A 43,832-nucleotide genomic window follows, 5' to 3' on the forward strand; every position below is an offset into this window, starting at 1 on the left:
GGGCCCAGGGGGCATGTTCACGCGAGGAGCCACATCCCAGATTATCATAGGTAATCAGGATTTCGGCATGCCGGTACGGCTCCTGATTGAGCACGAAATCCGGCTTTTCATTGCCATCGGCGTCATAACGCTGGGCGGCGAAAGCATTCTTCCCCAGACCGGTCCGCTGAATGGTCTTGAGGAAGCGGGCGGGAATGATCTGGTCCGTGTCGATGTTCTCGGTCGGCATGGGCGCCGCAATGGCGGTGAGTTCCGTGAACTTGTCCATCAGACGGTTTCCTTTACCAGTTCACGCACATCGCACAGATGCCCCCTGACAGCCGCCGCCGCCGCCATGGCGGGCGAACAGAGATGCGTACGGCCATCCGGGCCCTGACGGCCTTCAAAATTGCGGTTGGATGTCGAAGCACAGCGCTGGCCCGGTGTCAGACGGTCCGGGTTCATCCCCAGACACATCGAACAGCCCGCCTCACGCCATTCAAAACCGGCATCCAGGAACACCTTGTCCAGTCCTTCGGCTTCAGCCGCATGCTTCACCAGACCAGAGCCGGGAACGATCATGGCCCGAACCCCCTCGGCAACATGTCGTCCGCGCACCACGTCCGCCGCAGCGCGCAGATCTTCCAGACGGCTGTTCGTGCAGGAACCAATGAACACGACATCCACGGGCGTCCCGGCAATCTTCTGCCCGGCTTCAAGCCCCATATAGTCCAGCGCACGCTGGATCTGGGCGGCACGGGCCGGATCCGCAACGTCCGACGGAGAAGGAACGGAACCGTCGATCGGCAGCACGTCCTGCGGGCTGGTGCCCCATGTGACGGACGGAATGATCTCTTCAGCAGCGAGCGTGACTTCGGTATCGAAATAGGCGCCTTCGTCAGACGCCAGACTGCGCCAGTAGTCACAGGCCTGATCGAACGCCTCACCCTTCGGGGCAAACGGGCGGCCCTTTACATAAGCGAAGGTCGTCTCGTCAGGAGCGACCAGACCCGCACGCGCACCGGCTTCGATGGACATGTTACACAGCGTCATACGCCCCGCCATGTCCAGATCGCGGATCGCGGATCCTGCAAATTCAATGACATGCCCGGTGCCGCCAGCGGTGCCAATGCGCCCGATGATGGCCAGCATGATGTCCTTGGCCGTCACACCGGGGCCGACCTTGCCTTCAACCGAGACACGCATATTCTTCGCGGGTTTCTGCAGGATCGTCTGGGTCGCGAGCACATGCTCGACCTCGGACGTGCCGATCCCGAACGCCAGCGACCCAAGGGCGCCATGCGTTGACGTGTGGCTGTCGCCGCAGACGATCGTCATGCCCGGCAGAGAGATGCCCTGCTCCGGCCCGACAACATGCACGATCCCCTGAGAGGCGGAACGCAGCGGAAAATAGGGAATGCCGAATTCGGCAACATTCTTCTCAAGCGTTTCGATCTGGAGGCGGCTTTGCGGCTCCTCGATCGGCTTGGAACGGTCGGACGTGGGGACGTTGTGGTCCACCACGGCCACCGTGGCATCCGGACGGCGCACGCGACGCCCGGACAGCCGCAGACCTTCAAAAGCCTGCGGACTTGTCACCTCATGAACGAGGTGCCGGTCGATGTAGAGGATGCACGTCCCGTCCTCGAGACGTTCGACGACATGATCGTCCCAGATCTTGTCAAAAAGGGTTCTGGGCGAATTGGTAACGGGCATCCTGTCTCTACTCCGAACGGTTTAGGAAGCGGCCTTGCTGTCCGCCTTCGGCAGATCGCGGGGACGCTCGGCAATACGGGCGGACTTGCCCGAACGGCCACGCAGATAATACAGCTTCGCGCGACGGACCTTACCGCGACGCACAACTTCGATGCTGGCGATCGACGGTGCGTACAGCGGGAACACGCGCTCGACGCCTTCACCGTTGGAGATCTTGCGAACCGTGAAGTTGCTGTTCAGGCCCTTGTTGGAACGGGCGATAACAACACCTTCGAAGCTCTGAACACGCTCACGCGTGCCTTCGACAACGCGGACGCCAACGCGGACCGTGTCACCTGCAATGAACTCGGGAACAGCGCGGACGCCGGAAAGACGCTCGATCTCGCGCGCCTCATACTGCTGGATAATGTTCATGACCAAACTCCTGAAAACAAAACTTCAATGGACCTGCTGTCGTGCCAGATACGCATCCCAGAGGTCCGGGCGGCGCGCCTTCGTGACGGCGATTGACTGTTCATGGCGCCAGCGGGCGATGGCACCATGGTTGCCGGAGAGAAGAATGTCGGGCACGTCCCGCCCGTCCCACACTGCCGGCTTGGTGTACTGTGGATATTCAAGAAGCCCTTCGGCGAAGCTCTCGTCCAGACCGCTGACATCCGACCCCATGACGCCGGGAAGAAGACGGACGCATGCATCCAGAAGAGTCAGGGCAGGAATTTCCCCCCCTGACAGTACGACATCGCCCATGCAGAGCTGTTCGATATCGTGCTTTTCCAGAACGCGCTCGTCCACGCCTTCAAAGCGCCCACAGAGAACGACGACCCCCGGTCCGGACGACAGGCGCTCCGCATCTTCATGCGACATGCGCTTGCCCCGTGGCGTCGGGTAGACGACCGGACGGCCATTCAGCGCGGGAAGCGCCGAGAGGGCCGTATCCAGAACGTCTGCCCGCATCACCATGCCGGCTCCGCCACCGAAAGGCGTGTCATCGACGGCCCGGTGACGTCCCAGTCCATGCTGGCGCAGATCGTGCGCTTCGCAGGACCAGATCCCCCGCTCCAGCGCCCGGCCCGCAAGGGAGAACCCCAGCGGCCCCGGGAACATGTCGGGGAAAAGGGTCAGGATGTCCGCGCGCCAGCTCATGCCCGCACCTGGACCTCACCGGAGAGATCCCCCTCGACCTCGACTTCAACAGGAGGGACAAGAACCACTTCCCGTTTCGCAAGATCCACATGGGGAACACAGGCCAGCGTGAACGGCACGATCAGACCACGATCCACTTCGAGGCTGACGCCTGCGCCGTAATCGTGAACCACCGACACCGTCCCGAGAACTTCTCCGTCTTCCGAGACAGCCGTCATACCGATCAGATCGGCATGATAGAATTCGTCGTCTCCGGTTTTCGGAAGAACGGTCCGCGGAACATACAGCTTCGCATTGACCAGACGTTCGGCGGCCGTACGGTCAGGAAGATCCTGTCCGTCGGCGTCCGTCAGTGCAGCCACGCCTGCCGAAATCCAGCGGGCCGTCCACGCCCTGCCCTGCCCGTCATGCAGCACGCCCAGCGTCTCGACCGAAGCCGGATCATCTGTGGCAGCATGAAGATGCACCAGACCGCGGACACCGTGCGGACGACCGACGGTGGCAATCAGGACATCGCTGTCAGGGTTGAAGCGGGGCACGTCTCGGGCTTCCTGAAAAGCGGCTCAATCAGGCCGCGGCAGCAGCGGCGGCAGCCTTGGCGCGTTCCTGAGCCTTCGCCTTCGGAGCGGACTGCTTGGGCTGCTCGTTGTAGGTCGGCTTCGGAGCTAGGCCTGCATTACCGAGGAAGCGGGCAACACGGTCCGTGGCGAGGGCGCCGTTGGACAGCCAGTGCTTAATGCGCTCGTCAACGAGACGAATACGGTCGGCGTGATCGGCCGGCAGCATCGGGTTGTAGGAACCGACCTTCTCGATGAAACGGCCATCACGCGGGCTGCGGCTGTCAGCAACAACGATGTGGTAGTAGGGACGCTTCTTGGCACCTGCACGTGCAAGGCGGATCTTGAGGCTCATGAAATACTCCTGAGAGACAGACTTGTAAAAACGGGACGGATCAGACGAAAGGCGGGCGTCCACCGGGTTTCCCCCCAGGACCGCCCATGCCCTTCATCAGATCCGCCAGACCTCCTGCACCACCCATGCCGCGCATCAGGCCACCCAGGCCCATCTTGCTGATGCGTTTCATCATGGTGGACATGTCGTTGAACTGTTTGAGCAGCCGGTTGATCTCCGGAACCGTGGTTCCCGAGCCTGCCGCGATGCGCTTCTTGCGGGACGCCTTGATGATGTCCGGCGTTTTGCGCTCCTGCTTCGTCATCGAGGAAATGATGGCCTTGTGACGCTTGAAGATCGACGTATCGAGCTCCTTGTCACCCAGCATATCCTTGATCTTTCCCATCCCCGGCATCATGCCGAGAATGCCGGAAATCGAGCCCATGCGGTTGATCTGGTCGATCTGGGAGACATAGTCATCCAGATCGAACTTGCCCGCGAGCATCTTCTTGGCGACGCGCTCGCCTTCCTCGTGATCGAGGGTTTCGGCGGCACGCTCCACCAACCCTGCGACGTCGCCCAGGCCGAGGATACGGCCGGCGACACGCTCGGGATGGAATTCTTCAAGTGCTTCGAGGTTCTCGCCCGAACCGGTCAGCTTGATCGGCGCGCCCGTGATGGCCTTCATGGACAGCGCCGCGCCACCGCGGGCATCACCGTCCATCCGGCTCATGACGACGCCGGTAATCCCGACGGCTTCGTTGAAGGCCTTCGCCGTGTTGACGGCGTCCTGACCCGTCATTGCGTCGACGACCAGCAGCGTTTCGGCCGGCTTGGTAAGCGTGCGGATTTCCCGCACTTCATCCATCAGCGCTTCGTCGATGGACAGGCGGCCTGCCGTATCGAGAATGACGACGTCATAACCTTCAAGACGCCCGGCCTCGAGGGCACGTTTCGCGATCTGGACGGGGGACTGACCAGCAATGATCGGCAGGGCCTGAACACGCCCCGTCTTGGCGTTGACGCGCTCGGCCAGCTGCTGGAGCTGGAGCTGCGCAGCCGGACGCTGGACGTCAAGGCTGGCGAGAAGGACTTTCTTGTTCTCACGACCGGACAGACGCAGGGCAATCTTGCCCGACGTCGTGGTCTTTCCGGAACCTTGAAGGCCCACCATCAGCACCGGAACCGGCGGATTGGCGGACAGGTTCAGCGGCACGGCCCCTGCCCCGCCCAGTGCGTCGATCAGGGCATCGTTGACGATCTTGGCAACGGCCTGCCCCGGAGAAACGCTTTCCAGTACCTCCTGGCCAACAGACCGTTCACGGACCTTGTTGACGAAGTCCCGCACCACGGGCAGAGCAACGTCTGCCTCCAGCATGGCGAGACGCACTTCACGCATGGCCTCGGTGACATCAGCCTCCGAGAGCTTCCCGTTCTTGGAAAGCCCTTCGAGGACACCGGACATCTTGCCTGAGAGTTGATCGAACAACGGGTCACCTTAAAAGCAAACAGAAACACGCCACTGCGCGAGTCTTCGCGAGGTGGCGTGTCCGGAAACAGAGTTGGTCTATATCCTTGCCGCCAGGGCGTCAAGGATATAGACGCAGAAACCTCGGTTTTCAGGGCATATCGTCCGGTTCACCCTCTGGCGGATGCCCCATCAGAGCCCTCATCTGCTCATGAAGCGCCTTGAGCTTGTCCATGGTCTCCTTGCCCTGCTGGCGCTGCGCTGGCGTCAGCAGATCATGAATCTGCTCCATGGTTTCAAGATGCAAAGCTGAGACCTTTGCCTTGAGCGCATTTTCCTGCCCGTTCAGATCCGTAAGCGCTGTGCGGTCCAGATCGCCCACAGCACTCAGGGCATCGCGGATCTTGTCCTCGATAGTCCGCCCTTCGAGACGCAGCGCATGCTCGTCCTGATGAGCCTTGTCAAAAATGGCCTTGAGCTTTGTCTTCTGGGCCGCCGTCAGCGTAACGCCCGGAGGAACAGGAGGCATCATATGGCCTGGGCCGCCACGCGGACCTCCCGGAGGAGGCTGTACCCAGTCAGCCGCATGATGCGCCTGCGCCGAAGCCACAAGAGGGGTTCCCATCAGGCCGAGAGCCGCAATGACGGGAAGAAAAGCAGTGGGACGAAGGATCGTCATGGACGTCATATCCTTGGAGGTTATGGCAGCCGGATAACGCACGGGGCGTCTCCATGACGTTCTAGATGGCACGCTTCAATGTTGCTGAGTTCCCCCTCCTCCGTTTCAAAGAGTAAGAGCACAAAGTATATGTAACACGACGACTTGACGGCGGATGCTTCCCGTCGCATGTAGCATCCCGATCTGTACAGAATCCTTCAAAGACGAAGTCTGCACGGATGGAGAGGTGGCCGAGTGGTTGAAGGCAGCGGTCTTGAAAACCGCCGTGCGTGGAAGCGTACCGTGGGTTCGAATCCCACCCTCTCCGCCAGATAAATCAAAAATTCCCAGACTTTTCAGAGAGTTATCTGATTTATCAAAATCAATCCCACCTTGGGTCCCATCTTAAAAAATGCGTCATCGTGCAGCGTCCGGACGCGATATGCGTCGTCCTGTAAATTTCCCGAAGTGACCTGCTGACTGAAATCCTGTCCTTCCCAGAGGCATCCAGATAATCTGAGGCCGCGCCTGAAGCAGCACTCCGCAAAAATTCGCTCAGTAATATCTTGAAATCGTCGCCCGTGTTCAGATAACGTTCTCTTGTTGGTTGACACTAAAGTATAGAAGACTTCTTACAGGGGAAGTGCACTACCTGCTTCTGATCGAAGCAGCAATTTTGCAGAATCCTGAACGCCCAAAAAACCAAACGAACCACGGTGTCATCGTTAGTTCCGCAAGGGACATGTTTGGACGGGCGTATCATGGACTTTATATTGGCGAGTCGTCTTTCGGATGACTTTTTTATAAGCCGTCGCGAAGCCGCGACACGGCTCTGTGTCTCTCTCTCAACAATTGATCGGTATGTCGCCGCTGGGGTTCTGCAGCGCTACAAGATCGGACCGCGTCGGACGCTCTTTCGGCTACGCGACGTCGAGCATCTCGTCCGTCGCGACGATGTCGGCTTTCAGGCACCTGCGCCAGTGCGCTTGAGGCCGGATTTCTAGTCATCTCGCCCCTTCAGGGCCAGATCCCCGCAAATCCCGCTTCAATGCTGAAAGTCGCCCCGATGTTTGATGTCGTTGAAACAGAATTTTCTTGGGAAGCTCCCTGGAGCTCTCTTGAAGTCAAAAATGTTGCCCAGGATTTTTTCTACTGGCTTCTCACGAATGTCTTCAGAGGCCCCACGGATGGAACTTATACAGATCCTGATCACCCGCAGGCCAGTTGGTCACTGTTGGACATTTCCAAAGCCATCGAGCGCTCTTTGCCGCGTGATATCGGCGCAAGGTGGTCCCGCGTTTATTTTGAAAGCCCAAATTTCTCGGACAGAAAAATAGATGAAATCATAGAGAGGCTGACACTGCGACAGCCCCATTCGATAACCAGGGGCCTGGACTTTTGGGCACAGACAGATGCACTCATGGAATTGCTGTTCGCCCGGACATCCTTCTGGTCTGATGCATTGACACTGGATGACCTTCTTCCGCAGCTGACATCAGGCCGGATGATCCAAGTTTATGACGAATACCGGAAGGCAGGTCTGCCACTCAATGTGATTGCAGAACACGTTCTCTTTTATAAAAGACCAATCCGATCCGATGAGCAGCGCGATGTTGCTCGCGCTGTGAGGGATCTTGGTTGGACACAGCATCGTACGGCTCAGGCCCGGCGTTGGATAGCGCCCCCTGATTTTCCATCGAGAGACCGAAACAAGCCCCGATGGCATCACAGGTGAAGCCCCTTTGAGGCACAGTGGAGAGCAGTACGCTGGCGGCCGCTGTAGAAGCAAATCTGACACCCCCAAGTTGTCAGTTAAGGGGGGGGCAAGCAGAATGTCGGTTATCGGGAAGGCCTGACCGGAAGCTGCCATTCGCAGCGTTCAAGTTCATAATGGCCTTAGACCGGAGCCGGTCATGCATATCAGTCTCTGTGAACGTCTGTTATTGGCGGGAAATTGCCGATGAGGCCGCGGAGAACGGCCGAACGATGGTGCCTCAAAAGCTTTTCGCCCTTAACAGATCAGCACAATGTCACCGTTGCCTACAATTTTGTAAACGTCGGGCAAATTATGGAGGTCGACTGCCGTACCACCATCCTCGAAGGCTTTGCCCACCGAGTAGCCATTGGCGAGGCTGCGATAGAAGGCTGCGCTGAACCGTTTCGCCGTCTCATCATCGACGGCATCCGTTGTGCCTACCACAACTGCACCCGTCGCTGCGATCGCCGCAGCTTGCGTTTCTGAATAGCAGGAATTAAGCACCACCACCTTCACGCCGCGGTCTCGAAATAGCCGCTGGAGCGCTTGTGCTCGAGCAACGATAGCATCACCGGTATCGCTCCGTAGTACGATGCCATCGGGACAACCATGACCACTGAAATGTACGATTTGAGGCCGATGTTCGCTGATTAGCCGCAACAGATCATCTGGCCTTGCCCCCGGACCTGAATGCAAGTGGACATTGTCGCGGTACAGCGTTCCACGGACCTGTTCATCGATGGCTCGCATCTCACCCTCGAGGTCCAGGGGATCTGCGCCTGTTGGAGCCGCAGTCAAGAGTAGTATTGTTAAACTTTTAGAAACATCGGACCGACTGGCTCCGGCTCCAATTTTTCCCTCCTGACGAAGGTGGGCGACTAGTTCGCGGACGCCATTCCGAGCCTCTGAGACCAGACCGGGCGGATAACCCAGCGCTTTAAGTTTGTTCTGCTCTTCCCGTGCAAGCATATTCGCAGCATTGTGCTGCGACATGCAGCGAGCAAACTCTTTTTCGCAGTGTTCTAGTTTCGACTTCTCCCGCGTCAAAACGACCGATGCTTCCTCCTCTGCGGCGAAGAGATCCTCGACAGGAAAACCGATGCGGTCAAATTCGGCCGCGATCTCTTTCAATCTATATTTGCTCGTAGACTGGATCTTGCCGATCAGTGACCTTGTCCGGTTACGTTGGCGTTCCAAGAGATCTTGGACATGCTCTCTGTCCGCGCCGACATTGCCCTCGTCCAAGCTCTGCTGCAGACGCTCGGCCCGCTGTAGACTTTCATGAATACTAGGTGATTGGGGATGATTTTCAGGGACGAGACGTAACTGATCCTCAAAAGACTTTGCACCTTTGTATGTTGCGAGAAATCGTTTCACTTCGCGACGCTCGCTCGTCAAAATTGCAATCTTTTGCACAACTTCCTTGCTTCGCGCCTCGACGTCTTCAATTCTGCGCTTGGCCCAATCCAATTTTGCCTGAGCCTCGTTGACCGGCCTCGCGCTAGCCTTCAGTCTCAAGCTCGCAGCCCGGACATAATGACCACAATCATTTACTTGGGCATCAAGGGTCCAGCGGCGCTCGAATTTCTGAAACGCATCGCTCAGTGGGACAAGAACATCCGTATACAAACTGCTGATCGGGTCGTCGGAGGCGATCGGCACGATGACGGGCCTGTCCCGAACGCTTTCTCCATCGACGAATATAAGGCAAGGCAGCGACGCCTCATCGAGCTCGAAATGCTTTTTCAGCACGGAAACGGCACCCTCGCTGACTCGCGCGGCGGCGTCTGCGAGGGGAGAACGGGTGTCCCATCTAAGCTGATCGGCGCGAGCGTCATCAAACCGGATAACAACCTTCTTGCCGCCGCGATTGCATTGGCTGGAGAAAGATACGCCGCTCGTTTTGTAACGATATTCGGTCCCACGAGAGCGAATTGCCATGGTCGATTGATCGCCGTGAAAGACGATGAACTCGACATGCTCCCCCAGTGTGCCATCAATCGTGCGAACACCGGCGACCAACTCCCGAAAGAACTCGGGCATTAGCGCTTGCCGAGCTAAGACAAAGCAGGCAACGGTGTTTGGCGCAAGTAGCTGGCTAAGGCCGCCGCGAGATAGTAATCCATCGATTAACTGATCAATGGACAGTTCACCGGCATCAATGACTCTCATGCGTTCGCTCTCCCCTTAGTTATGGAGAAAGTGACAACTTATGGCTCATCCCACAAGCGAGGTGAATTCCCATACTGATGCGAATGCGCACGTTGCAGTGCGGTAACCCAAACGATACGTCGGTGACAACGGCTTGGTCACAATCGCGTCTTGGCGCTGCTCGCCTGACAATGTCGGCTTTTGGGCAACCGTCATAACTGTTGGGTTGTCTAGCATGTAGGCGACTACGGCCTGTCTGCTTCACTTACATCGAGCAAACAGGCTATTTTCGGCTGAACGGAAGATCCATTTCTACGCTATGAATCATGTTTGTGAGAATACAAGAATATTATTAAACGCAGATAACACTGCTACGTCCATGAATGAAAAAGTAAATGATTTCCAAAATATTTCTATTACCCTTCAATTTTTATTTTTAGAAAATACCTTATCGAATATATTTCGTACTCTATTCAGAAAATAACTGAATCCGTTCTGATTAATTTCACCTCGCGCGAGCCTTTCAATATCCTCAATGCATTGAGAAGTCAGACATTGACCACCTTCAAGGACTTCGTACCAATCTCGGATACCTAGCATTTGGACCTCCTTGAGAAGACGCTCAATGCGTTCAAAAACTTCTTTGGAAAACAGCCATTTTGCGCCTCCAACGCGCCGAGAGAGTTGTAGCTTTGCGGCTTGGTATCTCCCGCTTAATACGGCTTTCTGGTCGTCATCCATATCGTGGTCTCGATACAGCACCGCTTCATGCTCTTCATACCACGCTTTCATCTCGTGAAGAGCTTCGAGGATTGCCGTATAACCGTCTGCTCTCCGCTCCCACATTTTTTCACGTTGAAATCGTTTTAGTGCGATGTTCGCTGTAAGAAGACTACTAATTACTGCCGAAAAAACACTGACTGCCAGTTGTCCTATATCCAAGGAAGAACCCTTACGAAGATGCACCACGTTTCCCGAAGATACTGACCTGTCTATAGCGCTATTTCAACTCGAAGAAGAATTTTATCACTCGTCTCCGTAACAATGCTTGACCGCGGCTACGTCTGATTTCTGGAAGGCTAAAAATCTGGTTAAATGGCTGATAAGAGGGCAATTTACGACGAAAGGTTTCATTTTCTTAAGGGCGCATTAACCAACTTCATGCAGAGTTCAGGAAAGTGTCATGGAGTCCTTTGAAATGACGACAATATCGGCAGCAAATAGCGGTCTCTTATTCGGTTATGGCGCTATTGAGAAAAATAAAAGTATATCACAAACCATTTCTAATGGAATTTCTGAATCTACGGATACGATTTCCGAGCGCACACAGACTGTGTGCGCGGAAGATGGGAATCAAACAGATAGCGTGGAGATCTCCACCTTTACTGAAAGTATGTCTCATACATCGGTAGGATACTGGCTGCCGTCTAAAAACGGTGGTTTAGGCGATTTCTGTACCGCAGGAACTAAAGTGAACGGTATAGACGCGAAAGATATTCCGGGCGCCGTCGCTGGAACACTAAGTTTCAACATGACAACCGGAAAGGCTGTGGCAGGAACATACTCGGCATCTGGTGAAGGTTCAGCTTCACTCCAGACCTTCAAAATAACTGACTCTCTTGGAGGCGTAAGTGCACAGTTCCAGACTGTTCAGGAAAAAGAAATTGATAGTCTCTTCGATATCAATGGCTCTGCGAAAGATACGAAACCCGAAAATGCTGCGGGTGGTCTGTCCCTGAAAGTCTAAAGGCCACTTCCCAGGCATGGAAAAAGTTAGAGAACTTGCCCCCCATGGCTTCGGGCATGAAGCCATGGGGATCCCTATCAAGTCGCTGCTCTCTGCTGTTCATCCATGGCATCCTAGCTTGGCTATGTACCGAAAGTTGCCGGTCTGCTGTCGGCCAGTCTCGCCCACGAGAGATCGAGCTACTCATGTCTGCTATGTGGACAGCGATGAAACGTCCTGGACGTCTGCCATGTAGGCGTAAGCGGACTTACCGGTTTCGCCTCATGCCGGTCATACAGACGCTTGGAAGAGTTTCCTAAAAGCCGACATTGCTAAGCTCAAGTCAATAGGCCGAGTTTGAGACTTTACCGCCGAGGGTAACGGTCATTCGGCTAGAGTACGCCACCTCCATCTTCTTCTAGCTGTCAGGTCGCGTTGACAAAAGGTCTATACGATCATCCTGAGATTTGATTGGTCCGCCTTTGCCATCCGAGCGTGGCCGTTGGGTACGACCATCCGGAGATAACCGCCGGTCTCTCCGCAGCGCGTGCGCATGGTCGCATGGGCGGCAGGAAGCCAAAGTTGAACACCAAGCAGATCAGACATATTAAAGCGTTGCTGACCCGAAGACTGGTGTTACCGAGTTGGCGCGCGATTACGGGGTGTCGCGAACGACAATCTACAAGCACTGAGGTGTTAGCAAGCTAAAGGGAACGGGAGCCCAATGAAATTCGCCTACGAAGACATGAACGATGGTCAATTCGAGACCTTAGTCGTTCTTTTATGTCAGCGGCTGCTTGGTGCTGCCGTTCAGGGCTTCGCAAAAGGGCCTGATGGTGGGCGCGATGCCAAGTTCGTCGGGACAGCGGAACTACACCCGAGCAAGTCAGCGCCGTGGGTCGGCACTACCATCGTCCAGGCCAAGCATACCAACGGCTATAACCGTAACTTCTCCGAGTCTGATTTCTTCAGCACGACGACCGCGAACACTGTGCTGGGCAAAGAAATTCCCCGCGTCAGGAAACTGCGTGAAGCCAAGCAGCTCGATCACTACATGCTGTTCGCCAACCGACGACTGTCGGGCAATGCCGAAACCGAGATACGCGACTACATCGCGTCTCAGTGCACCGTTCCAGCCTCGTCGATCTATCTCTGCGGACTGGAGCAACTAGAAATCTGGTTGAAGCGCTTCCCCGAGGTTGCAGGGGAAGCTGACATTGATCCGGTCGATTCACCGTTGATCGTCAGCCCCGATGACCTGGCCGAAGTAGTCCAGGCATTGGCTCGCCAGAAAGATGGCGTGGTCACACTACTTGACGATCCACCGACTGTGCGTGTGACCTACGAGCAAAAGAACGCACTCAACAATATGAGTGCCGAGTACGCAAAGGCGCAGCGGCGGAAGTACCTAAAGGACACTGCTCAAATTCGGACTTTCTTGGCAGCACCGGAAAACCTTGACTTGCTGCGTATGTACGAGTCTGTAGTCGATGAGTTCCAACTCAAGATCATCGCCAAGCGCAAGGACTATCAGACTTTCGACGAGGTTATGGAGTATCTGGTGGACCTGTTGTTCAACCGCGATGCTGTATTGCGGCAGCACGCGCACAAGCGTTTGACGCGCGCCGTAATGTTCTACATGTACTGGAATTGCGATATTGGGGAGGTGGGCGATGCTGCGGCCGAGCAAGCACTCTCATCCTGATCGCACCGTCATCAACGTCTCGTTGCTGCTGCTCGCTCGCCTGAAGGCTCGGCGCGTAGATGATTACGACGTGTTACGCAAGTTTGCGAAAAAAAGTGTTGTCGGCGGGGACGTGCTGTTCTTACCCGCGTTGAACTTTCTGTATCTCATGGGCTTGATCGAATATCGCCCCAAGACCGACGCCGTGGAGTACATGGGGCCAAATGAAGCTATCTAGACTTTATTCCAACAAGCCTGACTTGTTCGAGCCAGTGGAGTTCGTCCAGGGCCTGAACGTCGTCATGGCTGAAATTCGTCTGCCAGAGAACCGAAGCAAGGACACTCACAACCTCGGCAAGACCACGCTTGGGCGTTTGCTCGACTTTGGCTTCCTTGCCAAGCGCGATCCCAAGTTCTTTCTTTTCAAGCACGTCGATCTTTTCCAGGACCTCATCTTCTTCCTGGAGATTGAGCTGGAAGATGCTTCGTTCGTGACGATCCGGCGCGGCGTTGAAGAAGCCACCAAGATTAGCTTCAAGCGCCACGCGGCCGGGCATCAAGACTTATCTACATTGCCGCTGGCGGAATGGGACCACCAAGACATGCCCTTCGAGCGGGCGCGCGACTTGTTGGATGGATTGCTCGATTGGCGCGCACTCAAGCCCTGGGGGTTCCGCAAAGGCTTGGGCTACCTGCTGCGCTCCCAGGACGATTTCCGCGACGTGTTTCATCTGCGTAAGTTCGCGGCTGCGCATTCGGATTGGAAGCCTTTTCTGGCTCACATTCTCGGCTTTGACGCTCAACTCGTGGCGCAGCACTACGAGAAGGAAAAACAGCTTACGGAGAAACAATCAACCGCGCAGACCATTAAGAACGAACTGGGCGGGTCCATTGAAGACATCAGCAAGATCGAGGGCATTCTGTTGCTCAAGCAGAAAGAGGCTGAGAAGAAGCAGAAACTGCTCGACGCCTTCGACTTCCGCGCGCAGGACAAGCACAGCACTAAGCAGTTGGTCGATGACATCGACGAACGCATCGCGGCGCTCAATGCTGAACGCTACTCTCTCAACCAGAACAAGAAGAAGATCATCACATCACTGGAGGAGGATCAGATCCTCTTCAACCCTGACGAGGCGCAGCGTCTGTTTGAGGAAGTCGGCGTCCTGTTCAACGGGCAGATCAAGAAAGATTTTCAGCAGTTGATTGCCTTCAATCGGGCCATTACCGATGAGCGCCAAGGCTATCTGCAGGAAGAACGCGTGGAGGTTGAGGCTGAGCTTAAGCGCATTAATACAGAACTGAATACCCTGGGCAAGAAGCGCTCGGAGATGCTGTCGTTCCTGAGCGGTACCGATATCTTTGGCAAGTACAAGCAGGTGTCCGACGAAATGGTGACGCTGCGTGCCGACATTACTTCTCTGGAGCGTCAACGCGGTTTCCTGCATCGTCTGCAGGGGCTGCGAACCGAGATTAGGGCGTTGACCGAAGAGCGTGGGCATCTTCAGACCCAGATTGAGGCGAATGTCGAGAAGCAAAACTCTGATCAGAACAGCTTGTTTTCGGCAATCCGCGTATTTTTCAGTGAGATTGTCGAAGAGGTGATCGACCGCAAGGCGTTGCTGAGCGTATCGCCGAACCAGGTGGGACATCTGGAGTTCAAGGCGGAAATTCTCGATGAGTCAGGTAACGCAACCAGCGCCGACCTTGGACACACGTACAGAAAATTGCTGTGCATAGCCTTCGACTTGGCCATCCTGCGTGCGCACTTGGACGACAAGTTTCCGCGTTTCGTTTACCACGATGGCGTGTTCGAGTCCTTGGACGATCGCAAGAAAGAGAATCTGCTGATAGTCATTCGTCGATATGCCGAGATGGGGCTGCAGCCAATTATTACACTCATAGATTCTGATATGCCAGCTCGCGCTGCTGATGAGGGGGCGGTGTTTTCAGCTGATGAAGTTATTATCACGTTACACGATGAGGGCCAGCACGGGCGCCTCTTCAAAATGAAGGCGTGGTGACAAAGAAGATATGGGGCGTTTGGTACTTACTCGACTAAGGCATCGGCAATGGTGCTGCGTCAGGAGAGGAAGGTTGCGGGCGCGAATGATTGAAGATGGTGTTCATTATGGCATCACATATAATTTTAGTCGTATGTCGTTAAAAAAAGAAAATTTTCCCAATCAAACAGCAATCGAGTGGGAATTGTAGTTGCGATTATTTCGCGGTTTTGAATGTCCGATTTTTCAAGTTTCCATGCGAAACCGGACAGTCCGTTTGCCCCCCTTAGCTGCCCGGGCGGCCAGATGCCGTGATCAGAGACCGGCCATTTGGCTTGAACATTCATACCCTGTCGGGAATCATCTGTTTTGCGACAGGGTTAAGGGACTCATGCTATACCTACAGAAACGAGCAGCATGTCGCCTCACGCGGTCAATGCCGTCCTGTCAGCGATCCGCCCGAAAACGGATATAATTCTACATCGGAATGATTTGCCTCTTGAAACTGCGCCTACGCATCTCCACAAAAATGGAGTGATCGCTGTCTGTAAGTGGGAACCGAGCTTACGAGCGATCTAGTGACGCTTATGTTGGGGGATTTTTTAATGAAGGTTGTGAGTGAGAATTCCGGAACTGACCCTCTGTATAGCAAGGTCAAGGCCGACAGCGGTAACATGGTGAGCGGCGGGGCCGCCTTACTTGTTCGAGCCAAAGCAGTAGACGGCCCGAGCAATTTAATTGGAATTGCAGTCAACGCCGCGCTCGATGCGTCCAACGCTGCGGTGAATTTGAGACACCGCAAAAAACTGCGTGTGGTGAGCTAAATATTTTTCGGTAATTTATCAGGCCTGTTGCTCAATTTTTCGACTATCATACAGGCTTTCTAAGCTCACTTACGCTGGGTTCTTCACTCATCGTGAGATGTCCGCTCCTAGGAGTAATCGCTAAGGAGCGGACCATCCGTTACCCCCCCATAGCGGACAAATTTCTTCTCCCCAGCGTCCCTCAGAACCTGGAGAGCAGGATATTCCCCCGACTGCGGGAGCGGCGTTCATATCCGCAGCGCCGCAGCACCGGAAAGACGTCCTGGGCCCACCGGCCATGCTCGGTATCTTCCATGATGAGATGATCAGGCCAGAACGCTGCCGGCGCCTCGCGAAAAAACGGTAGGAGCGCCCGGTCTTCGTAGCCTTCGATGTCAATTTTCAGAACATGCACGGCCGTCACATCGCAGGCCTGCAGAATGTCCAGAAGCGGACGGATCTGAACTGCAGCGCCGTGTCCCGCACCGATCCGCCCCCCACCGAAATCCCCGTTCACCTGCACGAGCTGACCAGAGCCCTCCTGATCGCCTACCGCGACACGCAAGAGATCGGCCCGCATCCCGTTCAGCCTCATATTGGTGGCCAGCCGTTCGAACAGGACCGGGTTCGGTTCGATGGCAATGACGCGGACCTCCCGCTGGGCGGCATAGAGGGAGAAAAACCCCATATTCGCACCGACATCCACAAACGTGCCGCCTTTCGGCAGATGACGACGCAGCCATTTCAGCTCACGATGATTGTAGCACGCGCCACATACCGCTGATTTTGCATCCGTCTGGTTGTCATGGGGATAAAACCGCACTTTCAGCCCGAACAGGGTCGCATCAACAGGACCTGAGGAGCAGTCTTTTTTAAACCGCTCAATGAAAGGCCGACGCAAACGGCTGTACCCCAAGGGTGTGTTGAAAAAGGCTTTCCGGATCTTCTTCTGCACGTCCGTCAACGGATAGGTACCAAAAGGAAGGGCCCGCGCAGGGCCGTGTCCGTCCAGCACAATGTGCTCAGAAGACGGGTCTGAGTGTTCTGACATAAAAGATGATGACCGTATGGAAGGGAACAACAGGGCTTCGATGAAGCAAACGGCAGGGTCAGGACGTGCTGTGTCCGATGGACCGATCCGTCACAGTTTCCCGACCTCGCGGCAGAGCTGGAGCAGACCGCCCATCCGCTGCTGCAGCACAGCCCCGAGCACCATCACGCCTTCCAGCAGGCGCGCGCCTTCCGTGTCCGCCCGCAGGCTCTCGAGGCGCCCTTTGAGCAGCGCATGCTCGATCTCGATCAGCCGCAGCACGTCGTGTAGGCCGGCATGCAGGTCCTCGAGGCCGGCTGGACGGGGTGGTGGCAACAGTGGATCTTCAGGCATGACAATCCCTTGGACAAAAATGTCGGTTTCATGCGAGGATCTGACGATGACGAGTCACGGGCCACGCAACATTTCGATGTCAAGAGATACGGTTTTCCGACTTCCATATCAAGCGGAATATCGTATTCATGCCTCATTTCCGAATGAGGACCCTCTGCGTGCCCCGACATTCCAGGCGAAAGCGTAAACTCATGGACGACCAGATCCGCCTGATGCGCGAACGTGGCGAGCGCCTCCGCGAAGCGGCGCAGAGTATTGGCATCACCCATGCTGCCAAGGCGGCGGGTGTGCCGTATACGACCCTGAGGGACTATATGAATGGCGGGGAGATGAAATTCTCCGCCCTTGCGTCACTGGCCCGGGTCTGCGGTGTGTCCCTGGACTGGATCGCCTTTGGCATGGCCAGCGGTTCACCATCCGGGGCGACAGCGGTCCAGACCACCTCGACCCGTCAGATCGTCGTTCCCTGGTATGATCATCATGAAGACGGCTTGCGGATTGGTCGCGACTGGTTACAGAGCGTGATCCCCCGGAACCTTACGTCCCTCTGCCTCATCAGCAATGCAGGCGATGCGATGGAGCCGACTTTGTCCTCAGGCGATCTGGTCATCGTGGACCGGAGCGTCACGACCGTGACGGGCAGCGCGCTCTATGCGCTGGAGAGCGCTGGCGCCGTGCTGATCCGTCGTCTTGATCCCAAACTCGGTGGCGGGGTCCGGGTGATTGCTGATAATCATCGCTACCCGCCCCAGGACGTTGAAGCTGATCGCCTGGACTGCTTCAAGCTGCTCGGCGAAGTGGTCTGGATCGGCGGCGTGCCTCATCCCTGAGGCGTTTGCGATATACGGGAACCTGTTTTTCGAAACAGGCGCATATCCGTATTGACGATGCACGGGAAATCGTAGATCATCTGACTTGTTGAGTTCGCCGGGTGGCAGGGCCGTCCTGCCACACAGGAACTGCAAGGAGCTGGCGATGATGTCTTTGTCCCGTTGTGTCTTCCGGTCTGGCCCCTGTTCTTGCCTGTCAGGGGGCGTCTGACATGGTCGTCTCCCTCCTTCTTGTCCTGATCGTTCTTCTCCTGCTGGTTCTGGCGCTGGGATCGTCGGTCAGGCTGTTCGCGTGGCTGAAGGCCCGCGACGTTCTGTCCCCTGCGGCTCTGATGCTGGGCACGGCGCTGGTCGTTCGGGTCATCTTCCACGCCCACTGGGGGAGATAAGCGCTCATGACGTCTTCAACAGACGGTTTGTACAGCGAGGCGACCGAAGCAAAACGCGCGGCCCGTCTGGCTGCCTATCTCGAAGAGTATGGTGCCGAGGAAGACGAGACACGGCTTCTGCTGAGATACGTCTCGTGGTTCGGAGCGGGCATCTGTCTTTTGTGCGACATCGCTCTTGCTCTGCCCTGGCATCCGCTCTTTGCGTTCGTTCTGGGCATGAGCTGTTGGACGGCTCCGCGAGAACCATTGCTTCGAAAACTGAAAGCCGCTGAAGACCGCCGCAGGCTTCGCGGGCTGGACTGAGACGGTCCGTTCGTTCTTCGGCAGGTCGCCCGCTTTTTTTCAATTGTCCCGTCAGCAACTGTTTTTGCAAAAACAGCAAAGGATCCCGCATGTCTGCACGTCTTCTTAGAACCCTTGCCGTCACATTGTCTCTCAGCGGACTAATCGCCCTGACAGGCTGTGCCTCGGAAGGCAACGAAGCCCTCAAAAACGAGACCAGCGCCTCCATCGATCAGAAGATCCATGATGGCGTGACCACCAAGGAGCAGGCCCGGGCGCTGTTCGGAGATCCGCGCGAGAGCACGTTCACCGATAGCGGCCATGAGCAGTGGCGCTATGCGTTTACCAACGCCTCGTCTGACGCGGCGAACTTCATTCCGCTCTATGGCGACCTGCATCAGGGCACCCATGGCACAGAAAAGACGCTGACCGTGATCTTCAACGGCGACGTCGTCTGGCATCACACCATGAATGCCTCCGCTGTCAAAACTGGCAGTGGGCTGTTCTGAGGTTACAGGAGGGAAAGCCCCCTCTGCTGTTGCGAGCAGAGGGGGTTAACCCAGGCCGCTGAAGAGCTGGATGCATCGTCCGGGTCTGAGGGCATTTTCAAACCTTCCTAAGTCACCGTCGACGCCTCCGCTGGTCACTCAGTCTTCCAGCATGGCAGGACCTTGAGGCAGACAACTCCACTCTGCGGCCTGACCGAAGGGTTCCTCCTCGCCAGGCGGTGGAGAGACGACATTGCCTGACAGCACCAGCAGCCGGTTCAGCGGCTCCCACTCAAGAAGTGTTTCAAGCAGAGCAGTTGCGCAGTTCAAACGCAGAAAAGGGCTGTCCTGCGTCAGTTCTGTCATCAGGTCTGTCCGGAGTTCGAGGACGGATTCCTGCAAGCCGCACGGCCGCAACCAGGACGCCCGCTGTCGTGCGAGCCGGTACAGGCAGAGATCATACGGTGGCCGATCCTGCGGTCCACCCAGTATGCGGCGCAGGAAGGACATGTGAAATCCCGCCAGAACAAAGGGTCGCGGGGCATCCACCGGCATCAGGGCCCGGAACAGGGGATCGCTGATGGTCAGGGCAGGCTGCCCATGCTCATCGAGGCTTTCCTCCAGATGACCCGAGGAACGCCGGGGGGTGCCGAGCCAGAGAAGGCTGCGCCCTTCGACAAAGCCGTCCCTCTGCAACAGCGTGACGGGAGCGCCCGCATAGGGCGCTCCTTTCTGATCCGGCGTGATATCGAGGAGCTTCAGGCGCGTGATGGGCCAGCGCGGCAGCCGGATCGGACCAGGGGTCATGACCCGCCTCCCGCGCGAAGCTGCGCTACCAGGGCGAGGAAACGCTTCTGTAACTGCGCTGGCTCAAGGAGGTCGTTGAGATACCAGATCTCGGGCGTAAGGCGCTGCTGCCGGTACACCTCCAGCCGTCGGTCAAACTGGGCCAGCAGATGCGCTTCCCATTCATTGCGCGTCACACGGTCCGCACCGCAGGCGCCTACAACCTCAACGTACCGAACCCGATCCTGAAACCGGATCCCCAGATCCGAGAAGAAGCGTACCGGTGCCGCGATCTGGATGGGGGGCTCGACGTCCAGTGTAATGTCGGAGGGGGTAACCGGACGCAGGGCTTCCCAGAGGATCCGCTCCGGCGTGGAGTTGAGCTGCGTCCCATCTTCAGCAATTTTCCCTCCTGTCGGCAGATCGTTCCAGCACGCCATGGCCGCTTTGATGACTGCCGCCCAGGCCCAGGTTCCGCAGTCGCCAAGCCGGGTCAGGTGTTGCCCGGCCGGTGTTGGGATATAACGAAACAAGGAGCTGGGCGGCTGAGTGCGCAGACGCAGGCTCAGTTCGCGATATAGGCGGAGGTCGTCCGGTGTTGGCTCGAAAAATGAGCGCACCTGACGGGGCACGGTCGCAGCAGCGACCGGGGTTTTTGTAAGAAGCATAGAGCATCCAGATTTTTGTAGGGAGGATATGAGAGGCCGACGCTGTTCGGCCTGTCGGTGTCAGGCGTTACAGGAAGCTGGCCTCGGGGCCTTGGCCAGTCCAGATTGCTTCGATTAGCCGGGCTGCGGCATGAATGCGGACAAGGTCCGAAGCTGGATGAACGCCTGACCGGTCTTCCGCTGCAAACCGGGCCAGAAGGGCTTCGGTCGTGTTCCCGGTTTCCACCAGCTCTGGCGCAAGCTGGTGCATCAGATCGGCAAGGGTCATGACCTGCGGCCTCTCTGACGACCAGGGACCAAGCCAGGCCGTCTCCTGCACCCCCATGAGCAGAACGAGATCTGGATGCAGGCCAGGAGAAAGAAAAGCGCCATCTTCAGTGTGCTCTGCTGCACCAACTGGTGACGGCATGGGCTGCTGCAGGATCTGGTCCCGCAGAGCCTGTCTGTGTGCCGGGTCCTGATCGGCCTCCTGACAGGGAAACCACAGGCCCAACCGTTCAGCCACGGGCACGGGTTCGGCCCGGGACAGAACAAGATCGTACAGACAGACGGCAGTCCCGGTCGGCCGGAGCGGAGCGTTCGGGCGATCGCGGGAGGAGACAAGACCCATCAGGCGGACAGCCAGGTCCGTGCACAGGAAGGACGTCATGTCCGGTCTCCTGCGTTCTCCGTCAGCGCTCTGTTCAGTGAGCGGACTGTCTGCGCCAGAACGATCAGCGTGCCCTCAAGCCGCGTGTCGCTGGTGAAGGCTCCGGGCTGTGCGATCACATCGCGCAGGGTGGGAAGAACGACGCCTGCCAGGACGGCGTGGGTGTCAAAAAGCGTGTCGAGTTCGGTGAATGATCTGGTCATTGCGAAAGGCTCCAGAAAGAAGGAAGCTCCAGAGAGAACAGACCGTTCTGGTCGCACGGCGACCATTCCAGCTCACGCCCCGCGTGAGCCCTCTGGGGTGAGGACCAGCCCGGTCCTCCCTTGCGAAGCCAAAAAAACGACAGAACCCTTTTGATCATTTTCCGTCGTGAGAGAGAGGAAGAGAGGTTGAGTTCTGCACCGCCGCCCTCCGGGGGGCGCGTGCAGGTCCGGATGACGCGTCACAGCGTGATGCGGACGCCCCCCCCTAAGGGCACGAAAATGAAACGGTTTTAAGGGACTGTTTTAAAAGGGTTTTCGGAGCTTTGCGCCAAAAACCCGGTATCGTGCCATCTTAAGCGATCTGACAGCCCGATTTTCATGGCGCAGTGCCATGGTCTGCAGTTGCTGATCGGGTATCACTCTGATCCACTCTCGGCGTGTGACGCTTGAATGACGCATCCCGGGTCCGCGCGATGGCAAGATGACGCATGGATGACGCATGCGTGACGCGTCATCGGGCCTTTGAGGGGTCTTCAGTGCGATCAGCAGAATTCACGCATTTTGCCATAGACGCGGAGATGGGGTTCTGAAGGCGATGGAATCCTTCCAGACCCGGAAAGGTTTTCTGAAGTTTGAGACCCGGTCAGGCGTCTGGATCCCCGATGTCAGAGTCTTTCCAGGTCAAGAGCGGGGCGCTGTCAGGATTGGGACGCGAAGGCTTTGCGACCGCCTCACTGGATTGCCCGGCACAGAAGCGTTCCCAGGCATGCATCATCTCGGCACGCCTGTTGAAGAGATCCCCCCGGCGATAGGCCGCCTCGACCTTGTCACCGATGGTGTGGGCCAAAGCCATTTCGGCGACCTCGCGTGGAAAGTCGGTTTCCTCGGCCGCCCAGTCCCGGAAGCTGGAGCGCAAACCATGGATCGTCACATCCTTCGTGCCTGCGGCCTGATGGAGGGCTTTGGAGACCGCGACATCGCTCAGCGGTGATCCGACCCGGCCACCAGGAAACACGAAACTGTCCTCACCGATACTGGATCTCAGGGTCTGGACTTTATACAGCAAAGCCATCGCTCCGTTCGTCAGGGGCACACGATGCTCCCGCCCGGCCTTCATCCGCTCGGCCGGGATGGTCCAGATCTTTTTCTTCAGATCGATTTCCGACCACAGGGCCTTGCGGACCTCGCCAGACCGGGTGGCGGTCAGGCAGACGAACCGTGCAGCAAGAGCTCCTACCCCATGCTCGGCGCTGAGCCGACTGTAGACCGGCGGGAGATCGCGATAGGGCAAGGCGGCATGGTGCACCACCTTCGTGACGGCCGTGGGTTTGGGAAGGATGTTGGCCAGGTGCCCCCGCCAGCGGGCCGGGTTCTCACCCTCCCGCCAGTGATGGCTCTGTGCATAGTCCAGAATACGCTCCATCCGTCCACGCAGCCGTGTTGCGGTTTCGGTCGTGCTCTCCCAGATGGGTCGCAGGACAGCGAGCACATCCTCTGTCTGCACGCTGCCAATCGGTCTCGGGCCGAGGACGGGATAAACATGACGCTCCAGAGAGCTGCGCCACATGGGGGCTGAGCGCGGATCTTTCCAGCCCGGCGCCTGCTCGGTGATGTACTGCTCGGCAACCTGCGCGAAGGTGCGCTCCTGAACGGTTTCTCCCTTCTGCCGGGCTTTCTCTTCGAGAGGGTCGAGCCCTTCCAGAAGCAGGCGCCGGTTCTCGGTCGCCCGGAGCCGGGCATCGGCCAGAGAAATATCCCGGGCGGGACCGAGTCCCATCTCCCGTCTTTTGCCGGTCTTTGGGCTTTTATAGCGAAAGGTCCAGGCTCGGGTGTCGCCCCGGACGGTAATCCATAGATTTCCGCCATCGCCGTGAACCCCGTCTTTGAGGGAGGCGACCTTACGAACATTCATCTGATTCGGCGGAAGCTTGCTCATGGCTTTTCAGTCCCATCTTCCGTCCCACCTTACGGGATGGGTTTCAGTGCGTCTATCTGCTTCTTCAGGATGGCATGAATTTCCGTAAAACCATGAAAAACAAGGGTTATTGCGCTGATCCGCCCTTTCATGACGCCCTACATCGGCGGACACCCTCTCCGCCAGAAAAAAATCAAAAATCTCAAGATTTCTTAGACATTTGCTTGATTTAGCGAATTTTGTTCCGACTTCAGAAATGCGTCGTCGTACGGCGCCCAGACATGATACGCATCGTGCTATATGTTCATGAATGCGATTTGGTCGCTGGAGAAGACTGAACGGCAGTTGAAAGCATTCCACTTTCACCTGCGCATGTTTCAATATCCTGTCTGAACTTCATATTCTCATCGCCCCAGGCCTTGAGAGCCATGATGACGGGCTCGAGGGTCCGTCCGCGTGGAGTGAGGCTGTATTCCACCTTTGGCGGAACTTCCGGGTAAACCGTCCGTAACACGAACCCGTCGCGCTCCAGTTCGCGCAGCTGGGTTGTCAGCATTCTCTGGGTGATATTGGGCAGGCGCTTGCGGATGGCGTTGAAGCGTAATGTCCCCTGAAGCAGGTGATAGAGGATCACACCTTTCCATTTGCCGTCGATGAGCTGAAGCGTTGCTTCAACAGCGCAGCCGGGGCTGCAATCAAGCGACTGATGGCGGATGCGGGTCATAACGGTATCATTTCCGACACTATGGGCGTTAAAAGTGCGTTCTTGTCTGAAAACAGCATAGTGCTCACTCTTCTCCTCATTCAACAGAGGAGCAGACATCATGCGGGCCATCGGTTATCAGACGCCGTTTCCCATCGAAAATCCGGCGTCCCTTCAGGACATCGATCTGCCGAAGCCTGTTCCCACGGGGCGGGATCTTCTGGTGGAGATCAGGGCTGTGTCGGTCAATCCGGTTGATACAAAGGTCCGTCGCAGTGCGACACCAGAGGCAGGTCAGTGGCGTGTTCTGGGCTGGGATGCGGCGGGTATTGTCGTCGGCACCGGACCGGAGGTCACGGATTTTTCTGTCGGCGACGAGGTCTTCTATGCGGGCGCAATCAATCGCCCGGGGACCAACGCGGAGTTTCATCTGGTTGATGAACGGATTGTCGGTCGCAAACCCCACTCTCTGAACTGGGCCGAAGCCGCGGCCTTACCGCTGACCGCAATCACGGCCTGGGAAATGCTTTTCGATCGTCTGGACATTCGTCGGCCTGTCCCGGGAACGACGTCCTCCATTCTGATCATCGGGGGCGCAGGCGGGGTCAGTTCCATGGCGATCCAGCTGGCCAAGGTGCTGACTGATATCACGGTCATTGCCACGGCTTCGCGCCCCGAAACGCAGGACTGGGTCAGATCTCTCGGGGCAGATTACGTGATCGATCACGGCAAGCCTCTGGCAGAACAGGTTGCCGCCCTTCCTACGGGCGCTCCCGGTTTTGTCTTTTCGACGACGCAGACAGATCGACACCTGGCAGAGATCGTCGAACTTCTGGCCCCTCAGGGACATTTCGGCCTGATTGATGATCCGGCTGAACTCAATGCCGTACCGCTCAAGCGCAAAAGCCTGTCCCTGCACTGGGAACTGATGTTTACGCGTTCACTGTTCGAAACGGCAGACATCAGCGCACAGGGGAAACTCCTGAACGACGTGTCGCGGCTCGTAGAGGAAGGTCGTCTTCGCACGACGCTCGGCAAAAATCTCGGTCTCATCACTGCCGCCAATCTGCGAGAGGCTCACGCTCTGATCGAGAGTGGTCAGGCCAAAGGCAAAATCGTTCTCGAGGGTTTCTCTCCCTGAACGGAGACGACCATGACGAAAACAACCAAAGCGCTTGAGAGGAGCAGACCTCATGAATGACGAAGAACATCTGATGACCCTGAACCGGATGGGAGGTCGCTTCGATCTCAATAAAATTACGACGGCGTTTCCCGAAACAGCGGACACGATGCTGCTGGACACCTATCTGACCGACAAGCCGGAAGCCAGTATCCGGGTCTTCCGGATCTATCGGGACGTGCCGCCGCATTATCATACCCAGTGCGATGAAGTGCTCCATGTCCTGTCCGGGACAGGCACGTTCTGGATTGGTAATCCCAAGGAGGAGGCCCCGTTTGCCCCCGGCCATCTTCTGGTGTTCCCCCGTCGGGCCGTGCATGCCGTACCCCGCATTCTGAGCCATCCAGTCGTTTTTCTGGCCATTGATACGCCGCGACGGGCTCCAGACGACGTGGTGTTCGTGGATCCTGCCGACGGCACACCCTCCGGTTTTATCGCAGGGATCTGACGATACGATGGCCGTTATTACTCTGGAGCTTCGCAGACAGATTATCGAACGATCCCTGGAATTCCCGCGATCTTCTCGGCGAGAAAATCCACGCAGAGCCTGACACGCGTCAGGCCTGCCCTTTCCGGCGAAATCAACATACTGAGTGGCGAGGACGTCAGTTCATAGTCCGGCAGGACGCGTTCAAGGCGGCCGTCAGCGAGGCAATCTTCCACAAGCCAGAGATGCGCAGGACCAAACCCTCGGCCAGCCAGAAAAGCTTCGCGCGCCGCAAGCCCGTGATCCACCGTCAGGCGCCCGCGAAACGGCAGGGTTGTGCGCCTGCCGTCAGGCCCCAGAAGAACCAGCCTGTCGGAGCCTTGCACCCGTGAAAGGCGAATTCCCTCCAGATCAATCAGATCCGCTGGTACTTGAGGTCTGCCATGAGCCGCCAGCCAGACTGGTGAAGCAACCAGAACACGATGGCTTTCACCCAGAGCGCGCAGCTTCAGCGCGCTATCCGTCAAAGGACCCAGGCGGAGAGCAATATCAACACCTTCCTGCACCAAATCAATCCGCTCATCCGTCAGGCTGAATTCAATACGGATGCCGGGATGGCTGTCCTGAAAAGCAAAGATCAACTGGCTGATATGAAGAACCCCCAAGGCGGCCGTGCAGGATATCCGGATTGTGCCGGCCGTCGCCTGTTGCGTGTCCCGCATTTCCTGGCTCGCCTGCTCCACGAGGCATAGAATTTTCAGGCAGTGCTCATAATACCGCATGCCCTCATCGGTCAGTGCCACACGCCGTGTCGTACGGGTGAAGAGCGACACACCAAGCGCCTGTTCCAGTTCATGGAGATGCCGCGTGATGGTGGACTGACCATGTCCGAACTCCCGCGCAACGGCTGTCAGGTTTCCCCGTTCGGCAATGCGTACGAAGGTCCTCATCCGGTCGAGTGTGACGTCATATTGTTCCATAAAATGGCAGAGTCCTATTCATACCAGAGCTATAGAGGAACAATATCCGGTCGCCTATTCTGAGGGAGTTTCAATTCCCCTATCGAGCGAGAAAAGACTCATGAATGTTCTGATTGTCTTCGCCCATCCTGAGCGGCAATCGCTGAATGGTGCCCTGCTTGATGTGGCCCTCAGTGAACTGCATGCTCAGGGACATCAGGTTCAGGTTTCCGACCTCTATGCCATGAACTGGAAAGCCACTGTCGATCGTGACGATTTTCCTGGACTCAAGCCAACTGACCGCCTGAAAGTCGCGGCAGAATCATCCAGAGAATTTGCAGCCCATACCCTCACGGACGACGTCAAAGCGGAGCAGGAAAAACTGCTCTGGGCTGATACCGTGATCCTCCAGTTCCCGCTCTGGTGGTTCGCAATGCCTGCAATTCTCAAGGGATGGGTTGATCGCGTGTATGCCTGCGGCTTCGCATACGGGGTCGGCGAACACAGCGACAGTCGCTGGGGAGACCGTTATGGCGAAGGCGTCATGGCCAGAAAGCGCGCCATGCTCATCGTCACCACAGGCGGCTGGCTGGAGCATTACTCTGCACGTGGGATCAACGGTCCGATCGACGATTTACTATTCCCGATCCACCACGGCATTCTGTTCTATCCGGGCTTTACAGTGCTACCGCCGTTCGTGGCCTATCGTGTTGATCGCACCGACGAAGCAAAATTCGCTGTCATGGCAGATGACCTTCGCGAACGGATCAGAACGCTAAACGATACGCCTCCTATCGCCTACCGGCAGCAGAACGAAGGCGATTATCAGATTCCCACCATGCAACTTCTGCCGGATCTCGAAGAACCGGGCGTCAAAGGCTTCGCTCTGCACCTTCAGAACAAAAAAGGCTGATTCCTCTCTCCGGGGGTGGCTCTTCGAAACATTCGGTAAGCCTCCTTCCCCGAGTTCTGAAAAAAAAAAGCCCGCTTCTGCATTTATGCAGAAGCGGGCTTCTCAGAAAACATTTTTAAAAACGGATCAGCGCGGGCCGGAACGCGGGCCACCACGACCGGGAGCACTGCCACGACCACCGCCCGGACGCCCCCCACCACCTGAGGGCGGACCGGAACGGCGGCGTCCGCCACCTCCGCCGCCGCCACGACCACCACCCAGAACAGGCGGCCGCTGCGTGGACAGGCGGGCCTCTTCAGAATGGAAGGGATGATCGGTCACGACAGGAATGGGCTTGCCGATCTTCTTCTCAATATCCCTGAGCCAAGCGCGCTGTTCGGCGTCACACAGCGAAACCGCGCAACCTTCACGGCCTGCACGCGCTGTACGGCCAATACGATGGACGTAAGATTCCGGAACGTTGGGCAGATCGTAGTTGAAGACGTGGCTTACCTCGTCCACGTCAATGCCGCGCGCAGCAATATCCGTGGCAACCAGCGCCTTGATCGCACCACTCCGGAACCCTGCCATGGCACGCTCGCGGGCACCCTGGGACTTGTTGCCGTGGATGGCTTCCGCACGGATTCCATTCTTGTTCAGGAATTCGGCGACCTTGTTGGCTTCGTGCTTCATCAGCGTAAAGACCACGGCCCGGGCGACGCTCGGGCTTTCGAGCAGCATGAGAGCCGCATCTTTCTTGCTGTTCGAGTCAACGAACATCACAGCCTGATTGATGCGATCGACCGTGCTTGATTCAGGTGTGACCTGAACGGTTGCCGGATCCTTCAGAAGCGAATGCGCCAGATCGCTGATGGAGGGGGGCATGGTTGCCGAAAACAGCAGGGTCTGGCGCTGCTTGGGCAGCAGGGCCATGATGCGCTGAATATCGCGCACAAAGCCCATGTCCAGCATCCGGTCGGCTTCATCCAGCACGAGGATTTCAAGACTGGAGAGATCAATATACTTCTGCCCGATCAGATCGAGCAGACGTCCAGGTGCCGCGACGAGAACATCCACACCGCGGCGGGTCGCCTCGATCTGCCGTCCCTGCCCCACGCCACCGAACACGACAGCGTAGGAAAATTTCATGTGCCGCGCATAAGCGGCAAAGCTTTCACCAATCTGGGACGCCAGTTCACGCGTCGGCGCGAGAACCAGAGCCCGGACGCCCTTGGGCGGTGCAGGCCGACGGTTGGAGAAGATATGGTTCAGAATCGGGAGCGCGAATGCGGCGGTTTTACCAGTGCCGGTCTGCGCGAGCCCCAGAAGGTCACGACCTTCCAGCAGGTAGGGAATAGCCCCGGCCTGAATCGGTGTGGGCGTGGTGTAACCCTCTTCTGCGAGAGCCTTCTGAATTGGCTCGGCAAGCTTGAGTTCGGCGAAACTGGTCATTGACCTCTCCCTATGAGACGGCAAGGTCATGCTCAGTCAACCACACCGCTATACGTCCCGCCGGTCGAGTGACCGCAGGCTTTTATTGCAAATCACTCCATGCCTGATTTGCTCGCAAAGCCAGCAGGATCACGAAGTCATCATCACATTTCAGAAAATGCCCCTGAAGTGCATCTGGGATGTAGGACAGCACTTGTCCCATTGCAAGGATACAGCAACGCCATTCTGTGAAAAACCATTGCTATTTCTTGAGTTTTGCCATCAGGCGAAGCTGTCGTATTGAACCACTGCATCAAGAGGCAAGACGCCGCCGCGGGGCCTTGGCGCAGATGCTTCACGTCCGAGCGCTACAAACATCACAATTTCATGATCAGACGGCAGGTTGATGATCTCCCCGACCCGATCAAAGTCAAACCCGTCCATCGGGCATGTCTGAAGACCATAGGCTGATGCCGCCATCATGAGTGCATAGGCGGCCAGACCACAGGACCGGAACCCTTCGTCGCGCTGCACCTGTTCCCGCCCTTCATAATAAGAGCGGATCATCCCGACATATCCATCGCGCACGGACTCCGGTGCGTCCTTCCAGTAGCGTGCGGGATCTTTCTCCCATGCCTTGATATCAGCGCACATGACGATCAGCGCGGAACAGTCCTCGACCTGCGGCTGATCCCACGCGGCGGCGCGAATTCTGCGACGCTGTTCCGCGTCCCGCACAACCAGAAAACGATAGTTCTGGATGTTGAATGCTGTCGGCGCACGGCGGGCCGCCTCCAGAATCGCTGTCAGATCGGCATCCGCAATCCGGTATTCCGGATCAAAATGCTTGGTCGCACGACGCGATGCGATGGCCTGAAGAATTTCGCTCATGGATCCTGAACTCCGCTCTCATGGTGAAAGACCCTGATCAGGCCCGGGACTTCAAACCCTTCCCTCAGCGAAAGGTTGCAAACGACGGTCCCGTGTCAGGGCTCCGCACGCCGGAGCAGGAACATGGCCTGCTCTCCGAACAGGTTGGCAAGCCTGATCGAACGACGCCAGGGCGCACGGGCCCCGTCTTCGTCAATCGCCAGCCACTGCTGAACGACATATCCCTCCTCTTCACAAAGCACGAGGAAATCCCGGATTGTGCAGGGGTGAATGTTCGGCGTCGAATACCAGGGCGTGCTCCAGACAGGCGTCATTGGCATCCGCCCTGTCGTCAAGAGCTGAAGCCGCAGTCGCCAATGTCCGAAATTTGGGAAAGATACAATGGCATAGCGGCCAATTCTGAGCATCTGTCGCAGGACTTCCCGCGGACGTTCGACGGCCTGAAGGGTTCTTTGCAGCACCACATAATCGAACGTGCCATCCGGATAATCCGCCAGATCGTGATCCGCATCGCCGTGCATGACAGGCAGGCCGTGCGCAACAGATTGGGTCACGTTCTGCATGTCGATCTCGATCCCCCGGGCATCGCACGAGCGCGTCCGGTACAGATAGTCGATCAGAGTGCCGTCTCCGCTTCCCACATCGAGAACGCGGGCCCGAGGCGCGATCATTTCGGCAATCAGACGCTGGTCAACACGCATCAGCCTTCTCCCGCCAGAAGGGCCGCATGTTCGGCAGCGCCATTGATGAAGCCCCGGATCGTCCGGTCAAAATCCGGCTCTTCAAGCAGAAAGGCATCGTGCCCGCGATCACTCTCGATTTCGACGAAAGAAACGTTCGCGCCCGCCCGGTTCAACGCCCGTACCAGAAGACGCGACTGGGATGTCGGGAACAGCCAGTCCGAACTGAAGGAGACGACACAGAAACGCGTCTGCGATTTCCGGAAGGGGTTGGCCAGATCCCCGTCATGTTCGGCAGCCAGATCAAAATAGTCCATCGCGCGCGTGATGGTCAGATAGGAATTAGCATCGAAGCGTCGCACAAACGACGAGCCCTGATGACGCAGATAGCTCTCAACCTCGAACATCTCGCCAAACAGGGACGGACTGCTGGACGCGGGTACGGCTGTGGCTGCATCATGCCGGATCCGCCGCCCGAACTTCCGGCTGAGCGCCTCCTCCGACAGATAGGTGATATGCGCCATCATCCGCGCGACCCCCAGCCCGCGGGCAGGTATGGCGTCGAAATCCCTGTACTGCCCGTCATGCCAGTCCGGATCGGCAAAAATGGCCTGTCGGCTGACTTCATTGAACGCGATATTCTGGGCGGAGTGAAAAGGTGAAGTCGCAATCGGCATGGCGGCAAACACCCGGTCCGGAAAATCCGCAGCCCAGGTCAGAGCCTGCATTCCGCCCATTGACCCGCCAATAACGGCAAACAGACGGTCAATACCCAAATGGTCGATCAGCCTGGCCTGAGCGGCCACGATGTCGTGCATGGTGATCGGCGGGAATGCACTGTCCCATGCCTTCCCCGTCTCTGCGCAGATCGATCGCGGCCCCGTCGTACCCATGCAGCCCCCAAGAACATTGGAGCACACAACGAAATACCGATCCGTATCAATCGGAAGACCTGGCCCCACCATGCGGTTCCACCAGCCGGGTTTGCCGGTCAGGGGATGCTGTTCCGCAAGGTACTGGTCACCTGTTAACGCATGACAGACCAGAATGGCGTTGTCGCGCGCCGGCGAAAGCGTTCCATACGTACAATAGGCGACCTCCAGAGGCGCCAGATGCACACCGCATTCCAGATCGAGACCGCCTTCAAGGCGCACGGTCCGATGCTCATGAACCGGACCATCCGCGATAATCGGTAACGCGCTGATGTCCATCGTTAACCTGCCTCTGATGTCACGACCGAAGGCCGCATTGCCTTGCTGGGCGCCACGGTATGACACCCCCAGGCCATGCGATCAAATTTCTTTTGGATTGACGATCAATTAACGGGTTGAATAAAGTTAAAAAAAAGTAAAAAAGTTATACATGATGAATGCGTTTTCACATTCTCCTGCCGAAGTTTCACGATCATCGTCCTTCCCGGTCGATGCGTCGCCTTTACAGATCCTCGGACATTCCGGGCTTTTTGACGCATTCTACTATCTGCAGACCAATCCTGATCTTGAGACGCTTGGAACCGAGGTTCTGCGCCATTATCACCAGCATGGCTGGCGCGAAGGCCGCAAACCCAATCCATTTTTCGATCCCCACTGGTATCTCAGCCAGAACCGCGACGTCATTGGCGATCCATTGCTGCATTACATCCTGCGGGGTGAGCGGGAAGGACGCCGCCCGATCGCATGGTTCGACCCGGTATGGTACGCCCGGACCTACCGTATTCCGGAAGGGATGCTCGCCCTCGCCCATTATCTGCTGAACCGCCACAACACATCGCTTCGGCCGATCCCGGAATTCGACCCCGAATTTTATCTGCGCTCCTATCCGGACGTCGCGAAAGCAGGGCTCGATGCGCTTGAACACTACATGGTCCAGGGGTTTCGTGAAGCACGCCGTCCTTTCGACGGGTTTGACCCCCTCTATTACAGACGAAAACACCTGCGGCATGCTCCGGAAAGTAATCCGCTGCTGCATTATCTGGAGCATCGCGATCGACCGGATGTGCACCCCTGCAGCCCGGAAACTGAAGTATCGGTTTTTGGAGAAATCAGGCGCAGAACCAGACCAGGCCCTCTTTTTGAAAAGGCCCGCCCCCTTCCCGCAAGCGCCATCCGCCGCGCGCGGGTTCTGGCCTATTATCTTCCGCAGTTTCACGCCATTCCGGAAAACGACGCCTGGTGGGGCGATGGGTTCACGGAATGGGCCAACCTGCCCCGTGGTGTTCCGCGTTTTGCGGATCACTATCAGCCCCGCATTCCACGAGATCTGGGCCACTATACCCTGAACTCGCCAGAAATCCTCGAACGGCAGGCCGCCATGGCCCATGCGGCTGGCATCGAAGGGTTCATTTTCTATTTCTACTGGTTCAACCGCCAACGGCTGCTTGAACAGCCGCTGGACATTCTCCTGGCCAACCCGCAGATCGACCTGCCATTCTGCCTGATGTGGGCCAATGAGAACTGGAGCCGTCGCTGGGACGGATCGGATGACGACCTGCTGATTGCGCAGGATTACTGCCCCGCGGATGACGAAGCGCTCATAGACTGCTTTGCCCGCTATCTGAGAGATCCGCGCTATATCCACTGCGACGGCCGACCGCTCATCATGATCTACCGTCCCGGCACGATTCCGGATGCTCCGGCCACCATCGTCAGATGGCGCACGATGTTCCGGGAACGACATGGTCTGAACCCGATTCTTGTCATGGGACAGGCGTTCGGAGACGAAAACCCCGATCTTTTCGGCCTGGACGGAGCTATCGAGTTCCCGCCCCACAAGGTGGTTTCAGGCTGCAACCTGATGAATGACGAACTCAAGCTGTTCGATAATGAATTCAGTGGTCAGGTCTATGATTACAGCGAAGTTGTGGACACAGCCCTTTCTCAGCCCAGAACGCCATTTCCACTTATCCGGACAGCGGCCCCGTCCTGGGACAACGATGCGCGCCGACAGGGGAAAGGTCTTGTCCTGCACGGGTCGACACCTGAACTCTATGAACGCTGGCTCGGCGGCCTGATCGAACAGGCCCAGACCCGCACCTTCTTCGGAGACCCTGTGGTCTGCATCAATGCCTGGAACGAATGGGCCGAGGGAGCCTATCTGGAGCCGGACCAGCACTTCGGAAGCGCTTACCTCAACGCAACGGCCCGCGCCTGCACAGGTTCTGGTGGCAGTCAGTCGCGATCCAAACTTCTGCTGATTGGCCATGACGCATTTCCAGCCGGCGCACAGCGGTTGCTTCTGGAAACAGGTCGGACCCTGAAACACTGCTTTGGAGTTGAAATCCAGTTCGTCCTTCTGGGCGACGGCGCCCTTCTGAACGACTACCGGAACGTTGCACCGACTGAAGTTCTCTCAGCAGAAGCTGAAACAACTCCAGTCCGCCTCAGTACGTTTCAAAAGCAGGGATTTCAGTCAGCCATTCTTAACAGCGCGGCGTCTTCGGCTATGGCGCCTCACCTTGCACGGGTGGGTATCCATTTCCTGTTCCTGATTCATGAACTGCCGACCCTCCTTCGCAGCCGCCACCTTGATGCCCCCATGAAACAGGCCTGCGCCCTTGCACGGAACGTCATCGTCCCAGCCAGAAGTGTGGCCCGAAAACTTGACCTCGAAGCTGCAAAAAACCTCAAAATTCTGCCACAGGGCCTGTATTCTGCCACTCCACTTTCATTGCAGACACGACAGGTGATCCGCAAGCAGATGGGCTTTGGCGGGACAGATCCAGTCGTGATCGGGGCAGGCTATGCCGATTTGCGTAAGGGGTTCGACCTTTTTCTCCAACTCTGGCGCAAGCTGGGCGGCACAATCCACTGTGTCTGGCTGGGAGATATTGATCCGTCCCTGAAAGACAATCTTCACGTCGAACTCGAAAACGCCTGCTCCAGCGGAACATTCCACATGCCGGGCAGAATAGACAATGTTCCGGCCTGGTTAGCCGCCGCAGATGTCTTTGTTCTGCCGTCACGCGAAGACCCCTATCCTTCAGTCGTGCTCGAAGCATTGGCTTCAGGGCTTCCATGCGTTGCATTCGAAAACGCAGGAGGAATTCCGGATCTTCTCAAAAAACTCGACAACAATACAAACTTCTGCAACAGAACTGTTCCGTTCGCGGATGTATCTGCATTAGCCAAAGCCGCTAAAGAGCTTGCTATCTGGTCCATGAAAAGAACTGGAAAAGCGCGCCAAAAAATCGGGCGCTTTGCTCAGGACGCATTCAGCTTCAAACATTATGCTCAGGATATTCTCGGTCTGGCCATGCCGGAGATACCAAAAATCTCCGTCGTCATTCCTTCCCACAACTATGCCCGTTACATGAGCAGCCGGTTGTCTTCTATTTTTGCACAGACAATCCCGGTCTTTGAAATTATCGTCCTTGATGACGCATCTCACGATAACAGCCTTGAAGTTGCGCGTCAGACTGCAAAAGACTGGAACAGGGACATTCTCTGCATTGAAAATACCATCGCTTCAGGATCAGTCTTCCGGCAATGGCACAAGGCTCTCAAACTCGCACAGGGCGACTGGATCTGGATCGCCGAAGCAGATGACTTCTGTGAACCAGATTTTCTTGAAAATATTCTGTACGGGATCAAAGATAATCCGTCCATCGTCATGGCATTCACCGACAGCCGTTCTGTAGACGAAGACGGCACTCCAATTTCTTCCTCTTATCGTCCCTACTACTCAGAAAGTGCAGGGTCCCTTCTGGAAAATAACAGTCATTTCACGGGCGAAGGGTTTGTAAGAGGATGTCTGTTCGAGCGCAATCTTGTACTCAATGTCAGTAGCGCCATTTTTCAAAAAAAACGTTTGTTAACTGCCATTAATTCCTGTCAGGAAGACTTGAAGACGCTTCGTGTTGCCGGAGATTGGAGAGTTTATATTGAACTTCTGACACAGGAAAATGCAGAAGTCATATACATAGCAAAACCTCTTAATATTCACCGTAGACACGCTGAATCAGCAACTCATACACTCAATCGACGAAATCATCTCGAAGAGATAACGTGTATACACACTCTTCTAGCCAATCGATTAGCTCTTTCCGATACTCATATAATACGTCAAAAATATTACCGTACCATACTGAAAAATCAATTCGGGCTAGAGATTCAAAACCTTGAAGAAAAAACATTCTTTTTTGATTTTTAAATATTATGCGCAGTGCTCCGCACCGATGCGCAATAAATATTTTGAAGATAACTATTGAAAATCGCCTGTTATTTATATAAATCGGAATATGTCTTTGGTTACTTAAAATTAATCCTATAACTATATAACTATATAACTATATAACTATATAACTATATAACTATATAACTATATAACTATTATTTCACAGATATTCTGCAACGCAAACCCCGCGACCTCAGTGATACAGCGGGGGGGGGAGGCGAACTGGATTATATGGTGCAGGAGCAGAATTAATAGACTATTTTTAGTCCATTTTTTCTACACATGAATGACCTCTTAATAGAATAAATCGTAGAGTTTGTGCATCCAGAGCTACGTAAGAGTCAGCTTAGGCTCAAGCCTCAGAGCCAGAAGATAACGTTTTCGCTGGTTGCTATGGCGAGGCAGCGTAATGGAGCAGGTATGGCACGAGGTAATCTGACAGATCAGGAATAGGCGATAACGGGCAGCATATAATCAACAGCACCGTAGTCCGTGCCTATTCACAGGCTACGGGCGTAGAAGAGGAGTTCATTCGAGGGCTTCTGGTCGACCACACAACAGCTTTACGAGCAAAATCCACGCCCAATGCGACAGTCAGGGACGCCCTCCCGGCTTTGTCCTGACCGCTGGCCAACTCTCGAATAACAAAGCCATGCTGGGCAATCGGGGCAATGACAGCTGTTGTCAGGACCTGCTGATCCACGGGATCCTGCCGGTTATTCCCTCACGAAAAGACCGTGGCGCTCACAGCAAGCAGACTGAAAACGCTATCGGGACCGCAGTCGCATTGCGACCTAAGTTGATGGTGTCGATTACCCATGCCTAGAGCGGTTGTAAATTACTCTCACGACAAAACCCTGCTCAGTGCAATCTTCACCACTCATGGAGAAATTTTTTATATACGTCACATTCGTCGTTCCTCTGATCTCCTGATGAAGCTAAAAATGCCCAATCAATCGGCACAAAAACGTAACAAACGCATTGTTCAATGCACCGCTTTTGTCCCATAGATCCTGACAGAGGACACTCTTTGGGCGACAATGATCAAAGTCAGCATTCCAGAACTGGTCTTCGCGTAAGGCTCCTGGCGATTTCTAATCATGATCCGCCACAAGATATCCTGTGATACCTTGTGGACTGTGACGCAAGCATGATCGTGACGGCGGCCCCAGAACATTATCGAGTTAACAACCAAGGCGGCGCTAAAGAAAGTCTCTCCAATTCACCAAACAAACTTGACGAATGCAGAAAGATTTGCAATTATATTAATATTGAAAAATTGTAATTTTTTCTGTATACGATTTTTCTTCCATAAATATCTTGATTATAATTTAATAAAATACGTCTCTCTCTAAGAGATACTAAAATGCACGTCTGTCCGTTTTTTTTTGACGTATATCGGTCTTCCCGAAAACTTCTATGCTAAAAAAACTCATTTAGAACTTCCGTCTATCTTTAGATACAGCGATATTTAAAGATAGACAGGTATTTTGCTTTAATGATATCCGGAATATATTAAAGAAATACTTGAGATGCTATCGAATAGCAGACGTTGGGTCATGTGTGTCGATCTAAAGTACTGAAAAACATATAGCCCATCAGTCGGCGGATAGCCGGAAAGCGTTAGTAATTTCTGATAACAAGAATGTCTATGCCACTTGACAGAGACTTCAAATTGGCGATTCAAGGGTAGTGCTAAGTACTTTTCACCATTTTTAGAAGGTAAATTTTCCTTACTACCAGGAATTTATCAAATTATACTATGATTTATTTAGGAAAATAATAAATTTACCGATATACTACTTTATTGATAGTAATTTATTCAGCCAAATATGGAAAACTCGATCCTGAATAACCATAGCCGCCTCTCCGAACAGCACAGATGTACAAATTCGCTAGCTAATGTGCTCAGCGTTTAGATTACTCCGGGTTCGAATGGGCAGAAAGGCTGGATATATTTTTCATGGGAGTATCGCAACCTACTTTTAGAAGGCGAAGCGGCTATAACGCTATGTGCACCAAGACAAAGCCTCTTGGTGCACATAGCGTTATAGGCATCGTCCGTTACCGCTTTCTTCCCTGAACTTTCCCGTTTTCAACAGGCCACCCTCGGGTGGCCTTTTTTTATGAGGAAATTTTATGACTACGCCTACGCACTTGACAGCCGACTTGCAGTCGGTTTCAACAGCGATCAACAACATCACAGTCACGGAAAATGGGGCCACGACAACGGTTCCTGGCTTTCTGGATGGTGCCATCGCCCGGGCCGAAATCATCAATGGCATTTCTACGCCACCATCCAACACTTCCCTTGCGAATATCTCCATCTTTAGCGGAGACGAAACGCCTCTGGGACAAATTAGAAGCGGGTTTTTGCCTGTTCTGGTGCAGCAGACACTTCAGCACTGGGCACGGTCGACACAGGACGCAGCCATTCTTCATGCCCGTCTCGGACTGAACTGAGGAGAAGGCATGACACGTTTTTCAGATATCATGACCATCGCAATCGATCTTGAGACCGGTCTGTCTGCTAGCAGCTTTTACCCGCTCCGTCATATGGCCCGTGCCCCGAAGCGTGGAGGAAATTCTTGGCAGAATGACGGTCAGAATTTCGTCTATGATCCTTATGAGGGCTTGTGGCGAACTTGGGCCTTGGTCAATCCCGATTGGAAAGCCGGTAATGGCTTTCCGGAAACGCACTGGGGGGAGTATGTCGGACCTTCCTTGGACCAGATGGTGCCGACTGACATTCGGATCGACAAGTCTAGTTCTCCTGATCACTCTTTGTGGTCCGGCAGCTGCTTTGTGGACTGGCACAACCATCTAGGCAAAGGTTACGGAGCCGCATGGTATTTCGTGTCCGCTCCTACGCCACAGAATCAGTCGATCCTGCTCTATGTGGCGCCACGGCTGGGTGTAGATCCGAGTGCCCAAGGCGTTGTTATCCCGTTTTCAGCCGTACCCCAGGACCTCTGGAGCCAGAGCAATTCTTTTCGCGACTGCCGGGTGTTTTGGGATGATGATCACAACCAGCTTGTTCTCGCCGCGACCTGCGGGGAGACCTTCGGAATTTTCACGTCAACCAACGGACTGGATTGGACATTTCGCAGTTCCGTCCAAGGTCCTGGGCCTCTAGTGGAATGCCCGAACATGATGAAGGTCAAGGTTCGGGACGCAAACGGTCTGACTACCAATGCAACGCGCTGGTGCATTATCGGTTGTATCCAGGGATATTATGCAGGGTCCGGGGATTCATATGAAAATTGCGCGCTCTGGGTCGGCAACTGGGATGGCACGACGTTTGTGCCAGACAATGGCTACCCACTGATTTGGGATTATGGCCCAGACAGCTATGCAGCAACGGCCGGACAAGATGATCAGGGCAATACCTTTGTTGGCACTTGGTTGGGTAGCTGGGCCTATTGCGGCAGTTATATGCCATTCCAAGGATTCCAGAACATCCAAGGTATGCCACGCCAGTGCTGGCTGCAGCCCGACACCACAGGATTGCTACGATTATACACAGCTCCCCTTGCATCTGATATGAGTGCCTACAGGCGTGTCACGCAGGGTAGTCGCCAGACTATCAGTGCCAACAATGACTATATCTGGCCGGACGGCACGCTACCAACGGGGAAGTGCTTCCGTCTCGACATTGTTCTGACGCAGCAGAATGGAGTGTGGCCAGGAACCACAACACTCAAGTTACGAACAGGCACCGTGAACGGCGCTTATTATCACACCGATCTTGTCCTGAATGGTCAGGACGGCACCATTACCTTGGATCGCTCTGGTTCAGGTCCTGTTGGACCAGGCTCAAGCGCACCTGGCGCCGGAGGGCCACTCCCGGACTCATGGACGAAGCCTTATCGCATTCCGGCTTCCTTGACCGGCCTGTCTGAAACGAGAGTGAAACTTACAGTTCTGATGGATGCTTGTTCGCTCGAAGCGTTTGTGAACGACGGCCTGTCATCCCTTTCAAGCCTGATCTTTCCACCTGATTCCTGTCAAAATCTAACCCTGACAGCTAGCAGTGCCGTAACCGCTGCTGCCCAAATTTCACATTACTAAGGATTATTTTATGACTGATTATACTCCGGGCCAACCCCAGACAATTACGCTTGTCCTGACCGATAACAACGGCACCAGCTTCCCGGTTACTGCAACCCTTCCGCCTGGTGCACAGGGAGCTTCTGGCGATCCTTCTGGCTGCCTGCCGCTTTCGGGCGGTACGATCAATGGGGCACTGTCGGTTGAAAACGGTCCGATCACTTTGACTAATACCGAAGTCAATCTTACTGGCTGCTCTGTCTATAATGAAGGATTTGGAGGCTACGGTCCGAACGGAGGGATTGTTATTGGCCAGTCCGGCAACCGCGGACAACTCGCTATCCGCACCGACAGTTCAGGTCAGCTGACGTCTTTTTATATTGCGGCTCTCAGTCCTCAGGGATGGAAGGAATGGGATTTTTCTGCCGGCGGTGCCGTCAACACCCCTGACGGAAAAACACTTATGGAGGCAACCGGCTCCACAGGGCGTCCGCTCTGTGTTCAGCATTTCAGTGCTGCTGTCGGCAATGGCTCGCCAGTAACATTTCCAACGTCTTTTTCCAGCGATGACGTTGCTGTGATCGTGCCGACCTACTTCGATGGGCAGAACATTATTCTGGGCGGTGTAGACAAGAGCAAGCCGGCAGACCGTAACGGCTTCAGCATGGCCAAGTTCTATGTCAATGGAGGTGTCAGTGGCTGGGATGCTTCAACGGATACTATGAATATTATCGCGATCGGAGAAGTCTGATCACAAAAAAAATATCTAATACTCACTGATCTGACCTGCAGTCATGAGGTAGATAAAAGGAGGGCCGTCCGCATCGGTAATCGCAATAAAGCTTGGTGTTTGAGCCGCTTTTTGTGCAGCCGATCTGGCGGCTCACATCCCCTTTTTTATCCTCAGGCCGGAAGCTGTACGGTGCGCCCTCAAACAGGTCGCGTCGATCATCACCGTCTTGCGCTCTGAAGCCTAAGGTACAGCCAGACCATCTATCATCGGCAAGAAGACGCCATGGTCCATCTGGAGCGCAGCAGTCTTGGTAAATTCTTAGACAGGGTTCAGATGGTTGCGGGGGCAGGATTTGAACCTGCGGCCTTCAGGTTATGAGCCTGACGAGCTACCGGGCTGCTCCACCCCGCGGTGGTGTTTTTGATGTTGGGGTATTTTTTGTGGTGTGAGTGGGCTGGGGGACCTGGCGGCGACCGACTTTTCCGCACCTTAAGGTGCAGTATCATAGGCGCTGAGGGATTTCACGGCCGAGTTCGGGATGGGATCGGGTGTAGGGCCCTCGCAATGGCCACCAGGTCTTCCAGCCCACCCTGTCTTTTGAGAGAGGGTGGAGGTTGGTGCGTTTTTATGAAGAGAGTGTGGCTGATTTCTGTGCATGTGTTTGATGTGAGAAGTATGAGCGATTAGGACCGGTTAGCTGCATGCATTACTGCACTTTCACACCCGGCCTATCAACGTGATGGTCTCTCACGGCTCTATGAGACCTAGTTTTGAGGTGGGTTTCCCGCTTAGATGCTTTCAGCGGTTATCCCGTCCATACTTAGCTACCCGGCTGTGCCACTGGCGTGACAACCGGTGCACCAGAGGTATGTTCATCCCGGTCCTCTCGTACTAGGGACAAATCCTCTCAAGTCTCTTACACCCACGGCAGATAGGGACCGAACTGTCTCACGACGTTCTAAACCCAGCTCACGTACCACTTTAATCGGCGAACAGCCGAACCCTTGGGACCTGCTCCAGCCCCAGGATGTGATGAGCCGACATCGAGGTGCCAAACCTCCCCGTCGATGTGGACTCTTGGGGGAGATCAGCCTGTTATCCCTAGAGTACCTTTTATCCGTTGAGCGATGGCCCGTCCACGTGGGACCACCGGATCACTATGGCCGACTTTCGTCTCTGATCGAGCTGTCACTCTCACAGTCAGGCGGGCTTATGCCATTGCACTCGACAGCCGGTTTCCGACCGGCCTGAGCCCACCATCGCGCGCCTCCGTTACACTTTGGGAGGCGACCGCCCCAGTCAAACTGCCCACCATGCAGGGTCCCGGACCAGGCTTACTGGTCTCGGTTAGACATCAGAAAAATTCAGGGTCGTATTTCAAGGATGGCTCCACCGGTGCTGGCGCCCCGGCTTCAAAGCCTCCGACCTATCCTACACAGAATGTCTCTGATGCCACTGCAAAGCTGCAGTAAAGGTTCATAGGGTCTTTCCGTCTGACCGCGGGTACCCCGCATCTTCACGGGGAATTCAATTTCGCTGAGTCGATGCTGGAGACAGTGGGGAAGTCGTTACGCCATTCGTGCAGGTCGGAACTTACCCGACAAGGAATTTCGCTACCTTAGGACCGTTATAGTTACGGCCGCCGTTTACCGGGGCTTCAATTCAGTGCTTGCACACCTCCTCTTAACCTTCCGGCACCGGGCAGGCGTCAGGCCCTATACGTCATCTCACGATTTCGCAGAGCCCTGTGTTTTTACTAAACAGTCGCTACCCCCTGGTCTGTGCCACCCAATCATGGTTGCCCACGGTTGGGTCTCGTTTATCCCGAAGTTACACGAGCAATTTGCCTAGTTCCTTCAGCATCGTTCTCTCAAGCGCCTTGGTATTCTCTACCAGTCCACCTGTGTCGGTTTCGGGTACGGTCTATACGCCAGAGCTATTTCCTGGAATGATTGAAAAGCCTGTTCAATCCGTTAAGGACAGACAACATCTCTCATTCGTCACTTCTGGCAGGCCCAGTAATATTAAACTGGTTCCCATCGACTACGGCTCTCGCCCTCGCCTTAGGGGCCGGCTCACCCTGCGTGGATTAACCTTGCGCAGGAACCCTTGGACTTTCGGCGACAGTGTTTCTCGCACTGTTTGTCGCTACTCATGTCAGCATTCGCACTTCCGATATCTCCAGAGAGGGTCACCCCGTCTCCTTCGCAGACTTACGGAACGCTCCGCTACCGCGCATTCAAAGAATGCACCCACAGCTTCGGCACGTGGCTTGAGCCCCGTTACATTTTCGGCGCAGGGTTTCTAATAGACCAGTGAGCTATTACGCTTTCTTTAAAGGATGGCTGCTTCTAAGCCAACCTCCTGGTTGTTTTGGAATCCCCACATCCTTTCCCACTTAGCCACGATTTAGGGGCCTTAGCTGGTGGTCTGGGCTGTTTCCCTCTCGACAATGGACCTTAGCACCCACTGTCTGTCTGCCGGGCTATACTCCTGGGTATTCGGAGTTTGGTTAGGTTTGGTAAGGCTTTGGGCCCCCCTAGCCCATCCAGTGCTCTACCCCCCAGGGTAAACACCCGACGATCTACCTCAATAGATTTCGCGGAGAACCAGCTATCTCCGAGTTTGATTGGCCTTTCACCCCTAGCCACAGCTCATCCCCGACTTTTTCAACAGGCGTGGGTTCGGCCCTCCAGTGCGTGTTACCGCACCTTCAGCCTGGCCATGGCTAGATCACTCGGTTTCGGGTCTTCTGCCAGCAACTCATTCGCCCTATTCAGACTCGCTTTCGCTACGCCTACACCTAACGGCTTAAGCTCGCTGCAAACAGAAACTCGCTGACCCATTATACAAAAGGTACGCCGTCACCCCATAAGAGGCTCCGACTGCTTGTAGGCGTCCGGTTTCAGGTCTCTTTCACTCCCCTCATCGGGGTGCTTTTCACCTTTCCCTCACGGTACTTGTTCGCTATCGGTCACTAAGGAGTATTTAGGCTTGGAGGGTGGTCCCCCCATGTTCAGACAGGGTTTCACGTGCCCCGCCCTACTCGAATCCTCATCAGAACACTACGCATACGGGGCTATCACCCATTATTGCCGGACTTTCCAGACCGTTTTGCTTCTTCCTGATCAGGCATTGGCCTGCT

At 55.6% G+C, this 43,832-nt stretch carries 41 protein-coding genes, 2 tRNA genes, 2 rRNA genes and 1 pseudogene (2 of these 46 running past the window's edge); 18 read left to right on the plus strand and 28 right to left on the minus strand.

The window, feature by feature from the left end; all coding sequences use genetic code 11:
- The 8 genes from leuD to A0U94_RS08075 form a co-directional block, all read right to left on the minus strand.
- Positions 1–268 carry the 5' portion of a 3-isopropylmalate dehydratase small subunit gene (gene leuD, locus A0U94_RS08040; protein ID WP_062109733.1) on the minus strand. Its footprint begins 359 nt before the window's first position, so only the first 268 of its 627 coding nucleotides appear in the window; it begins with the start codon at positions 266–268; its stop codon lies beyond the left edge, outside the window.
- Complete coding sequence (leuC, locus tag A0U94_RS08045; protein ID WP_077803039.1) at positions 268–1,695, minus strand: 3-isopropylmalate dehydratase large subunit; 1,428 nt, start codon at positions 1,693–1,695, stop codon at positions 268–270. The genes leuD and leuC overlap by 1 nt, the downstream gene beginning before the upstream one ends.
- A 21-nt stretch (positions 1,696–1,716) precedes the next feature.
- Positions 1,717–2,109 (minus strand): 50S ribosomal protein L19, encoded by a 393-nt coding sequence (gene rplS, locus A0U94_RS08050; protein WP_041110658.1) that lies wholly within the window; start codon positions 2,107–2,109, stop codon positions 1,717–1,719.
- Between the two features lie 24 nt (positions 2,110–2,133).
- Positions 2,134–2,838: a tRNA (guanosine(37)-N1)-methyltransferase TrmD gene (gene trmD / locus A0U94_RS08055; protein ID WP_077803040.1), complete on the minus strand. Its 705-nt coding sequence runs from the start codon at positions 2,836–2,838 to the stop codon at positions 2,134–2,136.
- Positions 2,835–3,377, minus strand: coding sequence for a ribosome maturation factor RimM (gene rimM, locus A0U94_RS08060; protein WP_077803041.1), 543 nt, complete (start codon positions 3,375–3,377; stop codon positions 2,835–2,837). Before rimM ends, trmD begins: the two co-directional genes overlap by 4 nt.
- A gap of 28 nt (positions 3,378–3,405) precedes the next feature.
- The gene (gene rpsP, locus A0U94_RS08065; RefSeq protein WP_062029531.1) at positions 3,406–3,750 is read right to left on the minus strand and encodes a 30S ribosomal protein S16; all 345 of its coding nucleotides are present in this window, start codon (positions 3,748–3,750) and stop codon (positions 3,406–3,408) included.
- Positions 3,751–3,790: 40 nt separating this feature from the next.
- Positions 3,791–5,218, minus strand: coding sequence for a signal recognition particle protein (ffh, locus tag A0U94_RS08070; protein WP_077803042.1), 1,428 nt, complete (start codon positions 5,216–5,218; stop codon positions 3,791–3,793).
- Positions 5,219–5,348: 130 nt separating this feature from the next.
- Positions 5,349–5,876 carry a Spy/CpxP family protein refolding chaperone gene (locus A0U94_RS08075; protein ID WP_244177973.1) on the minus strand — a complete coding sequence of 176 codons (528 nt, stop codon included), beginning with the start codon at positions 5,874–5,876 and terminating at the stop codon, positions 5,349–5,351.
- A gap of 220 nt (positions 5,877–6,096) precedes the next feature.
- On the opposite strand from A0U94_RS08075, the gene A0U94_RS08080 reads away from it, so the two are divergent.
- Positions 6,097–6,186 (plus strand) — tRNA-Ser (locus A0U94_RS08080).
- Positions 6,187–6,903: 717 nt separating this feature from the next.
- Positions 6,904–7,590, plus strand: coding sequence for a hypothetical protein (locus tag A0U94_RS08090; RefSeq protein ID WP_149026721.1), 687 nt, complete (start codon positions 6,904–6,906; stop codon positions 7,588–7,590).
- 276 nt (positions 7,591–7,866) lie between these two features.
- On the opposite strand, the gene A0U94_RS08095 is transcribed toward A0U94_RS08090, so the two are convergent.
- Together A0U94_RS08095 and A0U94_RS08100 are read right to left on the minus strand one after the other, a co-directional pair.
- Positions 7,867–9,783 carry a CHAT domain-containing protein gene (locus tag A0U94_RS08095; protein ID WP_077803044.1) on the minus strand — a complete coding sequence of 639 codons (1,917 nt, stop codon included), beginning with the start codon at positions 9,781–9,783 and terminating at the stop codon, positions 7,867–7,869.
- Between the two features lie 402 nt (positions 9,784–10,185).
- Positions 10,186–10,728: a hypothetical protein gene (locus A0U94_RS08100; protein ID WP_149026723.1), complete on the minus strand. Its 543-nt coding sequence runs from the start codon at positions 10,726–10,728 to the stop codon at positions 10,186–10,188.
- A gap of 217 nt (positions 10,729–10,945) precedes the next feature.
- On the opposite strand from A0U94_RS08100, the gene A0U94_RS08105 reads away from it, so the two are divergent.
- From A0U94_RS08105 to A0U94_RS08125, 5 genes are all read left to right on the plus strand, one after another.
- Positions 10,946–11,509, plus strand: a complete 564-nt coding sequence (locus tag A0U94_RS08105; protein WP_077803046.1) for a hypothetical protein — start codon at positions 10,946–10,948, stop codon at positions 11,507–11,509.
- 703 nt (positions 11,510–12,212) lie between these two features.
- Positions 12,213–13,193: an ABC-three component system protein gene (locus tag A0U94_RS08110; protein ID WP_077803047.1), complete on the plus strand. Its 981-nt coding sequence runs from the start codon at positions 12,213–12,215 to the stop codon at positions 13,191–13,193.
- Positions 13,162–13,410 (plus strand): ABC-three component system middle component 8, encoded by a 249-nt coding sequence (locus A0U94_RS08115; protein WP_045543180.1) that lies wholly within the window; start codon positions 13,162–13,164, stop codon positions 13,408–13,410. The genes A0U94_RS08110 and A0U94_RS08115 overlap by 32 nt, the downstream gene beginning before the upstream one ends.
- Positions 13,397–15,193, plus strand: a complete 1,797-nt coding sequence (locus A0U94_RS08120) for a DUF2326 domain-containing protein (RefSeq protein WP_077803048.1) — start codon at positions 13,397–13,399, stop codon at positions 15,191–15,193. The genes A0U94_RS08115 and A0U94_RS08120 overlap by 14 nt, the downstream gene beginning before the upstream one ends.
- Before the next feature lie 584 nt (positions 15,194–15,777).
- Positions 15,778–15,996, plus strand: a complete 219-nt coding sequence (locus tag A0U94_RS08125) for a hypothetical protein (RefSeq protein ID WP_149026725.1) — start codon at positions 15,778–15,780, stop codon at positions 15,994–15,996.
- A gap of 181 nt (positions 15,997–16,177) precedes the next feature.
- Here the strand turns inward: A0U94_RS08125 and A0U94_RS08130 are convergent, their stop codons facing one another.
- Both A0U94_RS08130 and A0U94_RS08135 read right to left on the minus strand, forming a co-directional pair.
- Complete coding sequence (locus tag A0U94_RS08130) at positions 16,178–17,026, minus strand: FkbM family methyltransferase (protein ID WP_077803050.1); 849 nt, start codon at positions 17,024–17,026, stop codon at positions 16,178–16,180.
- A 90-nt stretch (positions 17,027–17,116) separates the two neighbouring features.
- On the minus strand, positions 17,117–17,359 hold the full coding sequence (locus A0U94_RS08135; protein ID WP_007284186.1) for a hypothetical protein: 243 nt from the start codon (positions 17,357–17,359) through the stop codon (positions 17,117–17,119).
- Positions 17,360–17,550: 191 nt separating this feature from the next.
- On the opposite strand from A0U94_RS08135, the gene A0U94_RS08145 reads away from it, so the two are divergent.
- From A0U94_RS08145 to A0U94_RS08160, 4 genes are all read left to right on the plus strand, one after another.
- On the plus strand, positions 17,551–18,189 hold the full coding sequence (locus A0U94_RS08145; protein ID WP_077803052.1) for a LexA family transcriptional regulator: 639 nt from the start codon (positions 17,551–17,553) through the stop codon (positions 18,187–18,189).
- Positions 18,190–18,401: 212 nt separating this feature from the next.
- Positions 18,402–18,578: a hypothetical protein gene (locus A0U94_RS08150; RefSeq protein WP_244177975.1), complete on the plus strand. Its 177-nt coding sequence runs from the start codon at positions 18,402–18,404 to the stop codon at positions 18,576–18,578.
- Between the two features lie 6 nt (positions 18,579–18,584).
- A complete protein-coding gene (locus tag A0U94_RS08155; protein ID WP_077803054.1) occupies positions 18,585–18,881 on the plus strand; it encodes a hypothetical protein in 297 nt (98 codons plus the stop codon).
- An 89-nt stretch (positions 18,882–18,970) separates the two neighbouring features.
- Positions 18,971–19,369: a hypothetical protein gene (locus tag A0U94_RS08160; protein ID WP_077803055.1), complete on the plus strand. Its 399-nt coding sequence runs from the start codon at positions 18,971–18,973 to the stop codon at positions 19,367–19,369.
- A gap of 138 nt (positions 19,370–19,507) precedes the next feature.
- Here the strand turns inward: A0U94_RS08160 and A0U94_RS08165 are convergent, their stop codons facing one another.
- The 6 genes from A0U94_RS08165 to A0U94_RS08190 all read right to left on the minus strand — a co-directional run bounded on the left by A0U94_RS08165 (position 19,508) and on the right by A0U94_RS08190 (position 24,293).
- Positions 19,508–20,155: a hypothetical protein gene (locus tag A0U94_RS08165; RefSeq protein WP_077803056.1), complete on the minus strand. Its 648-nt coding sequence runs from the start codon at positions 20,153–20,155 to the stop codon at positions 19,508–19,510.
- Positions 20,152–20,802 (minus strand): hypothetical protein, encoded by a 651-nt coding sequence (locus tag A0U94_RS08170; RefSeq protein WP_063904808.1) that lies wholly within the window; start codon positions 20,800–20,802, stop codon positions 20,152–20,154. Before A0U94_RS08170 ends, A0U94_RS08165 begins: the two co-directional genes overlap by 4 nt.
- Positions 20,803–20,869: 67 nt before the next feature.
- Positions 20,870–21,451, minus strand: coding sequence for a hypothetical protein (locus A0U94_RS08175; RefSeq protein WP_077803057.1), 582 nt, complete (start codon positions 21,449–21,451; stop codon positions 20,870–20,872).
- On the minus strand, positions 21,448–21,654 hold the full coding sequence (locus A0U94_RS08180) for a hypothetical protein (protein ID WP_048843891.1): 207 nt from the start codon (positions 21,652–21,654) through the stop codon (positions 21,448–21,450). The genes A0U94_RS08175 and A0U94_RS08180 overlap by 4 nt, the downstream gene beginning before the upstream one ends.
- 643 nt (positions 21,655–22,297) lie before the next feature.
- Positions 22,298–23,590, minus strand: a complete 1,293-nt coding sequence (locus A0U94_RS08185; RefSeq protein WP_077803058.1) for a tyrosine-type recombinase/integrase — start codon at positions 23,588–23,590, stop codon at positions 22,298–22,300.
- 283 nt (positions 23,591–23,873) lie between these two features.
- Positions 23,874–24,293 carry a winged helix-turn-helix transcriptional regulator gene (locus A0U94_RS08190; protein WP_167369400.1) on the minus strand — a complete coding sequence of 140 codons (420 nt, stop codon included), beginning with the start codon at positions 24,291–24,293 and terminating at the stop codon, positions 23,874–23,876.
- Between the two features lie 100 nt (positions 24,294–24,393).
- On the opposite strand from A0U94_RS08190, the gene A0U94_RS08195 reads away from it, so the two are divergent.
- Entirely contained in the window at positions 24,394–25,413 is a 1,020-nt protein-coding gene (locus A0U94_RS08195) for a zinc-binding alcohol dehydrogenase family protein (protein WP_077803060.1), read from the plus strand.
- A 52-nt stretch (positions 25,414–25,465) separates the two neighbouring features.
- Entirely contained in the window at positions 25,466–25,900 is a 435-nt protein-coding gene (locus tag A0U94_RS08200) for a cupin domain-containing protein (RefSeq protein WP_077803061.1), read from the plus strand.
- A 41-nt stretch (positions 25,901–25,941) separates the two neighbouring features.
- Here the strand turns inward: A0U94_RS08200 and A0U94_RS08205 are convergent, their stop codons facing one another.
- Positions 25,942–26,859 carry a LysR family transcriptional regulator gene (locus tag A0U94_RS08205; protein WP_077803062.1) on the minus strand — a complete coding sequence of 306 codons (918 nt, stop codon included), beginning with the start codon at positions 26,857–26,859 and terminating at the stop codon, positions 25,942–25,944.
- Positions 26,860–26,959: 100 nt separating this feature from the next.
- On the opposite strand from A0U94_RS08205, the gene A0U94_RS08210 reads away from it, so the two are divergent.
- Positions 26,960–27,751 carry an NAD(P)H-dependent oxidoreductase gene (locus A0U94_RS08210; protein WP_077803063.1) on the plus strand — a complete coding sequence of 264 codons (792 nt, stop codon included), beginning with the start codon at positions 26,960–26,962 and terminating at the stop codon, positions 27,749–27,751.
- 126 nt (positions 27,752–27,877) lie between these two features.
- Here the strand turns inward: A0U94_RS08210 and A0U94_RS08215 are convergent, their stop codons facing one another.
- The 5 genes from A0U94_RS08215 to A0U94_RS16115 form a co-directional block, all read right to left on the minus strand.
- Entirely contained in the window at positions 27,878–29,182 is a 1,305-nt protein-coding gene (locus tag A0U94_RS08215) for a DEAD/DEAH box helicase (RefSeq protein ID WP_077803064.1), read from the minus strand.
- A 261-nt stretch (positions 29,183–29,443) separates the two neighbouring features.
- Positions 29,444–30,052 carry a nitroreductase family protein gene (locus tag A0U94_RS08220; RefSeq protein WP_077803065.1) on the minus strand — a complete coding sequence of 203 codons (609 nt, stop codon included), beginning with the start codon at positions 30,050–30,052 and terminating at the stop codon, positions 29,444–29,446.
- 95 nt (positions 30,053–30,147) lie between these two features.
- Positions 30,148–30,753 carry a methionine biosynthesis protein MetW gene (metW, locus tag A0U94_RS08225; RefSeq protein WP_062109755.1) on the minus strand — a complete coding sequence of 202 codons (606 nt, stop codon included), beginning with the start codon at positions 30,751–30,753 and terminating at the stop codon, positions 30,148–30,150.
- Complete coding sequence (metX, locus tag A0U94_RS08230; protein ID WP_062027199.1) at positions 30,753–31,943, minus strand: homoserine O-acetyltransferase MetX; 1,191 nt, start codon at positions 31,941–31,943, stop codon at positions 30,753–30,755. Before metX ends, metW begins: the two co-directional genes overlap by 1 nt.
- Positions 31,944–32,166: 223 nt before the next feature.
- Positions 32,167–32,367 (minus strand): hypothetical protein, encoded by a 201-nt coding sequence (locus A0U94_RS16115; protein WP_244177976.1) that lies wholly within the window; start codon positions 32,365–32,367, stop codon positions 32,167–32,169.
- A 90-nt stretch (positions 32,368–32,457) separates the two neighbouring features.
- Here A0U94_RS16115 and A0U94_RS08235 point away from each other — a divergent pair, with 90 nt between their 5' ends.
- The 4 genes from A0U94_RS08235 to A0U94_RS08250 all read left to right on the plus strand — a co-directional run bounded on the left by A0U94_RS08235 (position 32,458) and on the right by A0U94_RS08250 (position 40,705).
- Positions 32,458–35,880 carry a glycoside hydrolase family 99-like domain-containing protein gene (locus A0U94_RS08235; RefSeq protein ID WP_244177977.1) on the plus strand — a complete coding sequence of 1,141 codons (3,423 nt, stop codon included), beginning with the start codon at positions 32,458–32,460 and terminating at the stop codon, positions 35,878–35,880.
- 2,163 nt (positions 35,881–38,043) lie between these two features.
- Positions 38,044–38,367, plus strand: a complete 324-nt coding sequence (locus A0U94_RS08240) for a hypothetical protein (RefSeq protein ID WP_149026727.1) — start codon at positions 38,044–38,046, stop codon at positions 38,365–38,367.
- 9 nt (positions 38,368–38,376) lie between these two features.
- Positions 38,377–39,975 carry a GH32 C-terminal domain-containing protein gene (locus A0U94_RS08245; protein ID WP_077803068.1) on the plus strand — a complete coding sequence of 533 codons (1,599 nt, stop codon included), beginning with the start codon at positions 38,377–38,379 and terminating at the stop codon, positions 39,973–39,975.
- Between the two features lie 10 nt (positions 39,976–39,985).
- Complete coding sequence (locus A0U94_RS08250) at positions 39,986–40,705, plus strand: hypothetical protein (protein ID WP_077803069.1); 720 nt, start codon at positions 39,986–39,988, stop codon at positions 40,703–40,705.
- 18 nt (positions 40,706–40,723) lie between these two features.
- On the opposite strand, the pseudogene A0U94_RS16120 reads toward A0U94_RS08250, so the two are convergent.
- From A0U94_RS16120 to A0U94_RS08265, 4 genes and pseudogenes are all read right to left on the minus strand, one after another.
- A pseudogene (locus A0U94_RS16120) lies at positions 40,724–40,927 on the minus strand (IS5/IS1182 family transposase); the annotation flags it as partial.
- Between the two features lie 94 nt (positions 40,928–41,021).
- Positions 41,022–41,098, minus strand: a tRNA-Met gene (locus tag A0U94_RS08255).
- A gap of 50 nt (positions 41,099–41,148) precedes the next feature.
- A 5S ribosomal RNA gene (gene rrf, locus A0U94_RS08260) occupies positions 41,149–41,263 on the minus strand.
- Positions 41,264–41,350: 87 nt separating this feature from the next.
- Positions 41,351–43,832: ribosomal RNA gene (locus tag A0U94_RS08265) — 23S ribosomal RNA — on the minus strand; it runs 254 nt beyond the window's last position.

Source organism: Gluconobacter albidus (assembly GCF_002005485.1).
GTDB lineage: Bacteria > Pseudomonadota > Alphaproteobacteria > Acetobacterales > Acetobacteraceae > Gluconobacter > Gluconobacter albidus.

Coding starts and splice junctions, on each gene's coding strand:
- leuC (WP_077803039.1), bottom strand. CDS start 1,695: ATGCCCGTTACCAATTCGCCCAGAACCCTTTTTGACAAGATCTGGGAC.
- rplS (WP_041110658.1), bottom strand. CDS start 2,109: ATGAACATTATCCAGCAGTATGAGGCGCGCGAGATCGAGCGTCTTTCC.
- trmD (WP_077803040.1), bottom strand. CDS start 2,838: ATGAGCTGGCGCGCGGACATCCTGACCCTTTTCCCCGACATGTTCCCG.
- rpsP (WP_062029531.1), bottom strand. CDS start 3,750: ATGAGCCTCAAGATCCGCCTTGCACGTGCAGGTGCCAAGAAGCGTCCC.
- A0U94_RS08075 (WP_244177973.1), bottom strand. CDS start 5,876: ATGACGATCCTTCGTCCCACTGCTTTTCTTCCCGTCATTGCGGCTCTC.
- A0U94_RS08090 (WP_149026721.1), top strand. CDS start 6,904: ATGCTGAAAGTCGCCCCGATGTTTGATGTCGTTGAAACAGAATTTTCT.
- A0U94_RS08095 (WP_077803044.1), bottom strand. CDS start 9,783: ATGAGAGTCATTGATGCCGGTGAACTGTCCATTGATCAGTTAATCGAT.
- A0U94_RS08105 (WP_077803046.1), top strand. CDS start 10,946: ATGGAGTCCTTTGAAATGACGACAATATCGGCAGCAAATAGCGGTCTC.
- A0U94_RS08110 (WP_077803047.1), top strand. CDS start 12,213: ATGAAATTCGCCTACGAAGACATGAACGATGGTCAATTCGAGACCTTA.
- A0U94_RS08115 (WP_045543180.1), top strand. CDS start 13,162: ATGCTGCGGCCGAGCAAGCACTCTCATCCTGATCGCACCGTCATCAAC.
- A0U94_RS08120 (WP_077803048.1), top strand. CDS start 13,397: ATGAAGCTATCTAGACTTTATTCCAACAAGCCTGACTTGTTCGAGCCA.
- A0U94_RS08125 (WP_149026725.1), top strand. CDS start 15,778: ATGAAGGTTGTGAGTGAGAATTCCGGAACTGACCCTCTGTATAGCAAG.
- A0U94_RS08130 (WP_077803050.1), bottom strand. CDS start 17,026: ATGTCAGAACACTCAGACCCGTCTTCTGAGCACATTGTGCTGGACGGA.
- A0U94_RS08135 (WP_007284186.1), bottom strand. CDS start 17,359: ATGCCTGAAGATCCACTGTTGCCACCACCCCGTCCAGCCGGCCTCGAG.
- A0U94_RS08145 (WP_077803052.1), top strand. CDS start 17,551: ATGGACGACCAGATCCGCCTGATGCGCGAACGTGGCGAGCGCCTCCGC.
- A0U94_RS08150 (WP_244177975.1), top strand. CDS start 18,402: ATGGTCGTCTCCCTCCTTCTTGTCCTGATCGTTCTTCTCCTGCTGGTT.
- A0U94_RS08155 (WP_077803054.1), top strand. CDS start 18,585: ATGACGTCTTCAACAGACGGTTTGTACAGCGAGGCGACCGAAGCAAAA.
- A0U94_RS08160 (WP_077803055.1), top strand. CDS start 18,971: ATGTCTGCACGTCTTCTTAGAACCCTTGCCGTCACATTGTCTCTCAGC.
- A0U94_RS08165 (WP_077803056.1), bottom strand. CDS start 20,155: ATGACCCCTGGTCCGATCCGGCTGCCGCGCTGGCCCATCACGCGCCTG.
- A0U94_RS08170 (WP_063904808.1), bottom strand. CDS start 20,802: ATGCTTCTTACAAAAACCCCGGTCGCTGCTGCGACCGTGCCCCGTCAG.
- A0U94_RS08175 (WP_077803057.1), bottom strand. CDS start 21,451: ATGACGTCCTTCCTGTGCACGGACCTGGCTGTCCGCCTGATGGGTCTT.
- A0U94_RS08180 (WP_048843891.1), bottom strand. CDS start 21,654: ATGACCAGATCATTCACCGAACTCGACACGCTTTTTGACACCCACGCC.
- A0U94_RS08185 (WP_077803058.1), bottom strand. CDS start 23,590: ATGAGCAAGCTTCCGCCGAATCAGATGAATGTTCGTAAGGTCGCCTCC.
- A0U94_RS08190 (WP_167369400.1), bottom strand. CDS start 24,293: ATGACCCGCATCCGCCATCAGTCGCTTGATTGCAGCCCCGGCTGCGCT.
- A0U94_RS08195 (WP_077803060.1), top strand. CDS start 24,394: ATGCGGGCCATCGGTTATCAGACGCCGTTTCCCATCGAAAATCCGGCG.
- A0U94_RS08200 (WP_077803061.1), top strand. CDS start 25,466: ATGAATGACGAAGAACATCTGATGACCCTGAACCGGATGGGAGGTCGC.
- A0U94_RS08205 (WP_077803062.1), bottom strand. CDS start 26,859: ATGGAACAATATGACGTCACACTCGACCGGATGAGGACCTTCGTACGC.
- A0U94_RS08210 (WP_077803063.1), top strand. CDS start 26,960: ATGAATGTTCTGATTGTCTTCGCCCATCCTGAGCGGCAATCGCTGAAT.
- A0U94_RS08215 (WP_077803064.1), bottom strand. CDS start 29,182: ATGACCAGTTTCGCCGAACTCAAGCTTGCCGAGCCAATTCAGAAGGCT.
- A0U94_RS08220 (WP_077803065.1), bottom strand. CDS start 30,052: ATGAGCGAAATTCTTCAGGCCATCGCATCGCGTCGTGCGACCAAGCAT.
- metW (WP_062109755.1), bottom strand. CDS start 30,753: ATGCGTGTTGACCAGCGTCTGATTGCCGAAATGATCGCGCCTCGGGCC.
- metX (WP_062027199.1), bottom strand. CDS start 31,943: ATGGACATCAGCGCGTTACCGATTATCGCGGATGGTCCGGTTCATGAG.
- A0U94_RS16115 (WP_244177976.1), bottom strand. CDS start 32,367: ATGCAGCAATGGATCGCCAATGACGTCGCGGTTCTGGCTGAGATACCA.
- A0U94_RS08235 (WP_244177977.1), top strand. CDS start 32,458: ATGCTCGCCCTCGCCCATTATCTGCTGAACCGCCACAACACATCGCTT.
- A0U94_RS08240 (WP_149026727.1), top strand. CDS start 38,044: ATGACTACGCCTACGCACTTGACAGCCGACTTGCAGTCGGTTTCAACA.
- A0U94_RS08245 (WP_077803068.1), top strand. CDS start 38,377: ATGACACGTTTTTCAGATATCATGACCATCGCAATCGATCTTGAGACC.
- A0U94_RS08250 (WP_077803069.1), top strand. CDS start 39,986: ATGACTGATTATACTCCGGGCCAACCCCAGACAATTACGCTTGTCCTG.